56 protein-coding genes (1 of these 56 running past the window's edge) are annotated in these 57,671 nt (G+C 52.9%); 26 read left to right on the top strand and 30 right to left on the bottom strand.

Features of this window, described 5'->3' with window-relative positions:
• Both FBR45_RS24780 and FBR45_RS24775 read right to left on the bottom strand, forming a co-directional pair.
• On the bottom strand, window positions 1–628 hold the 5' portion of the coding sequence (locus FBR45_RS24780; RefSeq protein ID WP_138507170.1) for a YWFCY domain-containing protein. It extends 1,550 nt beyond the left edge of the window; only the first 628 of its 2,178 coding nucleotides appear in the window; its start codon is at window positions 626–628; its stop codon lies off the left edge, out of view.
• A 6-nt stretch (window positions 629–634) separates the two neighbouring features.
• Window positions 635–1,243, bottom strand: coding sequence for a M23 family metallopeptidase (locus FBR45_RS24775; RefSeq protein ID WP_138507169.1), 609 nt, complete (start codon window positions 1,241–1,243; stop codon window positions 635–637).
• A 171-nt stretch (window positions 1,244–1,414) separates the two neighbouring features.
• Here FBR45_RS24775 and FBR45_RS24770 point away from each other — a divergent pair, with 171 nt between their 5' ends.
• The 8 genes from FBR45_RS24770 (at window position 1,415) to FBR45_RS24735 (ending at window position 12,816) form a co-directional block, all read left to right on the top strand.
• Window positions 1,415–1,753 (top strand): hypothetical protein, encoded by a 339-nt coding sequence (locus FBR45_RS24770; RefSeq protein ID WP_138507168.1) that lies wholly within the window; start codon window positions 1,415–1,417, stop codon window positions 1,751–1,753.
• 4 nt (window positions 1,754–1,757) lie between these two features.
• Window positions 1,758–2,051: a hypothetical protein gene (locus FBR45_RS24765; protein ID WP_138507167.1), complete on the top strand. Its 294-nt coding sequence runs from the start codon at window positions 1,758–1,760 to the stop codon at window positions 2,049–2,051.
• Window positions 2,048–4,801, top strand: coding sequence for a toprim domain-containing protein (locus FBR45_RS24760; protein WP_138507166.1), 2,754 nt, complete (start codon window positions 2,048–2,050; stop codon window positions 4,799–4,801). The genes FBR45_RS24765 and FBR45_RS24760 overlap by 4 nt, the downstream gene beginning before the upstream one ends.
• Before the next feature lie 81 nt (window positions 4,802–4,882).
• Entirely contained in the window at window positions 4,883–5,551 is a 669-nt protein-coding gene (locus FBR45_RS24755; protein ID WP_138507165.1) for a hypothetical protein, read from the top strand.
• Window positions 5,552–5,797: 246 nt separating this feature from the next.
• The gene (locus tag FBR45_RS24750; RefSeq protein WP_138507164.1) at window positions 5,798–6,457 is read left to right on the top strand and encodes a hypothetical protein; all 660 of its coding nucleotides are present in this window, start codon (window positions 5,798–5,800) and stop codon (window positions 6,455–6,457) included.
• A gap of 80 nt (window positions 6,458–6,537) precedes the next feature.
• The gene (locus tag FBR45_RS24745; RefSeq protein WP_138507163.1) at window positions 6,538–7,254 is read left to right on the top strand and encodes a PD-(D/E)XK nuclease-like domain-containing protein; all 717 of its coding nucleotides are present in this window, start codon (window positions 6,538–6,540) and stop codon (window positions 7,252–7,254) included.
• 54 nt (window positions 7,255–7,308) lie between these two features.
• On the top strand, window positions 7,309–7,524 hold the full coding sequence (locus FBR45_RS24740; RefSeq protein ID WP_138507162.1) for a hypothetical protein: 216 nt from the start codon (window positions 7,309–7,311) through the stop codon (window positions 7,522–7,524).
• 129 nt (window positions 7,525–7,653) lie between these two features.
• Window positions 7,654–12,816 carry a DEAD/DEAH box helicase family protein gene (locus FBR45_RS24735; RefSeq protein WP_138507161.1) on the top strand — a complete coding sequence of 1,721 codons (5,163 nt, stop codon included), beginning with the start codon at window positions 7,654–7,656 and terminating at the stop codon, window positions 12,814–12,816.
• A 459-nt stretch (window positions 12,817–13,275) separates the two neighbouring features.
• Here FBR45_RS24735 and FBR45_RS24730 read toward each other — a convergent pair whose 3' ends face one another.
• The 3 genes from FBR45_RS24730 to FBR45_RS24720 all read right to left on the bottom strand — a co-directional run bounded on the left by FBR45_RS24730 (window position 13,276) and on the right by FBR45_RS24720 (window position 15,359).
• Window positions 13,276–13,905 (bottom strand): hypothetical protein, encoded by a 630-nt coding sequence (locus FBR45_RS24730; RefSeq protein ID WP_138507160.1) that lies wholly within the window; start codon window positions 13,903–13,905, stop codon window positions 13,276–13,278.
• Between the two features lie 3 nt (window positions 13,906–13,908).
• Window positions 13,909–14,364 (bottom strand): hypothetical protein, encoded by a 456-nt coding sequence (locus tag FBR45_RS24725; protein WP_246082380.1) that lies wholly within the window; start codon window positions 14,362–14,364, stop codon window positions 13,909–13,911.
• Window positions 14,365–14,468: 104 nt separating this feature from the next.
• Window positions 14,469–15,359 carry a ParA family protein gene (locus tag FBR45_RS24720; protein WP_138507158.1) on the bottom strand — a complete coding sequence of 297 codons (891 nt, stop codon included), beginning with the start codon at window positions 15,357–15,359 and terminating at the stop codon, window positions 14,469–14,471.
• Between the two features lie 226 nt (window positions 15,360–15,585).
• Between FBR45_RS24720 and FBR45_RS24715 the strand changes: the two genes are divergently transcribed.
• The 5 genes from FBR45_RS24715 (at window position 15,586) to FBR45_RS24695 (ending at window position 19,953) form a co-directional block, all read left to right on the top strand.
• Window positions 15,586–16,140 carry a plasmid mobilization protein gene (locus tag FBR45_RS24715; protein ID WP_246082379.1) on the top strand — a complete coding sequence of 185 codons (555 nt, stop codon included), beginning with the start codon at window positions 15,586–15,588 and terminating at the stop codon, window positions 16,138–16,140.
• Window positions 16,137–16,802 carry a relaxase/mobilization nuclease domain-containing protein gene (locus tag FBR45_RS24710; protein WP_138507157.1) on the top strand — a complete coding sequence of 222 codons (666 nt, stop codon included), beginning with the start codon at window positions 16,137–16,139 and terminating at the stop codon, window positions 16,800–16,802. The genes FBR45_RS24715 and FBR45_RS24710 overlap by 4 nt, the downstream gene beginning before the upstream one ends.
• A gap of 46 nt (window positions 16,803–16,848) precedes the next feature.
• On the top strand, window positions 16,849–17,106 hold the full coding sequence (locus tag FBR45_RS24705; protein ID WP_138507156.1) for a hypothetical protein: 258 nt from the start codon (window positions 16,849–16,851) through the stop codon (window positions 17,104–17,106).
• 182 nt (window positions 17,107–17,288) lie between these two features.
• Entirely contained in the window at window positions 17,289–18,899 is a 1,611-nt protein-coding gene (locus tag FBR45_RS24700) for a DUF4041 domain-containing protein (protein WP_212748656.1), read from the top strand.
• Between the two features lie 43 nt (window positions 18,900–18,942).
• Entirely contained in the window at window positions 18,943–19,953 is a 1,011-nt protein-coding gene (locus tag FBR45_RS24695) for a hypothetical protein (RefSeq protein WP_138507154.1), read from the top strand.
• 90 nt (window positions 19,954–20,043) lie between these two features.
• Here the strand turns inward: FBR45_RS24695 and FBR45_RS24690 are convergent, their stop codons facing one another.
• From FBR45_RS24690 to FBR45_RS24630, 13 genes are all read right to left on the bottom strand, one after another.
• The gene (locus FBR45_RS24690) at window positions 20,044–20,616 is read right to left on the bottom strand and encodes a conjugal transfer protein TraO (protein ID WP_138507153.1); all 573 of its coding nucleotides are present in this window, start codon (window positions 20,614–20,616) and stop codon (window positions 20,044–20,046) included.
• 3 nt (window positions 20,617–20,619) lie between these two features.
• Window positions 20,620–21,801 carry a conjugative transposon protein TraN gene (gene traN, locus FBR45_RS24685; protein ID WP_138507152.1) on the bottom strand — a complete coding sequence of 394 codons (1,182 nt, stop codon included), beginning with the start codon at window positions 21,799–21,801 and terminating at the stop codon, window positions 20,620–20,622.
• Between the two features lie 21 nt (window positions 21,802–21,822).
• Entirely contained in the window at window positions 21,823–23,349 is a 1,527-nt protein-coding gene (gene traM / locus FBR45_RS24680; protein ID WP_138507151.1) for a conjugative transposon protein TraM, read from the bottom strand.
• Window positions 23,346–23,585: a hypothetical protein gene (locus tag FBR45_RS24675; protein WP_138507150.1), complete on the bottom strand. Its 240-nt coding sequence runs from the start codon at window positions 23,583–23,585 to the stop codon at window positions 23,346–23,348. The genes traM and FBR45_RS24675 overlap by 4 nt, the downstream gene beginning before the upstream one ends.
• A 1-nt stretch (window position 23,586) precedes the next feature.
• Window positions 23,587–24,201: a conjugative transposon protein TraK gene (gene traK, locus FBR45_RS24670; RefSeq protein WP_138507149.1), complete on the bottom strand. Its 615-nt coding sequence runs from the start codon at window positions 24,199–24,201 to the stop codon at window positions 23,587–23,589.
• Complete coding sequence (locus FBR45_RS24665; protein WP_138507148.1) at window positions 24,198–24,452, bottom strand: hypothetical protein; 255 nt, start codon at window positions 24,450–24,452, stop codon at window positions 24,198–24,200. Before FBR45_RS24665 ends, traK begins: the two co-directional genes overlap by 4 nt.
• A gap of 73 nt (window positions 24,453–24,525) precedes the next feature.
• The gene (locus tag FBR45_RS24660) at window positions 24,526–25,821 is read right to left on the bottom strand and encodes a conjugal transfer protein (RefSeq protein WP_138507147.1); all 1,296 of its coding nucleotides are present in this window, start codon (window positions 25,819–25,821) and stop codon (window positions 24,526–24,528) included.
• A gap of 45 nt (window positions 25,822–25,866) precedes the next feature.
• Entirely contained in the window at window positions 25,867–26,871 is a 1,005-nt protein-coding gene (locus tag FBR45_RS24655; RefSeq protein ID WP_138507146.1) for a hypothetical protein, read from the bottom strand.
• A gap of 33 nt (window positions 26,872–26,904) precedes the next feature.
• Complete coding sequence (locus tag FBR45_RS24650; RefSeq protein WP_138507145.1) at window positions 26,905–29,493, bottom strand: TraG family conjugative transposon ATPase; 2,589 nt, start codon at window positions 29,491–29,493, stop codon at window positions 26,905–26,907.
• A complete protein-coding gene (locus FBR45_RS24645; protein ID WP_138507144.1) occupies window positions 29,490–29,828 on the bottom strand; it encodes a DUF4133 domain-containing protein in 339 nt (112 codons plus the stop codon). The genes FBR45_RS24650 and FBR45_RS24645 overlap by 4 nt, the downstream gene beginning before the upstream one ends.
• The gene (locus FBR45_RS24640; protein ID WP_138507143.1) at window positions 29,825–30,277 is read right to left on the bottom strand and encodes a DUF4134 family protein; all 453 of its coding nucleotides are present in this window, start codon (window positions 30,275–30,277) and stop codon (window positions 29,825–29,827) included. The genes FBR45_RS24645 and FBR45_RS24640 overlap by 4 nt, the downstream gene beginning before the upstream one ends.
• A complete protein-coding gene (locus FBR45_RS24635) occupies window positions 30,274–30,807 on the bottom strand; it encodes a DUF4134 family protein (RefSeq protein WP_138507142.1) in 534 nt (177 codons plus the stop codon). The genes FBR45_RS24640 and FBR45_RS24635 overlap by 4 nt, the downstream gene beginning before the upstream one ends.
• A 6-nt stretch (window positions 30,808–30,813) precedes the next feature.
• A complete protein-coding gene (locus FBR45_RS24630) occupies window positions 30,814–31,152 on the bottom strand; it encodes a DUF4134 domain-containing protein (RefSeq protein ID WP_138507141.1) in 339 nt (112 codons plus the stop codon).
• Window positions 31,153–31,400: 248 nt separating this feature from the next.
• Here FBR45_RS24630 and FBR45_RS24625 point away from each other — a divergent pair, with 248 nt between their 5' ends.
• The 3 genes from FBR45_RS24625 (at window position 31,401) to FBR45_RS24615 (ending at window position 33,036) form a co-directional block, all read left to right on the top strand.
• Entirely contained in the window at window positions 31,401–31,997 is a 597-nt protein-coding gene (locus FBR45_RS24625) for a hypothetical protein (protein WP_246082378.1), read from the top strand.
• 151 nt (window positions 31,998–32,148) lie between these two features.
• Window positions 32,149–32,745: a ParA family protein gene (locus FBR45_RS24620; RefSeq protein ID WP_138507140.1), complete on the top strand. Its 597-nt coding sequence runs from the start codon at window positions 32,149–32,151 to the stop codon at window positions 32,743–32,745.
• A 12-nt stretch (window positions 32,746–32,757) separates the two neighbouring features.
• Window positions 32,758–33,036 carry a hypothetical protein gene (locus FBR45_RS24615; RefSeq protein ID WP_138507139.1) on the top strand — a complete coding sequence of 93 codons (279 nt, stop codon included), beginning with the start codon at window positions 32,758–32,760 and terminating at the stop codon, window positions 33,034–33,036.
• On the opposite strand, the gene FBR45_RS24610 is transcribed toward FBR45_RS24615, so the two are convergent.
• On the bottom strand, window positions 33,033–34,076 hold the full coding sequence (locus FBR45_RS24610) for a nucleotidyl transferase AbiEii/AbiGii toxin family protein (protein ID WP_138507138.1): 1,044 nt from the start codon (window positions 34,074–34,076) through the stop codon (window positions 33,033–33,035). The genes FBR45_RS24615 and FBR45_RS24610 overlap by 4 nt on opposite strands.
• Window positions 34,073–34,834, bottom strand: a complete 762-nt coding sequence (locus tag FBR45_RS24605) for a DUF6577 family protein (protein WP_246082377.1) — start codon at window positions 34,832–34,834, stop codon at window positions 34,073–34,075. Before FBR45_RS24605 ends, FBR45_RS24610 begins: the two co-directional genes overlap by 4 nt.
• Before the next feature lie 231 nt (window positions 34,835–35,065).
• Between FBR45_RS24605 and FBR45_RS24600 the strand changes: the two genes are divergently transcribed.
• Genes FBR45_RS24600 through FBR45_RS24585 form a run of 4 tightly spaced genes read left to right on the top strand, consistent with a single transcriptional unit; the run spans window position 35,066 to window position 40,370 of the window.
• Complete coding sequence (locus FBR45_RS24600) at window positions 35,066–36,163, top strand: AAA family ATPase (RefSeq protein WP_138507136.1); 1,098 nt, start codon at window positions 35,066–35,068, stop codon at window positions 36,161–36,163.
• A 3-nt stretch (window positions 36,164–36,166) separates the two neighbouring features.
• On the top strand, window positions 36,167–38,542 hold the full coding sequence (locus FBR45_RS24595; protein WP_138507135.1) for a S8 family peptidase: 2,376 nt from the start codon (window positions 36,167–36,169) through the stop codon (window positions 38,540–38,542).
• A 38-nt stretch (window positions 38,543–38,580) separates the two neighbouring features.
• Window positions 38,581–39,450: an SMODS domain-containing nucleotidyltransferase gene (locus FBR45_RS24590; RefSeq protein WP_138507134.1), complete on the top strand. Its 870-nt coding sequence runs from the start codon at window positions 38,581–38,583 to the stop codon at window positions 39,448–39,450.
• Window positions 39,447–40,370 (top strand): S-4TM family putative pore-forming effector, encoded by a 924-nt coding sequence (locus tag FBR45_RS24585; RefSeq protein ID WP_138507133.1) that lies wholly within the window; start codon window positions 39,447–39,449, stop codon window positions 40,368–40,370. Before FBR45_RS24590 ends, FBR45_RS24585 begins: the two co-directional genes overlap by 4 nt.
• A 272-nt stretch (window positions 40,371–40,642) precedes the next feature.
• On the opposite strand, the gene FBR45_RS24580 is transcribed toward FBR45_RS24585, so the two are convergent.
• The 9 genes from FBR45_RS24580 to FBR45_RS24545 form a co-directional block, all read right to left on the bottom strand.
• Window positions 40,643–42,259 (bottom strand): hypothetical protein, encoded by a 1,617-nt coding sequence (locus FBR45_RS24580; protein ID WP_138507132.1) that lies wholly within the window; start codon window positions 42,257–42,259, stop codon window positions 40,643–40,645.
• 12 nt (window positions 42,260–42,271) lie between these two features.
• Window positions 42,272–42,676, bottom strand: coding sequence for a hypothetical protein (locus tag FBR45_RS24575; protein WP_138507131.1), 405 nt, complete (start codon window positions 42,674–42,676; stop codon window positions 42,272–42,274).
• A 23-nt stretch (window positions 42,677–42,699) separates the two neighbouring features.
• Window positions 42,700–43,608 (bottom strand): hypothetical protein, encoded by a 909-nt coding sequence (locus FBR45_RS24570; protein WP_138507130.1) that lies wholly within the window; start codon window positions 43,606–43,608, stop codon window positions 42,700–42,702.
• On the bottom strand, window positions 43,605–44,567 hold the full coding sequence (locus FBR45_RS26530) for a type IIL restriction-modification enzyme MmeI (RefSeq protein WP_246082376.1): 963 nt from the start codon (window positions 44,565–44,567) through the stop codon (window positions 43,605–43,607). Before FBR45_RS26530 ends, FBR45_RS24570 begins: the two co-directional genes overlap by 4 nt.
• A gap of 4 nt (window positions 44,568–44,571) precedes the next feature.
• Window positions 44,572–46,428, bottom strand: coding sequence for a DNA methyltransferase (locus tag FBR45_RS26700; RefSeq protein ID WP_246082375.1), 1,857 nt, complete (start codon window positions 46,426–46,428; stop codon window positions 44,572–44,574).
• A gap of 97 nt (window positions 46,429–46,525) precedes the next feature.
• Window positions 46,526–46,984, bottom strand: coding sequence for a hypothetical protein (locus tag FBR45_RS24560; protein ID WP_138507129.1), 459 nt, complete (start codon window positions 46,982–46,984; stop codon window positions 46,526–46,528).
• A complete protein-coding gene (locus FBR45_RS24555) occupies window positions 46,984–47,388 on the bottom strand; it encodes a hypothetical protein (RefSeq protein WP_138507128.1) in 405 nt (134 codons plus the stop codon). Before FBR45_RS24555 ends, FBR45_RS24560 begins: the two co-directional genes overlap by 1 nt.
• Before the next feature lie 21 nt (window positions 47,389–47,409).
• Window positions 47,410–48,378, bottom strand: coding sequence for a tyrosine-type recombinase/integrase (locus tag FBR45_RS24550; protein ID WP_138507127.1), 969 nt, complete (start codon window positions 48,376–48,378; stop codon window positions 47,410–47,412).
• Between the two features lie 28 nt (window positions 48,379–48,406).
• A complete protein-coding gene (locus FBR45_RS24545) occupies window positions 48,407–48,751 on the bottom strand; it encodes a hypothetical protein (RefSeq protein ID WP_246082374.1) in 345 nt (114 codons plus the stop codon).
• Window positions 48,752–48,898: 147 nt separating this feature from the next.
• Here FBR45_RS24545 and FBR45_RS24540 point away from each other — a divergent pair, with 147 nt between their 5' ends.
• Window positions 48,899–49,255, top strand: a complete 357-nt coding sequence (locus FBR45_RS24540; RefSeq protein WP_138507126.1) for a hypothetical protein — start codon at window positions 48,899–48,901, stop codon at window positions 49,253–49,255.
• Here FBR45_RS24540 and FBR45_RS24535 read toward each other — a convergent pair.
• Window positions 49,252–50,253: a replication initiation protein gene (locus FBR45_RS24535; protein ID WP_138507125.1), complete on the bottom strand. Its 1,002-nt coding sequence runs from the start codon at window positions 50,251–50,253 to the stop codon at window positions 49,252–49,254. The two genes, FBR45_RS24540 and FBR45_RS24535, sit on opposite strands and share 4 nt — an antisense overlap.
• A gap of 724 nt (window positions 50,254–50,977) precedes the next feature.
• Between FBR45_RS24535 and FBR45_RS24530 the strand changes: the two genes are divergently transcribed.
• From FBR45_RS24530 to FBR45_RS24510, 5 genes are all read left to right on the top strand, one after another.
• Window positions 50,978–51,775, top strand: coding sequence for a hypothetical protein (locus tag FBR45_RS24530; protein ID WP_246082373.1), 798 nt, complete (start codon window positions 50,978–50,980; stop codon window positions 51,773–51,775).
• Window positions 51,776–51,920: 145 nt separating this feature from the next.
• On the top strand, window positions 51,921–52,367 hold the full coding sequence (locus tag FBR45_RS24525; RefSeq protein WP_138507123.1) for a hypothetical protein: 447 nt from the start codon (window positions 51,921–51,923) through the stop codon (window positions 52,365–52,367).
• 29 nt (window positions 52,368–52,396) lie between these two features.
• A complete protein-coding gene (locus FBR45_RS24520) occupies window positions 52,397–53,653 on the top strand; it encodes a sensor histidine kinase (protein WP_246082372.1) in 1,257 nt (418 codons plus the stop codon).
• Entirely contained in the window at window positions 53,622–54,359 is a 738-nt protein-coding gene (locus FBR45_RS24515; RefSeq protein WP_138507122.1) for a LytR/AlgR family response regulator transcription factor, read from the top strand. Before FBR45_RS24520 ends, FBR45_RS24515 begins: the two co-directional genes overlap by 32 nt.
• A gap of 223 nt (window positions 54,360–54,582) precedes the next feature.
• Window positions 54,583–57,612, top strand: a complete 3,030-nt coding sequence (locus tag FBR45_RS24510; RefSeq protein ID WP_138507121.1) for a lantibiotic dehydratase — start codon at window positions 54,583–54,585, stop codon at window positions 57,610–57,612.
• The last annotated feature ends 59 nt before the right edge of the window (window positions 57,613–57,671 follow it).

Raw genomic sequence — 57,671 nt, 5'->3', positions numbered from 1 at the left:
GCACGATCACCGACCGGAACGGGTTGACGACGTTGATCAGCCCCCTGCGCCACGCGCCCCGGTAGGCATATAGCGTTTGAAAGTGAATCGAAAACTCGTTCTGCACCAACGTCTCGTTCTGTGGGAATTCCTCGTTGGTGTCGTTGAAAATGTCGTTCGAACTGCGGGTGAAGAGGATACGCGAAAGATACTGCCCGCCTTTTATCAACTGCATGGTGCCGGCCAGTGTCAGCCCGGCGTAGAGGATGTCGATGGCCACCGGTGCTACCCACGTTTTGGCGTACAGCAACGGCACAGAGCCAATAAACAGCAGCAGCCCCACCGCTCCGTAATGCAGTACCTGGTTGCGCCCGATAGACGGGTCAATCTTCCCCTTCGAGCCAATGGCGTACAGAAATAAGAGCAGCAGCACCAGTGCTTTGCTGATAAACGGATTACTAAACAAGCCCAATCGGCTGTTCAGGTTGGATAGGGTACTATACAAATATTCTACTATCCAGCTATCCGAATAGATAAGTTCGTGGCAGTACCATAGGCTATGTAGCAAAAGCAGACCGATGGCGGCAATGATGAAGAGTTCGACGGTCTGGGTATGTCCCTCCCGCTCTTTGTTGGTCATTTCAGGCATAATGCACTAAGGAATTAGGGTTGATTGATTCTGTTGCCGATAGTATGCCACGAAGCGAATGGCCAGAGTGAGGTAGGGGGCCGGGTTGACGGCCACGCCCTGTTTCAGGACACTGTAATGCAGATGCACACCCGTAGCCCGGCCCGAACGGCCCGTAATGCCGAGCCGTTCGCCGAGCCTAATCCATTGCCCCGGCTTCACCGTCGTCAGGGCCAGATGCCCATACACGGTCTGATACGAATTGCCGTGATCAATACGGACGTACTGCCCCAGGCTGGTGCTGCGGCCAGTGGCCACGACGCGCCCGGCTGCCGCCGACCGAACGTACTGGTGCGGCCCGGCCAGGTCGATACCGTCGTGGTGACGAACGCTTCGAAGCGTCGGGTGTTTCCGCATTCCAAAAGCCGATGAAATATGATTGCCCGACCAGTCGCCTAAGGGGGGCAGGCAGGGAATACGCTGGGCTTCGTCGGGAGAGAGCAGAAACAGCCGGTTGAAGGCCGACTCTACCGCTTCCGGGCTGGCTTCATGTACCCACTGTTGAACTGAGGTTCCGTGATCACCCCCTGTTTCGACCTGTGCCAATCTCCCACATTCAACATTACTCTGATTCATTGCCTTTGGCGGGGCTACACCACTCATTGTCAGCCAGATCAACCCGCCCGAAAGGCTTTTTAAATACCGTTTTGTCATACTCCACTGTGCTGTTTGCGACAAAAATACAGTTGGATAACATCAAATATTTAATTAATTAAAGTAATTTAGATAAAAAATTAAATAAAAGCAATGAAAAAAAGCAATGAGGGTATTATGCCGTTAGCGCACGAGCAGGCCAGTCGATTGGTACAACTCTTCGCTCCATCGTTCGATGCCTGTCAGGAGCAGCCGACTTCGGGCACTGGTCAGATGTATATCTGGCAACCGGTGCTGACAGACATTCATCAGCAGGTCGTGCATGCACTCGGCCCCGTTCTCGTCGAGTCACACCTCAAGCCGGGAGACCCCTCTCCTACTCTATCGCTCAGCCTGCTTGCTCCGCCTGTCTCACCCCTCCAACCGCAGGTTAGCCGGGCGCAGCAATCCCTGGCCGATGACTTCATGCCCGTTGCCAAACCCACGCTTTGATGCCATGCACTACCTGATAACCCTGGAAGAGCAGTGGGGAAAAGACCGGATTCACCAGGCTATTCAGCCGCTATACATTGGTGATGGCGAGGAACCCGGCGACCCACCGATTACCGTCCTGAATGCGTCCGTGAACGACCCCGATCTCTGGCAGGCCCTGAACCCCGACGAGCGGGAGCGGCTTTATCTGGCCTTCATGGACCTGCAATATGACCTGACGGAGTTAGCCCATGACCTGCACAGGGTGCAGGAACCTGTAGTGGGTGGCTTTGAACTCCCAGCCCCTGACCCGCAATGAAACAGAAAGCACAAAACCGCGCTACCCGCGAGCAGTTGGCCATTCTGCGCCAACTGAACAAAGCCGGGGTACGTTATGTAGCGTTTGGCGACTACGCCATGAACGCCATAGACCCGGCCCGCGCCATTGGCAACGTACAGCTCTGGATTGAGCCGACAAAGGCCAACTTCGAGCGACTCAACAAAGCCATTCAGGAGGTCTACGGCCCGCGTGTCCTTACGCGTACTAACCCCGAACTGACCGATAACCCTCAGCCTCGTAAGATGCTCACGCTCGGTGACGGCCCGCAGAAGGTCGGGCTGTATCCTGCCATCAACGGATTTAGGCCGGACCAGTTTGGCGAACTGTTTACGCGGGCGCAGACGAACCGGGCGGCTCTGATTACCAACCGGGGAAAATTAGATGGGTCAGTGGCATACCGGCAATTAGCTGTGCCCGACCTCTACCAGAACGTCCTGGACTCCACGGCCTACCATAAGGCGTGGAACATTCAGACGCTGGAAAAATACGCCGACGATCACCGCATCGACCTTACCCCGGTTAGGCTACCGTCGGCGACGCAAACGGCGCAGGAGGCTACCAAAATCGCCCCAGCAAATCGAGATGCAACCACCGCATCGACCGAAAAGACCCCCCAAGAGCCGCAGCCAACACCCAGGCCCCGTGGGGAAAAGCTGGTGCGTGACTTCGATGCCATCAAGCGTGAGCTGGATCTGGAGGTAGTGTTGCGTGACTATGGCTTTGCGCTTGATACCAAGAAGTCGAAGCCTGGCGACGAGTGGCTCATCTACGAACGGGGCGAGAAGAATGCCAAGGAACGGCTGGCCGTGTACACTGGCGACAAGTACGGACAGAAGATGTTCGTGGACATGAACGACCAGCGGGGCTGGCGGGGCGATGTCATCAAGTTTCTGGAACGGGTTGAAAACGGCATTTATCGCAACGTATTTAAAGCCGTCGACCGGATTATGTCTTCGACCGACTACGTATTGCAGAAGAGCGTTACGGCCCCGCTCAAACACGTCAAGGAGAGCCTGATCGATACCAAACTGCGGGAGAAAGACCTGCACAGTCGTTATGCCATCGCCCCGCTGACGGACACGCGCTATTTGGAGGGCCGTTCGCTGCACCGCAATGTGCTGTTCTCGCCGGAGTTCGATGGGCGCATTCACAACATCGCCTACACGAGTGAGAAGGGGACGATCCATCGGAATACCTCTTTCCCCATGTACGCCCAGGACGGCCACCTCGTCTCGATGGATATTCGGAACGAACGCTTCAAGTCGTTCCCCTCCGGTGAGCGGGGCGAAGCCCTATGGCATTCCAATCGGTTTTATGAATTGAAGTTGCCCCTGGATATGCACGACAAACCAGCCCTTCCTGCCGGCACGGTGGGTACGGTGTACCGGCATAGTGCTGACACGGTGGCGTTCAACTTTGTGCGGGAGGGGCAGCCGCAGCAGGTGCAGTTACCGCTCGAAACGGCCCGCTCTGCCTTCCGGGAAGTACCTGCCCAGCGGGTGCTGGTGGCTGAGTCGGCGATTGACGCGCTCTCATTCAAGCAGCTTAACCCCGAAGCTGAGGGCGAACGGCGGTTCTACATGGCAACGGGTGGCCAGCCGGGGAGCCGACAGATGGGCTTTATTCAGAAGGTGCTGGATCGTAACCCCGAAGCGCAATTTGTGATTGCTCAGGATGGCGACAATGCCGGATTGCGCTTTGCGATCAACTACCTCGGCCTGCAACATCCGGCTGCTGATCCGGCCCTGCGCGTCAAGCCAGAAATCGCGTATTCCGGTCCCAACCTGCCTCCGAATCCGCTCGCCAACGTACTGGGACCGAAGTTTTCCTACGAACCAGATATAAAGACATTTGGCGATGTACTGAAGCGGTTCGACGTACCGGATGGCAACCTGTCGGAAGGGCACAAACTGGCCATCAACCACCAGGCCCGTTTTAAAGAAATTATGCCCGACGACTATGTCAAGGTGTCCGTCGAAATGGTGCAGTCGGTTATTCCGGCGTTTGCCTACGCAAAGGCGTATGGGATTCCCCTGCCCGAAGAGGTGCAGAAACTGGCCGACTCGGAGTACATGCTGGGAAAGGTAGGAAACGAATTCCGGGTGGCTCGGGAACGGGCCATGATCTCGCCCGACGAGATGGCGCAGCGCATCCAGCACCACAAAGATGCCAAGCTGGAGAAGGACCTGTATTCGGGCGTTAATCGGCTGGAACTTGAACTGCGGCAACCTCAACAGGCTGGTATCGGAGGGGAAGGTGTCGCTGGACGCAATGAGGCTTTTCTGGGCCGGTTCCTCGACGAGATGAACCGCTTTACGAAGCAGTTCAACTACAACAACGACCCCAATGATAAAGAGAAACGGGTACAGGAGTTTCAGCGCGAAACGCTGGTTGACCCCGACAGCGGGCAGGCTGTAACCCGTACCCGCATCCATTTCCCGAACGACGGGCGGCTGCTGGTCAAAGCTCTTACGCTGCTTACCGATGAGATTAATGGTCGGCAGGGGCAACCGTTGTATCACGTAGTTCGCCCTACACGTCAGCAAAAAGACCTCAATGACATTTTGCAAAATCGGCAGGGCGAACCCTTCCCCGATTCGAGTCCGCTGAAGATGGGGCCTCCCCCCGGCATAAGGCACCACACCGAACTGAAAGCGGAGCAGGTTGCCCGGCAGGAGATGGCACCCGTAGGTAGCGAACCCACCCGCACGTTTAAAGCTAAATTATAACGCTAACCAGTCAGGGCCGTTCATCGACCGGACGGCCCTGACCTCATTTTTCGGATGAACCTCTCCCCTACTCACCCCGACATGGACACGCTTGGCCCTGATCGGGCTGGTGCGGCTCCAGCCAATAAGCTGTATTCCTCAAATCCGTATTGGCAACGCAGCAACAAGCCGGCGGCGGCTAAACCAGAACCTGCTCAATCTGTAAAAGAGACACCACCAGTCTTACCAACTGATGCGCTTCCTCCCTACTTGATTGCCGCGCTGGTGGAAACTATTGAAAAGATAGGGCAGTCGCATCGGGATGACCTGATACGCCAGCTCACGGAGTGGTTGCCGCAGATACCTGTTGCACTTGGCCCAACGCTTGAACAGCATTTAGACAAGCTGGTTCCGAAAGTAGTCAAGGTGGAACAACCCGGATCGGCCCTGCTCAAATTGGTTCGGTACCTGACGGGAGGTATGGTCGTCGCTGGTCTGCTCATCGGCGGGCTGGTCTTTGCCTGGCTACAAACCCGACAACAGCGCGATACCTATGCCGCCGGTTATTGGCAACATCGTTACGTGACAGCCCAAACCGCCGTTGCCAGAACGGTCCCGCTGCAACGATTACTGATTCGTACCGATTCGCTGTACCAATCACCTTCGTTTCAAGGGGAGTTGCAGCGGCTGGAAAGTATCCTCGATACGCGCCAGCAGCAGTATCAACTACACCTCCGCGAACAGGCGTTAACCCGCCCTACCCGTCCTTGATCGTCACCAAGAATGAAAGCTATTACAGAATAGCTGACTATTTACATAGTCGGCTATTTTTCTAATCAAGGGGTTATGAACTGGCTTTTCTGACCGAAAATAGAATCAAACGGGTTTGTAAAGTCTTGTATATCAATAGTTTGATGCTTAAATAGTCAGATAGTTAGCTATCTTTGTAGTGTTGAAACCGCTAACGCTTGGCCGGTGTAAGCCCAGGCACCAACCCCTTTTTTACGCTATACAGGTATGAAATCCTATCAGCAAGAGACCGTCAACAAACATGGTGAGACCCTTATTTCGGACATCTTCCGCTACATCGAAGGCGAACCGAAACAGTACCGCTATAACTCCCAAACCGGGCAGTTCAACATCGACGGAGACACGCCCGTACTGGATAAGTCGGGAAAGCCCATCAAGGAGTTTACGTTTCAGCCGTTCGTTTACCGCATTTTCGAGGACGGACTGTTTAATCGCAACCGGGAGCCGTGGGCTGAACTCTTCTTTGTTGACGCGCTCAACTGTGTGTCGAGTATCATGTTCAACGGTACGACGCTGACCGAGCTACGGGGCGTTATCAAGAAGCTCATCTATGAAGGTAACGAGCCGTTGAACCTCTGCGACGTGGTGCTGACGGTACGCCCGGAAAAACTGACCAGCAAAAACGACCCGTCCAAATCGTGGTTTATTGGCCGGTTCAGCTATCAATTAGCCGACCCCGCTACGGTGCAGCAATTGGCCGAGTACGCGGCAGACTGCCCCATCTACCGGCGCGACACGCTCAAACAGACCGCCAGCTACCTCAGCTTTTCGGAAACGTTTGCCCTGCCTTCGGCGGATGTTGTTTCTCTTTCGCTGAGTTCGGGAGAATCTACGCCTACCGAGGTGGAAGAAGTTGAGACTGTTTAAATTTTTAGGTAGTCAGCTATCCAAATAGCTGACTACCTTTTTTTGTCTATTTATTCACCCGATTATCCGCTTAGTTTTCTATGCAACTTGTAAGTCCTGAATATTACCGCTCGTATCCGGCCATTTCCAACTCCGACCTCAGCGAGTTTGAACGCTTCTTACTTGGTGAATCCCACAAAGTACCCGTCAAAGCCTTTGCCGAAGGGGCCGCTTTTCACCAATTACTGTTAGAACCCCGTTGCGCCCGTCCAATCGACCTGACAATTGACCGGGAACGGCTGACCGCGATGGCGAAGGCCGTTCGTAGTACCCGCTTTGGCAAATGGGTGTTGCAATGGGGGCAGAAAGAAAAGCCCCACCTGTTTCACGATAGGGCCACCGGGCTGCTTTGCAAAGGCCAAACCGACCTTCGTTTGCGGCACGGCCTGATTGTGGACATCAAAACGACCCGTGCCCGCACGTACCGACAGTTCATCGAGTGTTGCGAGCAGTACCAGTACGACCGGCAGGCGGCCTTTTATCTGGATGGGTTGGGGGCAAAACGGTTTGTATTCCTCGGCGTTCAGAAAGCGGAGCCATTTCAGGTTTTTTATTTTGAACCAACCGCTGATGCCATCGGGCAGGCGTTTATTCAGGAGGGGCGGGAGCGGTATTGTCGGTTGCTTACATTGTGGGGCAAATCAGGGTTTCGGCCCTCGTCGTGGGGGCCGCAGGAAACCGCTAATTGTCGAAAGCCGCAACCCCGCACGTACCCGGCGCAGCCATTCAACTATCAGCCTATCTTTAGAGCCATCTAAATAACTTGTCAGATAGCTGAGTAGAAAACTACTCAGCTATCTGATTGCTTTGCCATGAAACGAACGGAACCACCGCCACCCGAAGGCAACTATCGCCGGGCCAAACTCAACGTACCGTTGGGGCCGCTCATGCCGGCGGGCCGGGAGGGCTGGGTTTCGCAGAGTGCCGAAGAAACCGACGAGGCAGGCCAACCCATGCTTCGGTTTATTTCGGCCACCAATCATGATCTCGTTTTCAAAGTGTACGCTAACGAGGTAACGCTGGTCTGAACGAATCAAAGGGGTAACTAAAGAAAACGGTGAATCAAGCGGGTTGTAAAAGGTTGATAGATAGTTAGTTGAGTATTTATATAGGTGAATAGTTAGCTATCTTTATGGTATCAAACTATTCAGCTATTTATGTCGCGTTACTCAACTCCGCGTACCCACTCCTCACAAACCCGGCCCGGCCGGTACGCCGGTGCGGCGGCCCGGAACCTTGTTGTCGTTGCCAATCAATTTGCGCTGTTTGGTCAGCCCGGTTTAGTGCCGCCCACACGGGACGAGCGCAACGCAAAACCGCAACCGGCAAGACTATTGCCGATTGATGAGCAGAGCGAATTAAGGCCCCTTGCCGCCCGGACAGAAATAGCCCCACAAACGCCGTTCATCCTAAACCCGGATGCTTTCACAATACCAGCCGGACAAGCCGCCAAGCTACGGGCGAACCTTGCCGCCGTTGAAACCCTGAAACAGATTGCCGAAGCGAACCGCCCGGCGACAGCAGAGGAACAGCAGCAGTTGGCGTTATACACGGGTTGGGGTGGGTTGTCGGCACTATGGAAGAATGAACTGTTTGAGCAGTGGCAACACGCACAGCGGGGTGCCGCCCAGACCGACCCGGCCAAAGCCCTCGACGAATCGGTAAACCGGTGGGGGAGCCAGTACGGACGTACCCGCCAGCGATTGGCCGAACTACTGACCACCGCCGAGCAACGAGCCGCCGAAGTATCGACCCTGAACGCTTTTTACACAGCCCCGAACGTGGTAGCGGCTATGTGGCAGGCTATCGAAGGGTTTGGCTTTTCAGGGGGGCGGATCCTGGAACCAGCCGCAGGTATCGGCTATTTTATCGGCCTGATGCCCCCGGCCTTGCGGGAGCGTTCGGCGTGGGTAGCGGTCGAGAAAGACCGACTATCGGGGAGCATCCTGCAACAACTATACCCGGAGATAGAAACCCACGTTTGCGGACTGGAAGAAACCGCGTTTACGCCGGAAACCTTTGATTTGGTAATTGGGAACGTACCGTTTGGCTCGTACACGGTGTATGACCGGCAGCACCCCGAACTGAACAGCTTTGCCATTCATAACTATTTCATTGGCCGGGCCGCGCAGTTGGTCAGGCCGGGCGGAGTAGTGGCCCTGATTACGTCGATGGGTACGCTCGATGCAGCCGGGCCAGCGTTCCGCCAATTTCTGACCGTCGAAGCCAACGCCGAACTGTTGGGGGCCATCCGCTTACCGTCGAATGCGTTTGAAGCCAACGCCGGAACGCAGGTAACGACCGACGTTTTGTTTTTACGGAAACGTACCCCCACTGCGCGACCCTTCGCGGCCTATCCGTTTGAACGTACCGTAACCCTTCGCGCCGATGCAACCAACGAGGAGACGGTAAGAACGTTGGCCGTGAATGAATATTACCACGCCCACCCCGCTATGATGCTGGGCGAAATGCGTTTTGCCGACGAGGTAAACAAAGGTGGATTGTACCGGGCCGACCAGCCAACGTTACACCTATCCGACCCGGCCACCTTGCCGCAGCAATTGGCCGAAGCCTTCGACCAATTACCGAAAGGCATCTATACCGGCGAAGCCGCAGCACGAAGCAACGCGCCAGCCGGAGCCGATAACCGGTTTGCCGAATCTGTAACGATTCGGGGCAAACGCTACAGTCAAACGCTCATCATTACTCAGTACGAGCGGGTGAAGCGGGCAGTCAACCAGCTAAGAAAGGCCGAGCAAGAGGGTAGGGGAGAGGTGGAGACTGACGACCTACGGGTAGAGTTAAACCAATCATACGCCTTATTTACGCGCTATTTCGGGACGCTCAACCGAAACCGGGCCTTAGCATTTCTGGAAGACTACGACCCGCAGTTTGCCAGCGTTCAGGCATTAGAAGTGGTGAGCCGGACACAGCCAGACCGCAGCAACCCTAAAACAGCCACCTCCTACACCATCACCAAAGCCGATATTTTCAGGCAACGGGTGTACCCGGCCACCCACACCCCGGAGCGGGTAGAATCGTTGGCCGACGCGCTACGGTTGTCAATCGGGCTATATGGTTGGGTCAGCCCTGAACAGATAAGCAGTTGGCTAAACCAGACCCCGCAGGAGGTTAAACAATCGCTGGTAACGTCGGAATTGGCCTACGTAAACCCCACGTCGGGCCGGTTGGAAGACCGTGATACGTACCTATCGGGCAACGTCAGAAAGAAATTAGCCGCAGCCAGCGAAGCCGCTAAGGTAGATGCACAGTACGCCGTGAATGAACGGGCGTTAGCCGCCGTAGTACCGGCCACCATTCCCGCCCCGCTTATTTCGTTCCGGTTGGGTGCGGTCTGGATTCCTACGGGCATTATTGAGGAGTTTATTAGCCAGACGTTACAGACGAGTTGCGTAACGGTTCGCTATAACCACCGGGTAGGGCAGTACGACGTAGAGGGCATGGGTAACGTCTCATCGGTGCAAAACCGCTCGTTGGGTACGTCGCGCCGAACGGCCATACAGTTGATCGAAGCCGCCTTACAGCAACGTACCGTTGTCGTCACCAAAACCATTATCGACCCGGAGGGCAAGGAACGAACGGTAAAAGACGTGGAAGCCACCAGTCAGGCCGTACAGGCGCAGGAAGCCTTAAACGACCTGTTTATTGACTTCGTGCGCGACCACCATAGCGCGGCCATCGAACCGGTTTATAATGAATTGTACAACAGTTACGTACACAAAACGTATCGGGAGCCAGCCCTACGGCAGTACCCCGGAGCGGCCCCGGACGTTCAGCTACGTTTGCACCAGTTCAGGGGCGTAGAACGCATCAAGGAGCAGGATACTTTGTTGGCCCATGCTGTCGGTAGTGGCAAAACCTTTACCATGATAACGGCGGCTATGGAGTTGAAGCGGTTGGGGTTGGCCCACAAACCAATGATTGTGGTACAGAACTCGACGCTCAACGACTTTGCCCATGCGTGGCGGAGGTTGTACCCCGCAGCCCTGATTTACGTACCGCAGCCCGCCGACCTGGAAGCTGCCAACCGCAAACGGTTTTTGCAGCGCATCGCAACCAACAACTTCGACGGTGTGCTGATTCCGCAGAGTTTTTTAAAACTCATTCCCGACGACCCGGCCAGCGAAGAAGAATTTATTCAGGAAGAAATAGAGCGCATTGCCTACACCCTGGCCGTAGCCGAGCGGCAGGGCCGACAAAAACCCATGTCGGTAAAGCGGCTGAACGAATTAAAGCTACGACTGGCCAACCGCCGATTCCGGCAGGCCGACCGGAAGAAAGACGAGATGCTGACGTTTGACCAGTTGGGTATAGATGCCTTGTTTCTGGATGAAGCCCACCGCTACAAACGGTTAGGCTTTTTCACGGCCCGGCAGAACGTCAAAGGCATTGATTCGGCGGGCAGCGAGGACGCGCTAAGTGCCTTGTTCAAGTGCCGGACGGTGCAGGCACGGCGGGGCCGGGTGGTGCTGGCAACGGGTACGCCCATCAGCAACACCATGGCCGAAGCATGGACGACCTTACGCTTTATTGCCCCTGACCGGCTAAACCGGGCCATGCTGTCCACGTTTGACCAGTTCGCCGGAGCGTTCGGTAGCGTGATACAATCGTTTGAACTGACGGCAACGGGCAACTTTAAAGCCGTGGAGCGGTTTGCCAAATTCGTGAACGTGCAGCAACTTTCGGAACTGTACCGCGCTCATGTGGACGTGGTGTTGAATGAAGACGTTATCGAGTTCCAGCGCGACGCGACCTTACCCACCCTCAAAAATGGGCAACACACCCGGATTATTCTACCGCAGACCGAGGGCGTAGCCGACGAACTGAACAGCATTAAAGCAACCTTACGTTGGTTTGAAAATCTGACCGGAGCCGAGAAGCGCGATAATTCACACGTCCCGTTAGTGTGCTTTGGGCAAGCCCGGAAAGCTACTATTGATTTACGGTTGCTCGATGCCAGCAACCCCGACGAAGCCGGGTCGAAGTGTAACCGACTGGTAGCCGAGGTTTGGCGGATTTACAAGGAATCGGCAACGTATCGGGGTACGCAATTGGTTTTTGCCGACACCTACCAAAGCCCCGCCGTTCGCGGGTGGTTAGACGAAGCAGGCGAGCCGGTAAACCGACGCTTCAACCTGTTTGAGGACATACGGGCTAAACTGATTCAGCAGGGCGTTCCCGCCTATGAAATTGCTATCGTACCCGCCGAAGCCGACAAGCGCGAACCCCTGTTTGCCAAAGTCAGAACGGGCGAGGTACGGGTATTGCTCGGCACGTCGGAACGGGCGGGCGTGGGCGTGAACGTGCAGGAACGGTTAGCCGCCGTTCACCACATGGACGCGCCGAACCGACCGACCGACTTTGAGCAGCGTAACGGGCGGCTCATCCGGCAGGGAAACTTACACGCCGTTTGGGGCATTCCGGTTGAGGTATTGACCTACGGCGTAGAAAAAACGCTCGACGCTACGGCTTACGGACGGTTAGCCATCAAGCAGAAGTTTATCAATCAGGTACTAAAAGGCCACATTGCCGACGACCAGATAACAGACATTAGCGCGGACGATGATTTTGCCGCTATGTCGTTCGACCAGATGATGGCGACGCTATCCGGTTCGCAGTATGCTTTATTATACACGACCCGCCAGCTTGAACTTTCGCGGGTGCAGCAGGCTCGTAAGAACTGGCAACGTGGGTTAATGGATGCCCAATGGCAGGTAGAAAACGCCCAACGCTTCATCCAGAAAAGCAGCCCGTTATTGGCCGGTTTGGAAGAGGAAACCGCCCGTTTGCAGCAGCACTTTGGTACGCCTTACATGGTAACGAGCGTAACCGTGAACGGCACGACCTACAGCGAAAAGTGGGGCGAAGCTGTACAGCACCTGATTGAGCAGGTTAAAGGGTTGGCAAAACGCCGGGTGGAGGAAGCGAGAACGTTAACCGTAAACGGCCTTGCATTGACCTTGACCGGCGAACGCTCACAGGAATTGATTGGTGAGTTTCTGCCCGGTCAGGCCGTAGTACGGTACGTTTGGGGGCAGAGTCTTTCGGGTGTGGTAGGTTCATCGAACGGGCTGTTTTCATCGCTCAAAGCCGCCGTTATCCGTGCCAGCGAAGCCCCCGCCCAACTCATCCGCGAACTGGAACGCGCCCGGCTCATCAAGCAGGAGTTTAGCCGCAAATTGGCCCAACCCTTTCGGCAGGAAACCGACTTGCACCGCCTGGAAGCCGAAGTTGCCGACTTGAAATGCCGGATGGAAACCGAAGGCGAACCGGAGCCAACCGCCGAACTTGTAGCCTAACCCCAACCGCGCCGGTGCCTACGGGTATCGGCGCAGTTGAGAAGAATCAAAGGGGTACGTCGGAAGAACGCCCTGCGGGCCATCTTCCGACGAGCGCGACGGGCATCATCTTCCGGTCCGCGCCCTCACCGCTTCGCGGTCGGTTGCTCCCCGCAAGACCCTGCCCTGGTGCTGCTCGAATCAAAGGGGATAATCAGGTAGCAGAATAGACAGGTAGTCAGCTATTCAAATAGAAAAAGCAGGGAACAAAAAAGGTAATCAAGGGGTGCGGCCTGAGAACGCCCTGCGGGCCATCTCAGGCCGTGCGCGTCGGTCAGCACATCGGGGTTCTTCCTCACCACTACGTGGCCGGTCGAACCCCGATGCCCTGCCCTTTGCCGCGCTAATCAAGGGGAAATCGAAAGGCAATAAATAAATCATGTGGCAACAAAAAGCTAGTCAAACTGATGTCGGCTGCTTTCAGACAAAATCTTCGACTTCATCTTCGGTCAGGAGGTTGAGCAGAACTGCCTGCACGTCGGCGGGCTTGTCAGCAATGACTTCGCGAAACAGCGTAGCGTAGGACCGACCGGTTTCGCGTTGGCGTTCGAGCGTCGTGGCCCGTGCCTGTTCAAACGCTTCGCAAAGGGTATCGTCGCTCAGTAGCCGACTCAATAACTGACGGTCGAGGGAAAGTTGAAACCCGCCAACAGGTTGGGGCGTATCGGCTACGGGCTGCGTGGGTTCGGTTGTAGGGGCAACGGGCACGGCTACCAGTTCGGCGGTAGCAAAAGTTGGATCGTCCAACGGCTCAGGGGCAGGAGGCTGATTCGTGGGAGGAGTGGCATTTTTCACCTCTACCGGAGTAGTCGTCTGGTTGGCCCTACCCGTCGTAATCAGTTCATTTGGCCGAAAAGAAGCCATTGGGGCGGGTACGTCGATGGTGGTTTTACCGGCTATGGGTTGGAAAAAGGACATGAGGGTAGGGGTGGGACGAACCGCTTTTTTGGCTTTTGCCCGGCCCGTAAACCAGAGTACACCACCGGCCCACAGCAGCAGCACGACGGTGGCCAGGATCAGGAAGGTGCTGGTTGTAATGACAAGGAACATGAGTTAGCGGGTATCGGTAGTACGTTTGGTGAATTGAACCAGCGCGTCGAGAAAGCCTGGGTCGGACTGACTGGTAACGGCCTGCTCGTGCAGGAAACAGAAGTAGGCGGTCATGGTCAGCCGGATGCGGTAGTGAAGCATGAGATAGCCAGCTATCTGAATATACTCCGCCTTCATCGTTTCATCCAGATACACAATCTTCACGCCCGTTAGCGGAGACGGCTCCCGGTTCTTCGCTGGTGCTGGTAGGCCATTGGTCAGTTTACGGGGGGCGGAAACGTCCGCTTTCGACTTAAATTTATTGCCTTTCGCAGGTATGGTTCCGGTTGGCGAATCAGGTAGGAGTGTCGGGTCTTCAGCCGGTGGCAGTGGTTCAGGGGCAGTCGGTACGCGGACCTGTGTTTCGTCATGAACGAACGTTCGGTATCGGCTGGCTTTCTGTCGGAGACTACCGGTCATACTGCCGAGGTTTGGGGCTTCGGGTGGGGGAGGTTCTGTTGAGGCTGTCGAGTGCCCATCAGGCCCGGCCTGTTGGGGAGGGGTTCGACGGTATTTATCTAAGTTCATCGGCGGGTCGTGGAAACGGTATCAGGTAGTAATGCCCGGATTTCGTCAATGAGATTCACAATGTCCTGGAGGTATTGCGCTTCCCGCCATTCGGCAGGTTGCGAGTCGTATCGCTTACGGACGTAGCGGCCAGCGGGCAGCAGCACCGGCGACGAGATGGTCGTCAGCATCTTGGCCCGGTCGAAGCCAGCATCGGCATCATTCAGCCGCGTCTTCAGAAAGGCAACGGGCAGTACCTCGTTTTTGAATACCCCGGCCAAATACGCTTCCAGCGCGTCGGCACGGCGGGCAAACGTGAACTTGTACTTGTTCCAAACGCAGCGGATAGTCAGGTAGTCAGGTAGCTGTCTATTCAGCACATAATCAAGAATCGCCCCGACGTATTGAATAGACGCTGTTACATCCACCTGCTGCGTTGTGAAGGGTACCAGCAACATATCGGTCTCCGCCAATGCCCGAAGAATGCCCGCGTTAAACTGGCCACCCATATCCAGAAAGATATAATCGAAGTCGTCGCGAATCCGGTCCATATCCAGTTCCTGCAAAGCCGAAAACGGTAAGGCATGAACCGGGTACGTTTCCGTCAGGCCGACTTGCCGGTTGTGACGATACCGCTCAAATGCTGCTTGGTCGTTAGCCGAAGTATAGGGCTGAGGCATGGTAGCTAGGTCGTTTGTCGAAACCAATTGGTAGGTCTGGTGGAGCAGCGACTGAGTGGTTTCTTCTTCCTCCCGCAAATCGGCAATGGAATGTTGGGGCGGGTCGCAGTCGAACACGATGACCCGCTTCTGATGGACGTAGGCTAAGTACGAGGCCAGCACAACCGTGAGTGTGGACTTACCCATACCGCCTTTGGACGTATGGATGGCAATGATTTTTCCCGGCATAAGGAAATAGTTATGTGTAAAATTTTAAACGAAATAAAATAATTAATTACATATTTGCAACTCGTTCAACTGAGTGGTGCGGGTTGTACAAGTTGTATTGGTTGGTGGGGTTGATTATGGCAATGCAGGTGTACAGGTTGCATAAAACACCTGAAGTAACGGAGTTGGCGGGGTTGTACAGCTTGTAGGCGGCATCCGCGTTGTCAGCAGCAACCACCCTTTGGGTGTGCAGCAAGCTATGTTTTTGTATATACAGATAGGAAGAAGAGTGGGTCAATCAGGCGAAACAAAGCCGCATGAAAACCGGCGCAGGCGTTCCGAAAAAAGGGAAAAAGGTATCTTCGTCCGGCTCACCGAAGCGGAGCAAACGCAATTACGAAAGCTTAGCAAAGAATCGGGAATAAGCGTCTCCCAACTGCTCAGAACCGGTGCCTTGGGACAACTCGATCAGCTTCCCCGCTTCCGCAAACTGCCGGCTGAAGTGGCCACACAATTAGCCCGGCTCGACCGGCTCACTTCGGCTTTGTGGTACATCAGTCAGCGAGCCGGGGACGATAGTGTTTATGCCGAAGACATTCGGACGGTAGTATATGAAGCAGGCCGGATCGCTTCGGAGGTTAGGGCGTTTTGCCAAGCCAACATGGCCCGGTATGGAACAACCGCCCAGCTTGACAAGCTGATCCTGGATATATTAAATCCAGAAAATAGGCCAACGTTGAACGGGGTGGTACTGAACCTATGCGAGCTGCGGGATGCGTTTCAAACTGGTGTTGCGACATGATTGGTAAAGTAGCCCGTTTTGGCAGCAGTTTTCTCGGGGCCATGCAGTACTGCTATTACGAAACCCGCGCCAACCACAGCCTCAACCGCACGCGCATCCGGGGCGAACTGCTCTTTGTGCAGCACCTGAGTATTACAGTCATTACCGACCCCAAGCTACGGACAGAAGACAAAACGCGGTTGGGTCTGGAACTGATGGCCGAAGCCATGCAAACCGTTGCCAGCCTCAACGACCGGGTACGTAAACCCGTCTGGCACCAAAGCTTTTCGTTCCCGCCCGGTGAGAGTCCCCCTGCTGATGTGATGATCCGCATCTGTCAGTCGTTCGCCCGGACGTTTGGTATGGAAAACAACCCAATGGTGGCCTTCCGGCACCGGGATCGGGAGCATGAACACTTTCACATCATCGCCAGCCGGGTGGATATGGAGGGTAAGAACACCGCTCTAACCAGCTTTAACTACCGGGAGGTTGGCCGGTTCTGCCGCAGTATGGAGGAGCGGCACGGTCTGCTGCCGGGCGTACCGATGACACTGGAAAGCCGAAAGCAAAAAGATCGTATCCAGAAGGACAATACTCCCGATATGGTAAAACCCGATGTATTGCCTACTGTTGTATCTACGAATGTTGGTTTGAAACCCAATCGCAACCGGATAAGTGTGTAAAGGACGAAATAGTAGTATATTTGGCTATTCAACTATTTACATAGCCATGAGCAATGCAGGAAGAGAGCCAGTGAGAAGAGTACTCGACGGAGGTGAGAACGACGATGTCGAGTTTGTATTGGTACAGCAGGAATCCGTCTCGGTGTACGAAGTAAAAGACAGCGTAGGCGAAGTCGTCAGCATTGTCATCGCCGAGGGTATCGACGACCCCGAACGATTCCAGGCCCGGTCAGCCGCCGAGCAGGATGCCATGAAGATGCTGGCGTTGGATGAGTATTATGGCGGGGCAGAGTGGGAGGGGTAATTATGTGTTTAGGGAGAGTCCATTGACTGCATCAAATGATAGCCTTAATAAAGCTACCTTCTTTGGCAATTATCCTGTTGATAACTTGGGCAATTACGCAACTTTTTCTTACTCTTGCTCTACTGTAGAATTAGTTACGCCAATGCGTTAAACCTATTACTATGTCCTTACTTTTATTAATCTTGTTGGTAATTTCTCTCATATACCTGTTCGTCCAGAACCAGAAACTGAAGAAGAAAGAGCAGGAGTTGAGTCAGACGAAGCAGGTGGCCCAAGAGCAGGAAAGCCGGTTGCAACAAGAACTTGACCAGTTGAGCGAGTTCCGGGTAATTGTAGATGCTCAACAGTATGCTCGCGAGATTCGGACAACTGCCGAAGCTGAAGCGACACGTGTGGTAGCAGAAGCCCAACGGGAAGCTGACCGGCTACGCTTCTTGGCCGATGAAGAACTACGAGCGGCCCGGTCGAATGCCAAGGAGATTCGCGATCAAGCTGGGATGAAAGCTCGTGCACTTCAGACGCAGGCCGACAATGTGTTGCTGAACGCTACGCAGGAAGCCAAACGTATCGTGAACATTGCCAACCAGCGGGCCGAGGAAATCGCAGGCGAAGCTTTGGCGGCCACCCGCAATGCGGCTGATCTGGAAAAGACCATTCAGGCCCTGAAAAACGTCATAAATGGCTACGGCGACCAATACCTGCTTCCTTCTTACACGCTGTTGGATGAACTGGCCGATGAGTTTGGCTTTACGGAAGCCGGGGTTGAGTTGAAAAAAGCCCGTGAACGTACCCGGCTTCTGATGACGACACGGGCTGCTGCGGGTTGCGACTACGTAGAAGCGGTTCGTAAAACCAGTGCCGAAAACTTCGTAACCGATGCCTTCAACGGCAAGGTTGATACGATTTTAGCCAATGTCAAACATGATAACTACGGTACTCTGGCGCAGCAAATCAAGGACGCTTACGCGCTGGTCAATATCCTTGGCAAGCCTTTCAAGGATGCTCGCATTACGCCCGAATACCTGCAAGCCCGACTGGAAGAGTTGCGCTGGGCCGTGGTCGCGCATGAACTGAAATTGAAGGAACGCGAGGAGCAACGGCTCATCCGGGAGCAGATTCGCGAGGAAGAAAAAGCCCGTCGTGAGTACGAGAAGGCGCAACGCGATGCGGCCAAACAAGAGGAAGCCATCCAAAAGGCTATTGACAAAGTGCAGCAGCAGACCGCTAAAGCATCGGAAGAGCAACGAGCCGTTTTTGAAGCACAGCTTCAGGAGTTGACTGCCAAACTACAGGCTGCACAGGAGAAAAATCAGCGTGCGCTGTCTATGGCGCAACAGACCAAATCCGGTCACGTATACATTATCTCGAACATCGGTTCGTTCGGCGACGACGTGTATAAAATTGGTATGACCCGGCGACTGGAACCCCTCGACCGGGTACGCGAATTAGGTGATGCTTCAGTGCCTTTTGAGTTCGACGTTCACGCGCTTTTGTTCAGTGATGATGCCCCCGCGCTGGAACGGAGCCTCCATCGGCAATTTCTGAATAATCAAATCAATAAGGTTAATCCGCGTAAGGAGTTCTTCCGGGTGGGCCTGGCTGACATCAAAACGGAGATTGAACGCTTGGGCATTGAAACCAAGTGGACACTGGCAGCGGAGGCCCGTCAGTATCGGGAAAGTCTGGCCGTCGAAAAAGCCCTGGCTAACAACACGCTCAACCGCGCCGAATGGGAGAAGTTTCAACTGGAAAATGAAGCCGTTGAGACTGAATTTGAAGAGCAGGAATTATAGCCGATACATACGTCCATATCCGTCATTCTGTCCACGTCCCGTCATGAGTATTCGAGGAGTAGTATGCGCCATCAACCGAACGGCCCGCCACATCGAACGCGATCAGCAACGACGTGCTCGTGTCGCAGCTCAACAGTATAAGTTGTTGCAAAAGCAGCAGGCCATTCAGGATGCGGCTCAGGCCGTCCGGGAGTATGAAGAGTACGTGAGCGTACTGAAGACTGTTCACTGCGATTGCAGTGATCCAGTTGATTGGTCGGCCATGCAACATGAGAACCCACCGACAGCGCCGGTAGTCACCGACGAACGGGAGCGGACGGCACAACATAAACTCGATACGTATCAACCTTCTTTTCTGGACAAGCTATTCAAGCTCGGCCCCGGAAAAATAAGGCGACTGGAGGAAGCCGTTTATAAAGCCCGACAGCAAGACGAGCAACTATTTAAGGACCGGCAGGCCGACTATCAGAAGCAATACGAGGACTGGCAGGATCGGCAGGAGTTAGCCCGGTTGGTGCTGGCTAAAGACAGTGATGTTTACGGGCAAGTCATTGACGCTTTTGCTCCGTTTGAGAGCATTTCTCAACTGGGTAGTCGGCTGGAGTTTACGTTCACCAGCGACCACATCGAAGTGGATTTGCACGTAAATTCTGCCAACGTCATCCCCGACTTTACGGTATCCCAATTGGCGAGCGGTAAACTCTCACGAAAGGCAGTCTCTGCCAGCAAATTCAATGAGCTTTATCAAGACTACGTCTGTAGTTGTTTACTAAGAATAGCCCGCGAAGTGCAGGCGCACCTACCTGTCAGTCAGGTTGTCGTTCACGCCATTGGCGAATCGCTGAACTCAGCAACAGGTTTGTTGGAAAAACCTATTCTCGTTTCGGCGGCCATGCCACGGGTTACGTTGGAGCGTATAAATTTCGCAGTCATTGATCCATCTGACTCTATGCGTAACTTCAACCACACCATGAAGTTCACTAAGACCGGTGGCTTTCAGCCGGTGGAACGGGTGGGTTTAGCGGCACCGATACCTTACCCGAAAAAACGTTAGAATGTACAGCTCTGTAACCTCAACCTATAGTCCGTGTTGATTGATTAGGGTTGTGTACGATGTAGAATTTGATTCTTCTAACGTTTATTTCTACCGCCCATGCCACCGCCACCCCACGCTCACCAACGTGTAAAATGGCTGCACTGCTGACTTCGGCAACCAGCGTTGCCGGAGGCTGATCACCACCGGAGATAGTTCAAACTCAATCCCTGCTTCGGCACCGAGCAGGAATCGGGCACCAGAAGGCATAGACGCGCAAGTAGAATCGGTCATCATCGGGATGGTGATTGAAGGCAGCGACTCATACGTGGCCACGGGCTGCACGGTTGCTCGAATGAACCGCGTTCGGAAGGGGTTGCGCCACAAGTTGAACTCGTAGCCCCAACCCACCGTAAACTGCCGGAGGGTACGCAGTTCGGTGGAGTCGGCTCCCTGAACGCGGTTTTGTGCATAGCTGAAGCTCAGTTTCCAGGCGTTGTACTGCCGGTTGTAGCGTCCGGTGCTGATAAGTCCGCTCATACCCAATTGGTTTGGGTTTGCCGAGGACGTACCCACCACACCCCCCTGCACGTCGATAAACCGCTGCCCTTTCAGGTGCGTCTGGGCGAGTGTACTGGCCGACATGAGGCATAGGGCCAGCCATAGAATAATTGGTTTCAACATGGTTCAGAAGGGTTTAGCTAAGAGCAGTACGTCGGATTCTACCTGAAAGCGGAGATGCCGCCCACCCTGTCTTTCGTACAGTTCGATATCCAGCACCTTGTCTTCGGTCAGGGTCGTCATGGGCAGGGCGTACACCACCGTTTGTTCCGTTTTCGCCCGGAGTAGCTTCGACTCGATGGGGTAGCGGCCATAGGGCGTTAGTTCTACTTCCTGAGCCGCCATGCGTTTTAGCTTCTCTTTGTCGCGCACGTAGAACTTCACAAAATCCACTTCGTAGTCAAGCTGACTGTCGTTGCGGAGACTGAATTGCAGATACAACACCTTGTCAGCCGCGTATAGGCCCGTGAGCAGGTGAGTGAGCCGCATGGACGAAGCCCCGATGTTTCGGACAAATGGCTTCCGTTCCAGCACCCGCTCGCAGTGGTTCAACAGGTCGCTTTCCGCCATCGGCAACCCTCCGGTCGTGGAACTAGCTTGTGCAAACGTGATGGCGGTTGCCCGGTTGATACCCAGCGACCGGCTGGTGTAATCGTCTGCTGTGACGTTGTTGGCCATGTTGATGTTCAGAATCTCCGGCTCCTCCTGGTAGCGGATCAGAAACGAGAAGAAACCACCGTCTTCGGTAATGACGGTCATGTTGGTTTCTCTGCCGGAGTCGGCCTGGCAAAACGCCGTGGCTTTCGGGTTTGCTTTCACCCGCAGTACGTTTGTGACGGTTTCCGGTATTTGCGCCAGCACGTAGTCGGTGCCGGCATCGAACTCCTTAATCTTGGCTGGAAAAATGATATGCGTCGTTTTGCGGTCAGAGATGCCGAGCGGGTACGACCCTTTCACGGCGGCCCGGTCGATGGGCAACAGGTACGGCTTCGCCCGCACACTTTCGACGAACGCCGGATTGGCTACCCGTACCGGCGTAGTGGTGGCACCGGGATTGTTTGTAGCAGCCTGCTTAACCGTGGAGCGTTCCACCGGCCCGTTGACCACCGATTTGACAGAAGGGGACGTTATCATGGCCAACGTACCTGTGGGGGCAAGTGTAGGGGCCGTTAGCCGGGCTATGGCTCTACCCTGCATTGGTCTGACGAGTGCGGTTGTTCGAGCGGCTTTGCCGGTGGATTTGTGCGCCTGCCCTGCCACCATCAGGGGCGTAAAGGCAATGAAATAGAGTAGGTACGTAGCTTTCATGAACTTGATTATCAGCACAGTTTAATTGGTGTATCCGTCAGCGGCCTGCTCGGAACGGAGGATGATGCGGTAGTTGGGTTTGACGGTAACCTTGACCGAGTTCAGTTTTGACTGCACCAACGAGCGCACCCCCTGAAAGGCGGTATTGGTCACCTGCATGGCTACCTGACTACCTACCTGCTGGCCGAATGACCCTTGCGGCACGAAGTAATACGGCGAAGAAACTGCCTGCCCGGCAGAGTTTCCCAAGCCCTGCGCCAGCCGGTTCTTATCGGCCAGTTTGGATACCGAAAGACCCGCCCGGCCATCTAAATCGTACACAGTGAGCCGAATAGGGTAGATCTCGTTGCCCAACCGCACACTCGATACGGCGACATTGACCCGGTCGGTACCGATGCTGCACGTACCCGCCAGCAGGGTATGGGCGGGCAGCTTGACCCACCGGCCATTGAGCCGAAGGGTTGTCTCCTCCAGCAGGCGCAGGCTGAGTGTACTGCCATTTTGCACCGTTACCGCGTCGCCGTCGCCATGCACCACTGCCGGGATGGATGGGCCGGTAGGGGAGGGCGTTCCGCCGGGTCGGTTAACGGTGGACGTAGCACCCGATGTAGTTAAGCCGTAGAAGCCCGAATTACTTACAGGCATTGCCTTTCGCTCAGTCGGGGCTATACCATATTCGCCCACCGGGTTTGTTTGCCCCACCGTTCCGGCTTCACTGTTACCAGCTTCAGCCGCTATTTCCCGCGCAAACAGGGCGCGGTAGGAGGGGGGCAGTTCACCGCCGTACTTTGCTTTCAGGTCGCGGTACTCGGCCATGTGCAGAGAAGGCGTAGCCGGGGCTGCTCCACCCGCAGACGTACCCGAACTCATTCGCTGGTTAGCCGTTTCAATCTGCCGCAGCAGCACATCGGCGGTTTGCTGATCGAGGTCGCGCTGCCGTTTGGCGGTACGTTCCTCGGCCAGTTGTTCCCGACCTTTGGGGGAGCGGTGCATGGTGCGGTAGATGGCATCACGCTCGGCCTGCTGGTTGTCGAACTGCCGCTTTAGCTGACCGTAGCGGGCCTTTTTGCGTTCGGTGGCCGTCTGGTAAGGCTGGGTTGTTTGCCCGGCCTGTGTGCGGATGGTGTTCAGATCGGCATCCATTAGCGACTCGTTGGTGCCCCGGCTTAACGAAGGGTCCTTACCCGTCAGCAGTTGCGTACCCGCAGCCGCCTGCCGATCCATTGCTCCCGATGGGGTAGGATTTAGCGAACCGGCATCGAAACCGTACTTATCGTATTTCTCTTTGCCGTCGAGGTGGTGGGGCCGGGCTTCGGGCGGAGCCAGCGACGAAGCACCACCATCGGCGGGTGCGGTATCGGAAGCGATGAAACCGCCCAGAAAGCCGAAAATCGCTACACCCAGCAGGAAGGCGAACCCGCCAAACAGCAGCAGAATCTGCTTACGGCCAATCTTGCCTTTGGCAACCGTTTCGCTACCAGGAGCCGGCGTTTCTTCAACCGGTGTAGCAAAAAAAGGGTCAGTCTGTGGTTGTTCTGTAAGTGTCATTGGGTCAGTAAGGCAATGAAATAGAGTAGAAAAAAGGCCCCTACGAGTGCCAGAAGCACGTTTCGCCAGCGAAAGCCGATGCGGTGCTGCTCCTGATTGAGCCGGTTTGCCAATTGGTGTTCCAGCCGGGTCACTCCCTCCGCCAGACGTGTACCCAGCCGAAAAGCCGGGTGACTTTGGGGCGCATCGCCTTCTCTTTGCGGCTGCGTCGAAGTCCAGAATCGAAACAGAGCCATATTATTTGCTGTATTCCTGCGTGATGCGTGACGAGAGAATGTGGAAGTCGCGCATGAGCAGCCCGTTGGGTGAGTTGTCGCTTCGGTTCACATCGACTAAGGTGGTTTCAGTGACGAGGCTCCGGTAGACGGTGGCCGTTGCCCGCTCCTGCACCAGCCGGGCGTAGGTTACGGCCCGGTACGGGTAATGGCGCAAATCAGTCACGACCGAATCGACCTGTACCCGCTGCGTTACGTTGCCCTGCACCATGTCGCGGTAGAAGTTCTGCTCGGCGAGGTTGTTGTAGAGCCGTTTGGCCGATTCGTCGCAGAGGAATAGGGCGCGCCTGATGTTATCGTCGATGGATTTTGGGTCGGGTGAGACGGTAAAGAAGAGTTCGTGGAAGCGGCCCACGTGGTGGCGCAGTTCCGCCGGGCGATTGTCCGTTACGCTGCCGCACGTCACTTGGATGGCTTCGCCCCGGTTGACGAGGTAGATGCGTTTGCTGAATTCGTTGCTGTACTTAAAGGCCAGCCCTACGGCGGTGAGGGCTACAATCAGGCTGAACCCGAAAGCGGCCACCAGCAACCACCGGCCCCGCTGAAAGTCTTTTTCTAATTGCAGTAGCTCTTTCATCGGTTCGGGCGGTAGGGATTCAAACCAGACGTTACAGGAATGCCGAGTGGTGGGTAGGTACGTTGGTCGTAAATAGCGATAGCCGCCCCCTTCCGGTGAAACACGTAGGTGTACTGCGTGGCCTGACGATAGCGGGCAAAACTCCAGATGATGCTCCAGACCAGCGCGACCGTCAGGAAGGTCAGGCCGCCGACACTCAACCACATCATGCGTTTGTGGCTGACTAACAGGTTGTTTTGATGGTATTTCATGTCGTTTGTATTGCTATAGGCAATAGATTTAAGTCAAAAGAAATAGGGGCTTGCCAAGCCGAAAGGCAATAAATCAGAGTTGATTTTTCTTTGGCGGGTATGTCTTGCGGTACGCTCCTACGGTGGCTCCATGAGCGGCTGCTACGGCTCCGGCCCCCGTACCGACGACCGCCCCAGCGACACCACCCGCTACGCCTTTGATGCCCCGGCCCAGCATACTGCCGCCCGAAGCGGCTCCCGCACGAGCACCACGTGCTGCTCCCCCCGCCACGTGCGCGGCCATTGTGAACGGTGAGCGGGCCACCCCAGCCGCCATATTTCCCCCCAATCGCGCTACGCTGGTAACACTATTGGCTACACTGTTGCCCATGCGGGCCGCGACCGTATGCCCGGCAGCTTTCAGGGGTTTGCTCACCGGAGCCGCGACCGTTCCCGCCCCTGACCGGGCCAGACTGGTAGCCCCCTGCACCATCGCGCCAACACCACCAACCGTCACGAGCATATTGGTCATCGACGGCACCTGACAGTAGCCGATAAGGCACATCACCAGAATGCCGATGAAGGCCAGACCCATGTACTCCGGCGTGTGGGCCTCGGCTCCGCCCGCATTGCCCAGCACAATGGTTTTCGGGTCGTAGTAGCTCAGGTACTTGAGCGTTACCTTGAAGGCAATGGACGAGTACAAAGCCGCGACGGTGGGCAGCAGTGTGTAGTTGATGTATTTGCCAAACCACTCGGCGATGTTGTTACTCATGCCCGGAAACACCGCCAGCGCGATGGCGATGGGTGCGCCCATCCTGAGTACCAGCCTGTAGGTGAACGAGATAAGAAACAGGATGCACTCGGCCAGTTGCATCAGGGCCAGCAGAATGTCCTGCGTGTAGGACAGCAATTCGTACTTGAACTTCTCGGAGTACTCGGCAAACTGAAGTTTCAGCCCCGCCCCGAACGCATCCGGGTTGAAGGTCGGGTCCACCTGCCGGAACAGTTCAGGGTGTTCGCCAATTTCCTGCCATTTGGCATCGACGGTCTGCTGAAGCAGTTTGGTCTGCTCGGCAATCTTCTCGTAGAGCGTACCGTTTTGCCGCTCTACGGCAGTGCGGATGCTTTCGCCCAACTTGTCGATGCCGTTGCAAATCCGGGGCGATAGGCCAATCAGCACCATGAGCATGAACGGGCGTAGGTACGGGAAAAAGTCAATCGACTCTGAGCGCATTACTTGCGGAATCAGCCGGGAGAAGATGTAAACTAAGGCACCAATGCCCGCCACAGCCCGGATTTTGGACTCGATCAGGGCCGTGATGTCCATCGTGGAGGCCGTCATGTCGGCATACAGGCCCAGCAGTGTTTTGTAAGCGTCGAACAGCATAAGATGTAAGCGGATTGGTACGTCGGTGAGTTGGTAATGAGTGGGTTAACCCCCGCTGCTGTTCATCTTTTCCTGACACTCGCGCTGAATGGCTGCCCGTTTGTCGGCGGCAATCTGTCGGCCCCGAATACGTACCAGAATGCCGAACTCCTCATCGGAAATAATGTGGCCGTCGTGCGGGTCAACGTACCCGTTGGGTTTTCCTTTCTTCTCCGGGTCGAAGTACGGCGGGTATAGAAACTTCATCTCGGCAAATGCCTGTTGCTCACCCTGCAAGTCGGCAATCTGTAGCCGGTCCTGGCATTCCTGCATCAGGGCTGTTTTGCGGTCGATCTCAGCCTGCTTCTGCCGCTGCTGCTTGGCAATTTCCTCCTCGTCGAGGGCCGACTTGCTGCGGTCCGTGTAATCGTCGTCGTAACCCTTCTCACCCAGCATAAACTGCACTTCGTTGTAGCTGCCTTGTTTGGTCAGGGTCGGCTCGGCCATTGCGTATAGTCGGCTGGTCATCTGCCAGTCTTTTTGCGAACGTACCCGGCGCAGCGACAAGCCACGCACCCGGTAGTAATAGTTGTTGACCAGCCCCTGAAACTTTCTGGCACTTTCGTAGGCCCGGAAAATCCACTCGATCCGGCCCTGATCATTTATCTCGAACAGGTTTTGCGACGATCCCTGCCGCATATCTTTCAGGATGTCGTTGGCCTGCGTACCCATCGCGCTCAGGTCGTCGGCAATCAGCGCGTACTCCGCCGGGTAGATGTGCCCGTCCTTGCTGATGACCGTCGAGATGCTTTGCAGGGTGCGGGTCGTTTGCTGTACTGTTTGGATAAGCTGCTGCCCCCGGTGGTAGCTCTGCACGGCTCCTTTTACCTTCTTTAGTTTCTCGATGGCATCGACCATCGTTTTGAAAGAAGGCTTCTGAATCAGCGACATCAGGTTCGATACCGCCGTGTGGATGGGGTCGCTGACCACGAACTGCGCTTGCAGGGCGGGCGGGGCCAGGCACAGGCACAGCAGTAGCCCGGCCACCCGTATGAATTGGTTGGTTTGCATCGGTTTGTCTTTTACAATTGGTAAAGTGTCGGGCTACGGCACTGTATAGTAACTCGCGCCGTTCAGTGGTTTGGGTGCCCGCCTGTTGGGGTGCAACAGCGGTACACCCTGCGCGTTGACGGGCAGGTAGCCCCCGGCCCGTTCGCCCCGCGCCCAGGCTTTTACCGCCGACTCTAAATCATTGCCGTAAGCCGTTTCGGCCAGTTCCGTAATCTGCTCCACCTCCGACCGCTCCGTCGTGAACGTACCGTAGGCCGTGCGGCTGACTTCCAGCCCGTACACCTTGCAGTAGTCGCCCAGCAATAGGGCCAGATCGTTGTAGGGTGGCCGGTTGGGGTCTTTACCCTTGTTGATGCTCAGAATGATGTTCGCCTGTTTTTCCGACAGCGAGAGCGTTTGCATGATCTCCGGGAACCGCTTTTCGTAGTTCTGGTGGTCGAGCAGAAACTTGATCGGCGAATTGTTAATGATGGCATCCTTTACGATGGCATTGCCCACCAGATCGTCCACCTCCTGCGTCACCACGCCCAACGATCCCAAGTGCTTCCGTACTGTTTTCGAACACCAGCGTAGGAAATGAGCAAAATTCTCTTTCGCCAGGGCCTTCCACGCTTCTTCGATGATGAGCATTTTCAAGACCCCCTTCACGCTGAACAGCTTACGGACGTAGGTATTCATAATCATGATGGTGGTGATTGGGAACAGCACCGGGTGGTCTTTGATGTTGTCCAGCTCGTACACCACAAACGGTAGCTCCATCAGGTCGATGTTCCGGCGCGAATTCAGCAGGTAGCCGTACTGATTGTCGGCGTGAAATGGGCGCAGTACGTACAGAAAGTTGTTCAGGCTGAACTCCCGCTCCGAACCCATGTTGCGGGCGAAAATGGCCGGGTACGTGTCCCGCGTGAACTCGTAGAAGCTATCGAAGCACGTAAACGGCTCCTCACCCGCTTCCCGCGCCCGGCGCATGGCTCCGTAGTACTCATGTACGATGTTGGCAATGGTCACCTCCTCGGCTTTGGTAGCGGGTTCGCCATCCTTTTTCCAGAGGGCCATGAGTAGGTTGGCCAGCGCGTCCTTTGTTTCTTCGTCCGGGTCCAGGTCGCGGCTGTAGAACGGGTTAAACTCAATCGGGTTGTCGGGTTCGTAGGTAACGTACCGGCCACCCATGAGTGAACACAGCCGTTTGTAGGAGCCACCCACATCGACTAAGCTAATGTGCATCCCGTGACTGAGCAGGTAAAACACCATGTTGTTCATCGTGAACGACTTACCCGACCCCGATGGGCCAACGACCATGAAATTGCGGTTGGCGATAATGCCCCGCTCCATCGGCCCGAAGAACGGGTCCACCATGCACGGGCGACCAAAGCGGTCGGTCAGCAACAGGCCGTTTTTGCAAAAAAAGTCGTCGCGGTAGTTGGTCTCCGTGTTCCAGAGTGCGGTCGCTTCTTCCAAGAAACACGTCGCCAGGTTATCGGCCCCAATCTCGGCGATGTTACCCGGTATGCACGACCAGTACAGCGTTTCCGCGTCGTGGCTGGCCATCTTCGGTTTGAAGCCCAGCTTCGAGATAGCCGCAGCCGCCTGCGACCGGTATGCATCAGCTACGTCGGGGTCTCGGTGAAACACCAGCACGTTGTAGTGCGCCCGCACTACCCGCCGATTGCGGTCTTTCACTTCTTCCATGAACGCATCCTTTGAGCGGATGCTAACCTCGTTTTCTTTCGACCAGGCCGCAAACGACGTGTGCCGTTTTACCTCTTTCACCAATTGCCCCGTCAGCGCGTGGCCGTCTTCGACGAGTAGCACCTGATTGTAGATGTGGTTGAAGGGCAGCAGCATCCCCAAAGCCGAACCGGTCGAAATGGGGAAGTGGCTGCTGTCGGTCGAGAATTGTTCCAGCCGGGCGGAGTTGTACACCTCGTTCGGAAAGTCATCCAGTTCCGACAGGGTGTAGGTATAGGTACGTTGCCCGGCTACGGTCAGACCGTCCCGCAGGTCGATGTCGTGCAGGGTCGGGTCGTCGAGAGACAGCGAGAAATAACGTTGAAACAGCCCCGTCTGTTCGCCGTTGTCGAGTAACTCGGCGGGTGTCAGCCGGTGGAGCTTCATCTTACCGGAGTCCTGCACGATGGCTGCGAACTGGTTTACTACGTCGCCAAACTCCGCCCAGGTGCGGCTTTCCTGCATTTCCTTTGGCACCAGATGCCGCTTCAGCAACGAGGAATTTGTCGTAATTCGCTTGAGGGGCGGGGTGGCCGGGCGCGTTACGTACAGGTAGCAGCGGTGGCGCAGGTAGGGCCGCTCGGCAAAGTGCCGCTCGTTTTCCCACACCATGTAGTTGGATGAACGCATAAAATCGCTCTCGAACGTTGGTGTATATACGTCTTCGATAAACAGGTCCTGTTTGTGAACCATGTACCCAACCGGCAGCACCTTCGCAGCCCGCACCAGCACGTCGTGGAGAGTGTCGTATTCACCATCCGACACGGCAAAAATCTCCGGGGCTTGCACCTCGAACGCCAGGGTGATGTCGGCATTTTTGGAGACGATACAGCCCGTCGGCTCATCCAGGCAGAGAATCGGGAATAGGTCGGCCAATGATTTGCTTTTCTTCATCGTCGGCTTCGGGTTGTGGACCGGCGCACGGGTACCAGCCGGTTGAAGGATTGGTACTGGCATACGTACGATGGCTTGAGCCGTTGTACCTGTTGCTTAACTGCGCCCCACCGCCCGTAGCGGCTGTTTTGGGTGTAGCACCAAGCCAATGTACCCCCGGCTCCTATTGCCAGCAGCAGAATTGCCAGCAGAATGGGCAGGCCCAGAATGTAGCTGAACAGCGTCAGGAAAACCGAGGCAATCAGGCCCCCGGCTGCGTAGTAGAAATACAGGCCGCGCAGGCCCCGAAACTCGATTTCGTTATCGACACCGCGATGGATGACGTAGGACTTCATAACATGGCTGAGATAATAGAACTCATCAGGAACAGAAAAGCCAATGAGCCAAACCACTTGAACATAAATTCGTACAGATCGTCGTCGCCCCGACGAAACTTCTGGAAGACCCGGATAAGGCCAATAATTGCCACCACGATACCCAGCAACAGAGCCGCCCGGTTGCCCTCGATAGCCATCGACTGCGTGTACTGCTGGGCTAAGTAATCGCTTCCCCCGAACGACGACGAGAAAGCCCCGCTCAGAATGAAGCGATCCACGCCAAAAACCACTCCGCCACAGAAAGCGATGCTGGTCAGCCACAGCAACAGCGGTCCTTCGACCTCTTCGCCCCGGTTCCAGTTCTGATAGATGCGGAACCCGGCGATCACGGCAGCCAGCGCGCAGAGCCACAGCCCAATGGATTTGATTTGTCCGTAGGCCTGAAATTCGTCGTAGAGCAGGATCACCGGTTCAGTCGGGTGTGTTCGCGCAGCGAGTCCGATGCCGAACGGTAGTAGTTGCGAATCGAATCGACGCGGGCGTCGCCACCGGGCTGGTAGGGTGTGGCCCCCACCGCACCCGGTGATGGGTCAGCTATTGCCGAATTGTCTTCTGCTCCCCGAAACAGCAGCTTGTCGGTGCCGAAACGGGCGGCTGTAACGCTCGGCATCCGGTAGCTTACCCACCCTTGCAGAAACACGGCCACGATACCTACGCTAATCACCGCCGAGGCCAGCCGCCACGTTTCCAGCGCGAAGTCGCCCGTACCGGCCTGTACCCGTGCGTAGATACGTAACCCGCCAATGAGGGCCATCAGCCCGCACACCGCCCAGACAAACTTGAGAAACGTAGGCATCCGGCTCAGGATGGGGTTGGTAAACTGCCCGTCGATGCCGACGTGTGCGGCTGCGTTGCCGTCCAGGTTTACGTCCTGCGCTATGCCCGCGAAGGTCAGCAGACAGCCACCCAGCAGCAAAAGCGTTCGGGTCTGAAACATGACAGATCAGTTTTGGAAGAATACGGCTTGCAGAATGGCCGCAAAAGCCAGCAGGAACAGTACCGAACCACCCCAGTTGACGGCTGACTTCTGCACGTCCTGATCGCCCGCCTGCATCTTTGAGTAGATGCGGAAGGCACCGAAAATGCCGACGATGGCCGCAATGACGTACATGACGGTGGTCATTGGCCGGAAGTAGTCCTGTAAGTCGCGGGTCGTCTGGGTGAGTACCTGCACCCCGGCCCCGATGCCTTTGGTTTGGTCAACGGATTGGGCAAACGTAGTAGTAGTTGTTGTCAGGGCGGCCAGCAACAGCCCGCGCCCCAAAGCAGTAAATCGGTTCATCTAAAGTTTGTGTTAGTTGTTTTGGTCTCCGGCCAGATGACTTCACAAAGATTATATAAATGTTTAAAAAATTAAATATAATAAAATAAAAAATTATTTAATATGTTTGATATATGTTGATAATCAGCAGACTATTTTTTGCCCAATTGATTAAGCAGTTGAACCCAGATGCTGGTAGGCCCTCGTTGCTTGGATGTAGGCTACGAAGCGCATTATCTTTGAGAAAAGCTTTATCCTGCTTGTTCGCTATGTTTACTCTATTAAACCGCTACATCTACCCGCTTTTGATTGGTGCCTTCCTCTTTTCACTGCAAGCCTGTTCACCCAGCGATGCGCCGGTAGCGGCTGACGCGCAGCAGGAGCAGTCGGTAAACCCCGCCGTTCGGCTTAGTGGTAACTACGCCTGTATCCGGCTTCAGCTCGATAACGGGTACGTGGAGGGCCGGGGGCAACTCAAAGGCAGTGGCTATACCGTTCGGGTTCAGGCGAAAGGCGATTCAGCACAGTTTGCCCTGACGGGCGATGGCACTGCCGGGCGCTACGATCAACTCGACTTGGGTACGTATGCAATAGATGCCCGGACCGTCGATGCTACCCGTGGCTACTTCACCATTAAGAAGGACATTCTGAACGATTACAATGCCGTAACGGTGATCGACCGCACTGTCGGCGGGGCCGGTGGTAAGCAAATCACCTACACGTTTCCGATTACGTTGTATCAGTTTATAGCCGGTACGCCGAGAGCCGGGCAGTACACCCCTGTAAAGGCAACCGACATCTTCTCGACCACTCAGCGCGTGGTGGGCATCTTCACCGTCGAGCGGTCTGCTGTCCTGGCTAATTAGCTGCCAAACATCTGCTGTAGCTTCTTGTTATGGTGGTTTCCAATTGGATAGTCAACTATTTGGCTATCCAATTGCTATTTAGCTATTTCAATAGCTGTCTATTCCAGCTTTTTGCTCATTTTTGCGGGCGGAACTGACCAGCAAACCCAACATGAAAATTATTACTGTAGCGCACCAGAAAGGCGGGGTTGGCAAAACAACGCTCGCGCTCAACCTGGCTTTCTACCTCAAAGACATCAAGCGGGTGGGAATTGTCGATACCGATTTGCAGGGGAGTGTTCAGGGGCTGGATTCACTGCTCGATGGCATTACGCTGGTCAGCTACGAAGCCCTTCAGGAAGGTACCTATCCCGAGCTGGACGTGCTTCTGATCGACACGCCCCCGTACCTGACGAGCAAACTGTCGGAGTTGTTTTCCGTGTCGGACTTTGTGTTGGTGCCTACCAAAGTCAGCTATCTCGATGCGATGGCCCTGAAAGCAACGATGGCCCTGCTCCAGGAAACACAGCAGGCTTACCCCAACTTACGCGCCGGCATCGTGCTGAACATGGTCAAGCCCCGTACCTCCATGAACCGCGAGATTCAGGATATTCTGGATGCTTATCCGATTCCGACGTTAAAAACCCGCGTTCATGAACGGGTTAGCTACATTCGCTCCGTGATTGCGGGCGGCATTGTGCAGTTGGAAGACCAGAAAGCACAGGAAGAAATGGCCGACCTGGCCGATGAAATCATTGAACAACTCTAACCCCGCGACACGATGGCAGAGTCCCTTAAAGAACGTCAGGCCCGGCTGGCCGAAAAACTAAAGAACGAACCTCCCAAAGCTCCTATTCAGGAAGTCAACCCGGTAGCACAACCCGAACCTAAGCCGACGGCCAAAGCCAATGCTGCCACGGTCGATGACCTCGTGCAATTGAACGTCAAAGTCCCGAAAGCCCTCCACAAAGCTATCCGCCGGATTTCAGTCGAGGACGACATCGAGATTCGAGACATCGTGCGCGAGGCTTTGGAAGCGTATATGAAGGGGCGGGCTTAATGAATGGCCAGATACCAGTAAAAGAACGCTTCGGGTTGCGACTTCTTCAACTTGTTGAGTCGGTTTACCGTGGGGTCGTTTAGCTGCCAGTCCGCGATTTCGGCAGGTTGTGCATAGCGACGAAAGGTTGTGGCACTTTCGGTCAGTAGTCGGCTTAGATAAGCAGCTTTAGCACTGGCCAAAATGGCCCCTTCGATGGTGAACGGACCAATGGCAAAAGAGGCCAGTCGCCGAATCCCTTCCTGTAGCTGCGTAAAGTATGGGTCTTTATCATCCCGTCGCGTGATCAGCAACGCCGTATTCACCACGTCGGTCAGTACGTCGGCGGGGGTGATAGGTAAACGGCGATACGCAATTTCCTCCTGAGCCATGTGCAGGAACGCCTGCCCGACAACGCTCAGGTCGGCCACCGCGTCGAACAACTGAGCCACATCGAAGAGTTGTTTGATAATTTCAGCCGGGCGTTGTTTGGTGTATAATATACCGGTGGTATTAGGAGCAAACGCCGTTAGTTTATCGCCCAGTAAGCTATCGGTATCAGGTAGCCTGACGGAGACTAAAGGTTCCTCCGTGCGAATCCAGGGATGCCGAATGGCTTTTTGAATGACGTGAGGATACTTGACCTCGGCAAAGAGAATATCCAGAAGAATGGGTTCGAGTGGGTGTTGCGGGTCAACCGCGCTCGTGTAAAAGAACTTGAAGTGGCCGACTGGCACCCCCGCATGAGATGCCCGTAGAGAGTCATCTTCCCAACGTACAAAAGCCCCCGCTTCTACAATCGCGTCGAAACACTCGGTGAGGTTTACCGGACGTTGGGGCATGATGATGTCCACATCAATCGAGAATCGGCGGGGTTGTTCGTAATGCAGAACGAGCGACGTACCCCCTTTGAAAACAAAGGACAGGTCATATATTTGTAGCTGCTCCAGCAACCTCAACGCCCAAACTACCTTTTCCAGTAGTTTCAGATTGACCGGCTTAGGAAAACGCTTGCCAACGGCCACCAGCCAGTCGCGGGTAAAAGTTTCAGGGAGAATCATGGTTGTGTATGGTAGGATGGTATCTGACGCAATAGCTGTTCAACCGGCTCGGTTCGGTTCCGTCGCCGGGCGTAGCGCCTGAGCTTATCGCGATTAATGGTGAATTTGGCAAAGGCCGCTTGGAAGATGTAAGGCAGTTCTTCCTGATAGGCAAAGAACAGGTCGTCATCGGCCAGCAGGTCCACCAGAATCTTTTCCAAAGAAGCTACCACATACCCGTCCTGCTGCTGCACCGGTGCCTCTGTAAGCAGCGGTTTAACAATAACCGGTGTGGCAGCCGGTAAGCCGCGCTGACTAAGGAGCAACCAATCGTCGTAGCGATACAGGGCCGGACTTTTTCGGTCAATGCGCACGGGCTGTTCCTGCAAGCGTTGGTACACCGACGAAACGGCTTCCCGTTCGACCTCGACCAGTTGCAGAAAGCTGATTGGCTGTTGAATCATGAAATCGGCCAATACCCGTGTATCCCAAACACAGCAAGTCGTAAAGGGCAGTGCTGCTCTAACGCGGTCGCTGATTTTGCGAAGCGTCGGCGAAAGGTCAGGCTGGTAAGTCGGGCGATCATTCAGTCGATACTGACCATACCCGGTTCGAACTAAAACCCCTTCCTGCGTTAACTCATGCAGCCGCCAGGCGAGCGTAGAGGTTTTGGCTTCGCCAGCGTGTTTCCTGAGAAAGTCGATCAGCGCGAGTTTGGGAATGACCTCCTGCTTACCAAACTGCTTACGTAGGGCCGTATGAATAGTTTCTTGCGACAATAGCTTCTTTCCAAATTTTGGCAAATATAGGTAGTTTTTGCCAAAATTTGGAAGCATATGAGATTCATATACTAGCACTTAATAAGAGAGTAGTGCGTACAATAAGCCCCTGATCAATTCAGTAAGCCGTAGCTGTCTTTGAAAGTCCTGAAAACGTTTTTATAAAAAATAAGTACGAATAAATTAATTTTAAGTACGAATACTGTAATTTTGAAAACGAAATTAACAAGCATGATTACAGAGATCATAAAGATTATTGAAGGAGGTTTAAGCAAAGACCCGCACAAGGTGCTAAACTATGCGCGGCTGTTGGCTGAAAATCTTAGCAAGTCCGGCGACAGGAAAGGCGCTGAACGGATTGTTCGTGCATTACAGAGTAAGCAAGCCCAGCCGGTCTTCATGGATCAACTATTCACGGCACCGGTGGACCAGGAGACACGAATGAACATTGCGGACTTGGTTATTCCTCAACCCGACCAGCAAATTCCAGTGATACTGTCGGAGAATCTGCGCCAGAAACTCGACGGCTTTATTGGAAGGATTCAACACCGGAGTGAACTTCAGGCCGCAGGTATCGACCCTCAAGCTTCGCTATTGTTGTACGGCCCCCCAGGCTGTGGTAAGACTACCTTAGCCCACTATATAGCCCACCATATGCAACTTCCGTTGGTGGTAGCACGATTGGACTCGCTGGTATCCTCTTTGTTGGGCAATACGGCCAAGAATATTCGTAAAATTTTTGAGTTTGCCAGCCGACAACCTTGTGTCCTTTTCTTAGACGAGTTTGACGCTATCGCTAAAGCGCGGGACGACCAGCATGAGTTGGGTGAACTGAAGCGAGTAGTAAATAGCCTGTTGCAGAATATCGATGAGTATTTGGAATCGAACATTCTAATCGCGGCCACAAACCATCATGAACTGTTAGACAAGGCTATTTGGCGACGGTTCAATAGTATTGTGGAGATAGCTCTTCCTGGTGAAGCCGAAGTTCTGGAGCTACTGAAACTATTTCTGAAAACGGCTCAGCTAAATTTTGAGCTACAAGGCAAGAGAGGGGAAGCATTAGCCAGGCTACTGAATGGTAGCAGTCCTGCCGATATTAAGGCGATTTGCCAAAATGCAATTGCCCAGAATGTGCTACGTAAGAAGTCGGTGCTTGACCATGAAGAACTTCTACTCCAATACTACTACTATCGACACCATAATTCAACTTCTCAGGAAGCTTTGATGGGCTTCCTGAATGAAAATGGCGTTTCGCAGGCGGCCATTGCCGAGATACTGGACACGTCACTCCGGCAAGTCAGAAACTTTTTTAACCAAAAATCCTAACCGATGGAACCTAAGAATCTGCCCATCAAGCTGTTCAGCAAACGTGGTACGCAAGACGAACGACGCACAGAGGGAGGGGGCGGTAATGACCTGCCCTCATGGGTGCTCCCACCTGCTCTTCTGGAAGCCAAATCAGAAGTGTTCAGGGATGTAATGAATACGACCGCCTTGCTTTTGATTGACCGCCAACCAGATCGACAATTCATACCAGCAGTTCTTGAAGTAACGGTACGTGAAGAAGCCGTTGCGAAGTCGCATCGGAGAGAGGTGGCCAAATTGTTCAATCGAAAAGAGGAGTACAACCTGATTGGCCTTTCTGATGATCTCGATTTGCTGGTTAAGGTGGACTCTACCGAACAGGTCAAATTCATTGATCAAAATTTACAGCGTCCCATATCATTCCCTGTAGCGTTATCTGCCATTGATGTTATTAAACCCTTTCAGCCTCGAATTGATTTGCCAGATGATAAGGCCACGCCCTTGAAAGTTAAGCTTATAAATTTCCCGAACCGGCGTGTCAACGAACGTATCGAGCAGTCATTTGAGGAAACGTTACGGGCAAATGATACTTCGTTTAAGAAGACGACTTATGCGTTTGGCCTGACAGTTTACAAGGTTGAACAGGTTCGTCCTGACGCACTGGAACTAATTCAGGAGTTTGAGGCTCTGTACTCAATCGACCCAATGCCTTCTTATCAGGTAACGCTGGATGAGCTTACCCCTACTGCATCATTGCCGGTGAAGAATCCCGTCAGCGGAAAAGAATATCTGACGGTAGGAGTTCTCGATTCGGGTATTGCTCTGATACCTCACCTGAAGCCTTGGTTGGATGAACGCCGGTACACGGCCTATGATGAAAGCGAGGTTGATCGATCACACGGCACCTTTGTTGCTGGGGTTTTGCTGTATGGTGATGAATTAGAAGGGCAGGACTGGGTAGGTGGCGGGGAGTTCAAACTATTGGATGCTACTGTATTTCCTAAACGCGGTGTTCGTATAGACGAGGACGAGCTACTGGAAAACATTCAGAACGCCATTCGTGCCTATCCGGATGTAAAGCTGTGGAATCTATCGGGGGGCGGAATGACGGAATGTGGTAGCCGTGATTTCTCCGACTTCGGAAAAGCGTTAGATGATCTCCAGAAACAGTATGGTATCGTCATTTGTAAGTCGGCTGGTAACTGCGACAATTTTAAGTCGTCATTACCCAAGCGTAGAATTCCTATTTCAGCCGACTCGGTGCTATCCCTCGTAGTTGGGAGTATTGCCCATGCCCAGCAGGAAGGCGATTTAGTGTCGGAAGGGTATCCGTCGCCCTTCTCCAGGATTGGCTTTGGCCCAAATAAATTGATTAAGCCGGAATTAGCCCATTACGGCGGTAACGCCGGGGTAAAGAAGACTGGAGAGCTGACGTTAACAGGGGTTAACTCCTTTTCGGTCGCAGGTGGTGTGGTTAAGCACGTCGGTACCAGTTTTTCGACCCCACGCGTGTCTGCCTTGCTGGCGGGCTTACACCACCGGGTCGATGGCGAGTTCGACCCGCTACTTCTGAAAGCGTTGGCGATTCACTCAGCCAAGTACCATCCTGAGTTGAATCTTTCTCCAGCAGAGCGGCTGAAAGAAATGGGGTTCGGACTACCAAGCTCAGTTGGCGATATTATTTACAATACGCCTTACGAGAGCACACTCATCCTACAGGACAACATTTTGCGTGGAGGGTACATTGAGATACTCGACTTCCCATTTCCTGACTTACTGGTAAACGAGGTTGGGCAATACTACGGCGAAATAACAGTAACACTGGTTACTGATCCCAGGCTGGAAAGTAATCAGGGGGCCGAGTATTGCCAGTCAGATATTGCGGTGTCGTTCGGAACGTATGAGCAGGTAAAGCGCCGGGACACGACGAAAAGAACAATATTTAACCCGCTTGGTCGGCTGAATCCGAACAACGTGCTTTTACCAAATATGTACGCAGCCCGGTTCCAGCGTTACATTGATCACCCGTTTACACCGGAACGGCAGCTTCGCGACGATTTGGGCAAATTTCATCCGGTGAAGAAGTACGCCGTCAACCTACAGGAAATGACAGAGGCTAACCGAGTACGTAGCCTGACTGCTCCCAAGAAGTGGTATTTGGAGTTGAAAGGGCTGTTTTCTCATGCAGCAGAAAGCACTTCATTACAAACTGGGGAAGTTCTGTCGCAGGATTTTTGCTTAATCATCACGATTCGAGACCCGATGAAGCGGCATGACGTGTATAGCGCGGTTACTCGCAATCTGACCATCAATAATTTTCAGCATACCAATATTCAACTACGCAACGAAGTGACCATCAACGTTAGCAATCGCACGAATGGTCTGCGAGATGGAAAGTAGTGAGTGCATTGTAGTTGTATAACTTTTAGAGCCATACCATGCCCAAGACGGTAGCAGAGGGTTTTGACACCTTCTTAACACGACTATGCCCGTTGGCAGGAGAACATGCCAAAGCCACGTCCCACAGATCATCTGTAGAACGTTGCCTGATTAACAAGTTCGAGTGTACTAATTTTTTCGAGACCGGTTCATTCGGAAACGGTACAGGTGTACGCCACAGAAGTGATACCGACTACTTTGCTGTAATCCCTTCCCGTCGGTTGTATGACAACTCGGCCACCTCATTACGCGTAATTAAGGAAAAGCTTCAGGATACGTTCTGGGCCACAACCGGAATCGCTGTTAACAGCCCGGCTGTGTGTATTCCGTTCGGAACGTACCGCTCAGAGGATATGGAAGTGACACCCTGCTGTTTTAACGGGCTAATCAACAATTTCCGCTCCTATCACATCGCCAACGGAGCGGGCGGTTGGATGGTATCCAGTCCAGACGCACACAATAAATATGTTCGGGAGCAGGATGTGAGACTCAACTATCGAGTTAAACCACTGATTCGGCTCATCAAGGCCTGGAAGTATTACAAATCAGTGCCTATCCGATCATTTTACCTCGAATTATACGTAACGCGATTCGCGCAGAATGAATCATCAATTATTTATGCGATGGATGTCGATAGCGTTCTGACAAAACTGCTGAAAGAGGGCCTCCCGGACATTACCGATCCAATGGGTATTTCGGGTGTTATCGAACCTTGCGACACGTTTGCAAAATGGGGAGACGCTTACTCAAAGCTAAGCACGGCTGTTGGCCGGTCAAACAAAGCCCGCGAGTACGAGACCAAAGGGAATGTTGACAACGCTTTCTACTATTGGGATTTACTATTCGACGGAAATTTTCCATGCCGATGAACCATATACCAATTCGACAAAACGAACAAAAGCAGTTGGAGCGGCTCGCGGCTCAACGTGAATTGTATTCAGCCGCGAAGGTGTATCACGGTTGGCAAATCACCCTGAGCGTGATAGCTCCCATAATCCTTTCAGTAGCAGCTATTATATGGACTGCTACGGCCCCTTTCGCGGCTGCGTTCGGGTTATTGGTTCTGTTTTTTGACCTTGTTGTGCTGGAGCCAGCTATTAAAAAGAAACGCGCAAAAGCCGCCAAAATTCAGGAGTTATTCGATTGCGATGTGTTTGAGCTTCCAGCTTCGCCTTTAAAAACGGTAGATGATATTACTGTCGAAGAGGTGTTGACATATTACGACGCTCACCGGAAGATACCGACCAACATTGAGAAAATAAAAGACTGGTATCCGGTTTCAATTGGCTCATTACCCTTGGGCATTGGTCGGCTAATTTGCCAGCGGAGCAATTGTTGGTGGGATTCGCGGCTACGTGAGCGGTATTCAAGCTATATGCGAACGGCTGGCATCGTCGTTACGGTACTGATTATTGTGATTGGAGTAATAGCTAATTTGAGTGTTATAAATATTGTGCTGGTGGCGAGTATACTGTCCCCTTTTTTTCAGTTTTGTATGAAACAGTATACCGAACAACGGGAAGCAGCTCAACGGCTTAATGAATTAGCAAATTACGCAAAGTGCGTGTGGAGTTCTGCATTCAATCGTGATGAAATCTACGCGTTTGAAAACGCACGTCGGCTACAGGATGAAATTTTTGAACATCGCAGTAAAAGCCCCGTTATACTTGATTTTTTCTACAATCGGCTTCGGGACAAGGACGAAGACCTGATGAACCGTTCAGCCGAGATTATGATAGCAGAAGCTCAACAGCAACTCACAAGCCAGGATACAGGTAATGTGATGTAAAAAAACTCCCTATTGTTAATAGAGTAGGGTAATCGGGTTGATGGTACTGGCGAGTATTCAACGTCGCACTGGTATGCTGCTTGAAATCAACAAAAATCAATCAGTTCAGTAGTTACCTGCCCGCACAGGGGCTTTTCAAGGTCGGGAAATAACGTACCCTATAAACCTCTGGTTTGACGTTCGGGGTAAGACTCTGAAGTATAAAGATGAGTACAGCTTACGAACCTGAAACGGGCTGGTGAACATCGGACTTGGCTAAAAAACCATCCAGACTAAGGCCAACTCTTATAAGCCCCTGATTTAAAAGTTTCGTAAGCTGTTCGGATTCTTTGGAAAGCAGCGTACTTCGGCGATGTATCGACGATAAGTCCCCTTGCTTTAACCAGCTCAACAATTCGGGGTGACAGTCGCTCAGTTCGTTCGCCATCTGCTCGCGTAACTGCTTGAGCCACTGCTCTTCGATAGCCTTCGTGTCGTTCTCTAAGCTCCGTTCGTACTCGTCCGTCAGCTTCTTCATCTGCCTGCGCTTGTCGTCTAAAATCTGCTCCGACAGCCTTTTTTTGCTGGCGATACGTTTGGACCATTCTGCCCTCAGCTTGTCGGAATTCATCTGGCAACGCTTCTGTTCGTCGTTGAATATCTGCTGTTGTTCGCTTTGCTTCTCCAATTCGCTCGTCAGTTCTTGCTGTTTCTGCTGCAAGCTGTTCTTGGCGTTCTGGTATCGAGCCGTCTCCTGCTCCAAGTTCGATGAGATTCGTTGCAATTCGCTCAATTTCGTCCTGGTAGTCCGGTCGATATTCTGCTTCTGCACGGACCAGTTCGTGTCTCTTCTTATAATATCGTCCTTCCAGGTCTTTACGTCTTGCTTTAACTGCACGCTCCGTCGATGACACTCTTCTTGCCGCTTTTGCAAGTGGGAGTATGCGGCCACGAACTGCTTTTTCAAGCCGCTTCTGGTGTGATGCCTGAAGGCCGAGCAGTTGTTGTTCAGCTCGTGCTGCGATGTCCGTAACTCGTGATACTTCCGCGTTAAGGTGCTGCTCAACTGATCGGTATTGTTCGCTTTCCAGGCAGCGTTCAATTGCGCGTATAAGGTTTCCAATTTCCGTCGCTCGGCAGTTGACAGATTCCTCAAGAAGTCGTCTTTGGAGTTGATCAATCGGTAAAACCTCTTTTGAATTTCTACCGGAAACTGGTACGTATCGGGCTGTTCTTTCTTCATGGTTGTAAAGCCATTTGGTGCGGTCAGTATGGTAAAAAATTTGCTCAATGGCCGTGGCCGACTCCTTCGGGATGGTAACGGAAACGGTGTCGATGCACAGCCGCTCCAGTTTCAACAACTTATCCTCATCGGGTTTGTGCGTGGCGACGATTTCAATGAACAGGATAGGCTGGCCAAGCTGATCGAAGAAAGTTACGTCGGGTTGGATGATGTGACGTTTCTTCCCAGATGGCTCGATTCTTTCCCAATCCGGTTTGCTCATCCATCGAATCTGTCCGGCTTCATCTTCATAAAATTGATATTCTATGCCGACGGTATAGGCATGGATTACCTGTGCTTCCCTCAGTCGGGTCAAGCCGTCCGTGCCTTTGGGCGCGTATTTGTCAACGGCTGGCACTTTGATTTGCTTGATGCGCTGGAGGGCATCTTTGGCGATTTTGTGCCGATAGGTTTCATTCGAGAACGTGCATTTTCGCTCAATTTTGACATCGGTAACATGGTGTCTGAAATACCAGCTTCTGTCCAACTCACTTTGGCAGGCAACCATTTCCTGCTCACAATCAATACAATAGTAGCCCTTCTTTCCACGCTCTACTTCCGAAATATGAAACTCTTCGCCCTGAATGTTTTTGGCGTACTGCGTTTCCTCTCGTTGTTTCTGTATCATCAATAACGCGCGTTAATCTGCAACTACGACATACAAATAGTTCATGTCTTCGACCATTGCCAGGCGACCAGTGCTATTTTCGTGCTTGTTATCGAGCCGCTTGGCGAATGCCCGGATGAAGTACGATTCGTAGTGGCAGATGAAGGCGTCGCTGCTGGTCTTATATACCAGATACATCGTCTGATAGTCCCGGTAGTCTGTAGCTTGCAGGCGTTTGGCGGGTTGCACAGTCTTTCCAATCTTGGCGTACCGGTGCTTTTCCAGGATGGCTTCGACTGAATGCCGAATTTTTAACGTAGTCGAACGCCCCCGCCGACCCGTTACCAAGTACTCATCGGAAACGGACCGCGCTTTGTCTTCGGCTTGACCCAGAATCAGGCCGAAAAGACCATCTAAAATTGTTTTTTTTGTAGGCATGAAAGTTACGGGATGTTTGACGGTTAATTAATCGGGTAGAACGAGTAGACCAGGTTTTGAATTGGTACGTTGACCTTATCGCAATCCTCAATTTCATCTCGACCGAAAAACCGAATGGCTACTTGGGCATCAGGCTCTTTAGCTCTGTACATCATAAGTTGCCGATAATAAATCATACTATGAATGAGATTGGAGCAAAATAGTGTCATTTTGAAGTCACGTTCGGAGTCGAATAATTTCGTAATAATCTGTATTTCACCAGGTGTTTTCGTCCGGGTGTAGTAAGACATCGACTGGCTAATGTCCCACTCAATATGCACCTCTAAACTGTCAGGGTTCGCTAAGGCCAGTTTACTGGAGGCCTGAATGAGCCTTAACCCATGTTTATAAGCGTTGTATTCTTCGCGGTCGGTAAAATCAATAGCAATCGTTCTAATGCCGTACTTGATAGCCTCAATGCTATTGGCAACGTCATTCAAGACCTGCTTAGGGAATGAACCGTCAGGCAGTACAATTGGATAGAATAGATAATTGGCTACGCTTATCTGTCGTCCTGAAAAAGTGACGAGGTTGTCTAAAAAGGCTAATGCCTGATCGTCTTCAGCGATACAGCTAATAGCTTTATAGTTTTCTTGCCACTTGGCATTGGTCAGCCGAACCATTAGCTCCGTATCGTCAATCAGGGTAGTTCCTTGCGGTTTAAGAGCCAAGAAAACCTCGAAAAACGTCTCGATGGCGTGGAAGTACGTTTGTCGCAGATCGCTCCTGAGCGTTAGGCTGATTTCGTCATTATTACGTTCGCCATACCCTACGTGAAACGGGTCCGGCTCAATGCTGGCCGGATTGTCCAGCAACTGTTTGAGATATAAGGCTTTTATACGGTGATAATTTTTCAGGTACGTCTGATAAAAATATTTAGGTTCAAAGATCATGGCTTCTGTGGATTAGTAGGGTTCTCGGTTGACTGTTTTCTCTTTCTCCTGTTTGAAGCTAATCCTGCTCCAATAAGCGGAGCCGTGTACTGCTCGTACAACTCGAACAGGTACTCGATCCTGCGCGTCTCGTTGGCGAAGGCTTGCTTGCGGTAGCATTGGTCGACAGCCCGGTCGAGGTCCTGATGCGCCTTGACCAACGCGGGCGGCATCGTCAGTGGATCGTATAGGTCGGCCAGGCTACTGCCAACGAACGAGGCCCGCACGTCGAGTACTTTCTGAGCAGCTACTTCTACGTCCTTAACCTGTTTTTCGGTCGGCGACGGTGGCCACGGGAAGTTATTGTAAACGATGTCTTTTGAGTATCGGTAATCGCTTTTTAGCCGACCACATACGTAACGTACCCACGTCATGTGCATCTCTGAGGTCAGTACACCGAAATGAAATAGACTGGCATTCGGTACGATTTTAACCAGATTACTTGACAGTGTTTCAGGACCTTCGTAGCCAATCGGAATATAACGCCGACGCTCAGAAGAAACTTCAGGAACAATCAGGTAGCTGCTTTTGGGCATATTCTCGACGTGGAACCGCGTTGGCGTTTCTGCCAGTTTTCTTGTCGGTGGGCTAACGCTTGCCAAACGAGTTTGCTTGACTGCCTGAACGCGCTTCAGGGCTTCAGGCATTAGCCGTAGTTCAGCGGGTGGGCAATCGCCTAACCAGAGGCACCAACGCTCGTAGCCGTTGATGAACTCATCCGAGCCTAACCAACGCCGAAACCATTTCTCCGAACGCGGCTCTTGGGCTATAAAGGCTTGCTTTTCGTCGGTAGTGAACAGATAGTGGCCTCCATCTATCGGCTTGTTGCCAATGCCGATTTGTGGCACTTGGCAAAGTGGTTTTTGTCGGCTTACGACAACCGTGTTTCTACCCTCTACGAGATAAGGGTTGATGGTCACGACTTCACGCTCGTGAGGTTCCGAGCGGACGGTATCGTACTCGAATAGCCTTCGTGGTAACGCTGCTGTTTACTGTGTTATCATTGGGATAACCAATGATAACACAGTAAACAGCAGCGTTACCACGCGCTTCGTTGCTCCAGCGGAACGTTTGGTGCGCGAAAAATATTGCCGCTCGTTGCCGGAACATCTCACTCCATAACGCGCTTACCTGTTCGCCTTGCGTAATCGAGTTGGTCGAAACGAACGCACTTCTCGTGGCTGGATTTTCACGCATATAGTGGGCCGCTTTCACGTACCAGCCAGACACGTAGTCGAGGATGCCAACTCCTTCGACAGCCCCAAAGACTGATTTGATGTCTTCGCGTTGTTGAATCGACATCATCTTCGAGCCAATGAACGGTGGATTGCCGACGATGTAGCTATAACGGGTTGGCTCTTCTTCTTTTGGGTCGGGCAGAAGCGATTGCCAGTCGGTGCGGAGGGCGTTGCCGTGTACGATGGTAGCCGACTTACGGAGTGGCAACCGGACGTAGTATTGCCCGAACTCCTCCGAAATCCGCATATTCATCTGGTGGTCGATGAGCCACATGGCTACCTGCGCGATTTGCGCCGGGAACTCCTCGTATTCGATGCCATAGAACCGGTCCACGTCCACCAGCACCAGGTCGTTGACCGTTACGTACTGCTGCCCTTTCTGCAACGCCTTGATGACTTCAATCTCCAGCAGCCGCAGTTCCCGGTACGTAATGATGAGGAAGTTACCGCAGCCACAGGCCGGGTCCAGAAACCGCAGGCCCGACAGCTTTTTGTGGAAGGCAGTCAGCTTCTTGCGATCAGGTTGTAAGCTTCGGAATTCCTGCCACAGTTCATCCAGAAACAGCGGTTTGATAACCTTGAGAATGTTCTTTTCCGAGGTGTAATGCGCCCCTAAGTTGCGCCGTTCGACCGGGTTCATGACCGACTGGAACAACGATCCGAAAATAGCCGGGGAGATGCGGCCCCAATCCAGTCCGCAACAGTCGAGCAGGATTTGTCGCATCGCCCGGTCGAAGGTCGGGATCATCAGATTTTCGGCAAACAGCTTCCCGTTCACATACGGAAACTGCGCCAGCGCATCGTCTAAGTTCTTGGGTCGTTTGTCGGCGGGTGTGTTGAGTACCTGAAACAGCATTGCCATCTGCTGCCCCAAATCGAAGCCGTCTTCACGGGTGTTCTGCGTTAGGTAGTCCTGAAAAATGCCCTTGTCGAAAATGCTGGTATCATCGGCAAACAGGCAGAACAGCAGCCGGACCAGGTACACTTCGAGCGAATGACCCTCATAGCCGACTTCTTTCAGTTTGTCGTGTAGGCCACCCATCATCTGAGCCGCCCTAATGTTGACCGGGTCCTCTTCTTTATAGGTACGTTTCTGGTAGCCAAGCATGAAGCCGAACTCCTTGACGTGTTGGTGCAACTCGGCCAGCGGAATTTCGTGATAAGAACGTTCCCCATCTTTCTCCTCCAGATCGTAGAGCCGGAAGCGGGCGAAGTCGGATACCAGCACGTAGCGGGGCAATTCGTGGTCTTTCAGTCCGACGAAATAATCGACTGCCTGTTTGTAGGCATCGTCTAAGCTGCGTCCCCGCGACTTGTGTTCGACGACCAACGTACCCGGCCAGAACAGATCGACAAAACCTCTGCTCCGACCCGGTCGCTCGACGGCTCTTTCAAATTGGGCCAACCGTCTGCGCGAGACCCCGAATACGTTGAAGAAATCATCCCAAAACGATTTGGCTTCGGCATCTTCCGAGGCTTCAGTCTTCCATTCGTTGGCAAAGCGCAAGGCACGGTCTTTAATCTCAGTCCAGCTAAGGGCCATCAGTGAGCAGGGGGTAATTATTTAAAAAGCCAAAATAGCAAAAGTAGATACTTGCAGCATCACGGGTTTCAGAAAACTCAACTGTCTTAGTAGTGTCTCAAAGCGGTTCGCTGGACCATTTATAATAGGCATAATCAGTTTCACTCAAATTAAGCCGCATAAACTCATCCATCCCGAAGTCGTTGCGTTCTAACACGTAGCGACGAAACGGCCAGCTTCGTTTAGCTTCTTCTAACCCTCTGGCTCGTTCGCCCTCACGAACCCGCTCATTAGGTAAACCCGCCAGATATTCCTCGAAGTAAATTTGAAGTAATTCGTTGGCTGATTTATTTTCCTGTTTGGTCGTTAAGCGTTGTGCAAGCCATTCGACCAAATCTTCCGGTACGTTGGCGGTTTCACGATTCGTCAAGCCCGCCACGTCGTTGAATTGATATTGATAACAGTAAGCAGCGTTGCCAATCCGGTACTGCCGCGCCCAGAACTCACGCTCTTCCGGAGCGAAATTGGCTAATTGCTCGGCCTGTATTTGATTGTATTTCTCGATAGGGTGGCGCATTAGTCTTCGTTGTGTACAGGAGGCATCCGCAGTCTATCCGAGTCATGATAAATTACGCGCTCTGCCTCAGTTGAGGTTGTTTGACTTTTGTAAAACCGTTCCAGCGACCAGATTTGATTGTACTGAATACGAATGCGTTCGTAAACTGCTGGTAGCTGGTTGCGTAGGATTACGTCGATCAGCAACGCGTCTTCCTCAAAAGCTGGTTTCCATAGCGCATCGTAATCAAGGAATAGCGGAGCCTGCCACCACTGTGTTATTGTGCGATCAGTAGGAGGCAATATGTCGAAGTAATTTGAGCGCAGCCAGTAGTAGCAATCAGGATTTTTAAGATCCTCGACCATCTGCCGTAACAGATCAGGTAATGCTGATTCGGCGCGGTTCGGCGTTCGGGTGATTGTCATATTGCTAAAAAGCATCGAAAGCTACAGCCCTAACTTCATGGCCGCGTTGTGCTTGACCACTTCCTGTACACGGGTATAGCGGTCGATCATCGTGCGGGTTTTGTGTTTAGTCTGCTGCATGATCTGCGAATCGTCAGCCCCGTTGAGTTTGGCGATGGTCACAAACGAGGCCCGATGTGAGTGCGCCGAGTAGTCGTCGCCGAGATATTGTTTCGTGGCGCGGGCTACCTGCTTATCCGACAGTCGTTCATCCGTAATCTGCTCGCCTTTTCGGATGCGAACAAACAACGGTCCGGTCGTAAGGTTGAGCAGTGCCATGTAATCCTGTAGGGCCCGTACCGGGCAGGTATCTGGGTCAGGGCTGAAGAATAGAGCCTTCTGCTCCGAGCGGCCGTATTGATTAGTTTTACTGCCCCGGTAGCTCAGAATAGCCCCTTGTCGGGTAAACTGTACCCCCTCGACATCCAGCGCGACGAGTTCAGACCGTCGGAAAGCACCGGCGAAGCAAACCAGCAGCATAGCCCGGTCGCGCAGGCCCGTGGGCGTTGCAGGTATAGACCGAATAACGCGCTTGTACTCATCAATCTCGAAGGCGGGAGCCTGCTGCGGTTCGGTGCCAATGCTGCGTTTGATGCCCTCCAGCACCAGCCGCACCGCTTCGTCGTGGCCGGGATCGGGGTGTTTTCGCAGACGGTGCCACTTGCGGATGGCTGCCAGCTTGCGCGTCAGGGTCGCCCATTTCTGATGCCCGGCCAGATCAGACAGGTAAGCCGCCAGCGTTGCCGGGCCAATGGGTAACGTACCCATGCCGTTCTCGGCCAGCCAGGTTTCCAGTCCGGCAATATCCGAGCCATACGCTTTACGAGTATTCTTGGCTCCTTCGACACCCCTCTGAAAGTAAGCGGCTGTCTGGGCAACCAGCTCTTCCGGGCTGGTACGTAGCCGAACCGATGCCGATTCCGTGTTGGCTGTAACAAGGTGAGCGTCCATAGTAGAATCGTCGTTCCGGGATATTCGTTTACTGATTGATGCGATTCGGGTTGGCGCGGGCAGCGGCCACCGATGCTTCGACCTCGGCCTGGGTGAGTTCATCGAGTTCGTTGATAAACAAGACTGGCTCTCCTTCATCTTCCAGATAGCCCGTATCCATCCGCAGCCAGATGTTCCAATCGGGTAGTTTAAAATGACTGACCGTTCCTACGCTGTTGAGGTGCGCGGGTCGGCTGTGATGGTAGATCGGTCGGTATCGTTCGGCCATGCGGGGCAGTTCCTTGAGCAACGCGGCCTGCACGTCGGCGGGCATCCGCTCGAAGGTCAGCCGGGCCGCTGGAGACCAGACAAAGTGCGGCTCGCAGTCAATCATCAGGGTGCCAGGTTTTTTAGTTTTGCAAAAATACACAAAATCAGTTACGTCCGATAAGGTTTATTTATCGGACGTAATTATGCTTGCGATTTTATCTTATCCTGCCTATATTGTAGCTACAGTTGTAAAGCGCATCCATTATCAGTTGTGAAGAATTCAGAACACTACACACTCGACTACCGGGCACCGAACCGGATTCACAGTAGCTGTGCGATCACCATCTATCGGCGCATTCCGTTAGTCATTGCTTCCGAAACAGGGATAGGTATGAGCGTCACGAATGCCGCCGAAGTCATTGCTACCGAAGTCGTTCGCCGATTCAGCATCGACCCTGCCCGGATGCTGTTCGTTGAACATTACCCGGAGAGTCAGCGGCCCAAACCCTACGGTGAATCATTTGACCTGGTGACCTTTACCTGGGATGGAACGTCCGCCGGTAATCCTGACTGGAAGCCTATCACTGTAACCGAGTTCAGGCAGATTCTGGAAGCAATAGAGGATTAGCTTTTACCAGAACCAGAAACTCGTTTGGCTTTCGACGACTTAGGGCCGGAAGCATCTTTAAACAAAATGCCGGCGATGTAACGGGTGGGTGTAGTGGCCACCGTAACCGCGCCATGGGTCACCATGCTGTCCAACCGCAGAAACTCGTTCAGATATTGTTCACTCTCCAGAATGGTGCGCTTCTGACTGTCAGTAAACTGATAATTGTAGAGAAACTCAGCCGCTTTTTTCTGCTTGTCGGCCAACGACAGTTCGCTGGCTTTCTTCAAGTCTTTGTTGACCAACTCAAAGTAAACGGCTTTGGGACTGGTTTTGCCCTTCCGACGGATAATGAAATTAAGCCACTTCACCGCCCGTCCCTCTTTCTGCTCCGTGATGGTAATGTCTAAATACGTTTTCCGATTAATCTCCGAAATCGCGTTGGAGAGCACCATCTGTTTAAGATTAGAATAGCGAACGTACTTCTGAGCGTTCAGCAATTCGCGCAGTTCCGTAACCTCCACCCGCCATAGCCCCGTGTCGATGAACCGCGTTAGGCGCGGAAACAATAGCTGGGAGTACTCGCTACTGAGGGAAACGGCTGCGTTCAGTTCATACTGCGAGTAGCCCTTGCTCAAATCTATAAAGTAAGGCAGGACCATCGAGTTGACAACGATATCAAAGTAACCCTTGTGCGACTCGTAATGAATGTACGGGATGGGCACGATGAAGGTGTATTTGCCCCGGTCCTGATCGAATATTTTGATCTTCCGCGAGGTAACCCGGTCCAGAATTTTTAGAATGACGTTGGTCTGAGCATGGGAGTTTTCGCCCACAAAGACATCCGAGTAATGAATTCGAAACTGCCGATCCTCTACCCGGTACGACTTCACGTCAAAGGTCTGCTCCGCCTTCAATGCTTTGAGAATATTCCAGTACAGACGACGTTCGTGTAACGAAAATTCTGACCGACCCAATAAGAGTGTTAGGGGTTCCCGGATAACAATTTCATCGTTCATAGGCCTAAATACAAAGAAGCAAAGCAAAAAAGCAATTTTTAAGAAACGCATCTTGCCAATGGACAGCTCGCAAAGGCTGGCTAAATGACTTAAATATCTTGCTTTTAATTCATAAGTGCCTGTCTTTTCAGTTAATTTTAAAATTAAGTATGTGTAAAAAATTTAATATTTTTTCCGATTTTTTCTTGCCAATACAAAGCAATGGCCACCTTGAGAGTAGGGAGGTAAACGTATTACTCTATTTCATTGCCCTTTTACTCTAATCTATTGCCTTTTCTACTCTGATCTATTGCCCTTCTTACTTAAATTTCTTGCCTTTAGTTACCAATGTTGACTTATATTCATTGCCCTTCTACTCTAATCTATTGCCCTTCTACTCTAATTCATTGCCCAACAGCTAGTTATCCACATTACTAATCGCTGTGATTCAGATAGTTAGTATCGTTTTATCCACAGCTACTATTATCAATATCAGAACAATTTTTAAAATACAATACTTGACTTTTGAGTTTCGGCATTGAGAGTTTTCTGCTAAAAGAATCAATAAATTGTGCGGAGCTATCAAATATGTTTGGCAAAAAGGACAAATTAAGTTTACTTTTAAAGTAAACTTAAAAAACACCTGCCCTCTATACTACTTATGGCTACCGAACGACCCTCTCGCAAACGAAAATCGTATAACCCTACTGACTATGCCCTCCGACTACGGGGATTAATTCAGCTCATGAAAGTCGTCAACAAGATTCAGCCGGATCGTAATGCCTGGGACATTGAGGGGGAGTGGAACGGCACAGGGGTGATTTACTTTGTCGATGCCCGTGATCAGTCTCTGTTCGCCGACTACGCCGACTTCGACTGTCGAACCATCAAATTGGTAAATTACGGCCGACCGGCTACCCGATTGACGTTTTTTAAGAAGCACAAGTACATACTTCTTAAAAACAATGACCTTAGCCGCGAAGAAAAGGAGCAACGCATATCCAACTACATCAATGAACTAACCGTGAAACAAGCTATCAAGCTCGATAAAATTGAAAAACTGTCAGGAGCGGCACTCTCCGATGAAAAGGGGCAGATCGGTATGATGGAACAAGAGGTTAAAACCTGGCAGGAGGTGTTGCGTAATCTGGATCAATACGATTTTGCCGTTTCCAATTACCGGCGCGACTACCACTACGTTACGTTAAACTATAAGTATCGCACGTCGGAGCAGGAATATGCAAACGCCCAGGAACATCTGCTAAACCCACAACGAGACGGGCAGGGTGTCATCACGCAGCAACGATATAATCTCATCTTCGTGGACACACGAGAAATCAGCCGGGAACATCCGCACCAGCACAAAGAGATCGAAAACTTTCTGAATAATTTTAATCTGGTTACGCAAACAGGTAAGCAGCAGTTATATGCCCGACCAAAGCCACCAGAACCGATTGATGAAGAACTTGCGAAGAAGCCAGATACACCTGAGTCAAAACAGGAGGAATCGAAACAGGACTTTCCCAAGACATTATTCGATTAGTCAATCATACTATAATACAAATCGTTAATAATCAGTATAATCAAAAAATAGATAAAAAATTATCTAAATATAGACAATGTACGACCGATACGTGACGTTACTCTATCATGTGGGTAAACAAAATAGAGTAACGCCCTCTGTGTCTATGTCCTTTTTTTCCCTTTTTGGTTCACTGGCAATGCCAGTTAGTGTTTTAGCGTTTGCCAGTCTTACCACGCTAGCTCCCTCCCCTGCTTCAGGAGACAAAACCGCCCCGGATTCAACGCTGACTATCCCGATTGAGGTGGTTAACAAAGATCGACTACCGACGGTGGTAATCGAGAAAGAGGTATCTATTCCTGAGGGATACACGTACCTGAATCATTCATTATCGTTGGTCAGTGCGTTTCCCGTAGAGGGCACCGAACAGGGGGCCGACTGGATTGCTGGTCCTGACAAGAGCTGGAGCATCTACGTGAAGCGGGAAATCAACTGTAAGCAGCCTGAGCGGATCGTGCTTCGGGCAACAGCCGCACCAGGCCCTAAAAACAGTGAAATCGGTGTTCAGGCTATTCTATCGGTAGGCATCAAACGGGTAGGCCGCGTAAACTAAATTCTTCAACAAGAACAGTTTTATTGTTTGTGTCTTCTCTACAGAAAGATACCGGGACAGCTATTGCCTTTCGGCGACCAGTTACGTGGCAGCGGCTCACTTGGCATATCGTTTTCTGGGGTCTCAGCTACGTGCTGACGCTGAGCCAGTTTCGACGGGCCTTTTCGGATAAGCCGAATGACGAGCTGCTCTATGTGGTCAACACCCATCACCTGTTGACCACGCTGCTTTCTTTTGGGCTGCTGGGGTACGTGTTCATACCGCGCATTCTTTATCGGCCACAACGCACTTCGCAACGATTACTACTGGCAGTGGGAACGGTAATCGCATACTACGTTTTGATGTGCCTGAATACGTATGCGCTGCTGGTATTTACCGAAGCTTGGTATGCACCCCTGCCTGCCTACCTGAGTCGGCGACTGGATGTTTTCGTGCAGGCTCCTTGGTACGAGTACTTCATCAATCCGTCGATTGGATTCTTTGTCTTCGGGCAATTCATTTCCTATATCCTGATACCGCTGTTGATTAAAGCGGTCAGGGACGGGTATGCCCGGAATCAGGCACAACTGGCCGTGGAAAAGCAACGTCAGCAGCTTGAATTAGATAACCTGTTACTGGAAAAAGAGAATACAACGAAGGATTTGCAGTTTTTGCGACAGCAGATCAACCCGCACTTTTTGCTTAATGCGTTCAACAATATCTATACCCTGATTCACCGACGGGATAACCGGGCCGCTGACACGCTGGCCAATCTTTCTACGCTGATGCGGTATACGCTCTATCGTACCAGTCACGAGTTTGTGCCACTGTCTGACGAGTTACGCTTTCTCAAAGGCTACATCGACTTGGAACGCATCCGGCACGCCTTGCCCGACGCGATAACCTGTTCGCTGCCTGAACCCGATGAGCACATGGACCAGTGGCTGGTTCCACCTCTGTTGCTGGTTACGTTCGTCGAAAATGCCTTTAAACATGGGCTGAACGCTGTCTATGAAGGTGGATGGGTACTCACTACGCTGGAGATAAACTTGTCGGAGAATGTGGGTACGCTGACGTTTACCGTGGCTAATAACAAAGGTGATGCACCATCCCAACCCACGGTAGATGGCGGTATTGGCCTGGAGAATGCAAAACGCCGATTAGCTCTGCTCTACCCAAAGCAACAATACGAATTGGTCATACAGGATCAGTCTGAGCAATTCTATGTTCGGCTGACTATCCCGCTTCGCCCAAAGAGCGAAACTATACTAACCCATGAATACGCCCCTACGCTGTTTACTGATTGACGACGAACCACTGGCGCAGGAACTACTGCTCGACCATGTGGCCCAGCTACACAGTCTGGACATAGTTGGCGTGGCCAGTAATGCCTTACAAGCCATTGAACTCTATCAAACCCTCAAACCGGACCTGCTTCTGCTGGACATAAACCTACCCCGGATGAACGGATATGAGCTGCTCGGCAGCCTACCGGGTAAAGCTCCCTGGGTGATTGTCATTTCGGGCTATCAGGAATTTGCCTTTGAGGGATTTGAGAATAACGTCGTGGATTTTTTGCTGAAGCCGGTCGTCTTCAGCCGCTTCGTCCGGGCCATTACCAAAGTGCAGGAGCGGGTGCAGGCACTGGATGCAGTCGGCTCTGCGGTTGGTAGTGTAACGGCGGGCAACGTGCCATCCAACCAACTGGCTATCAAGGATGGGAAGACGATGGTCAATGTGGCCTGTCAGGACATCATTCTGGTCGAGGCCATGAGTGACTACGTCAAAATTACCCTGCCCGACCGTGTACTGGTGAGCCATCAGCGGGTATCAGCCCTGGAAAAGATGTTGCCGGCACCCCTGTTCGTGCGGGTCAACCGGTCATTCATTATCAATACGACTAAAATCCGGCAGACGGATGGTCAGCAGATCGAGATGCAAAGCGGTCAGCGCGTCCCGGTGGGAACAACATACCGGTCTGTAGTCAGCAGCATCATCCGAACGGCCCTTTAACGAAGCGAGTACCAGTTTTCTATAATGTTCCATTTCAATTTTTTTACCCATGTCAACTTCTGTAAAGCGCCTGAAAACGAAGGCAGTTGGAACCCGGATGCCTGTAGCAAACCCCCGGCCCGTCAAGTACCCAACCACGATTGATCTAACCATCATCTTCACCTACTAATCAGGTTTAGCCCGTCGGAACGCATCTGACGGGCCTTTTTTTAGCAGACTTCGTATGCGTTCTTCATTACTTACCCAACCGTTTGCCCTATTACGTTCCCCGCTGCTTCCGATTGACGAACTCGTCGATCAATTGGCGAAAACCACTAACAATGCTGATACGGTATTACGGTCGTGGCTAAACAGGCCCGTAGTAGAGCAGGCCTTACAGGTGGCTTCGACCTCTTTATATCAGGTATGGTTAAACTGGAAAGAGGAGCCAGAGACATTACCAAACGTAGATGCCCGATTGGCAATGTGGCGGTACGTGTTGCGTATGAGCAGCCGTTGTACGCCCTTCGGCTTATTTGCGGGCGTGAGCATGGCCACCGTGGGTGAGGAGACCGTTGGGTACGTTGAGGGGGACAACTGGCAAACGACGATCCGCCCGGACATGGCGTGGCTGTCGGCATTGGTTGACCAACTGGTCAGTCAGCTGGAGATTCGTAGAGAGCTACGTTATTCAGTGAACAACAGCCTGTACACGCTGGGGCAGCAATTCAGGTATTCAGACTACACGATAGAATCCGGGCAGCGGGCGTTTTATATTAATTCGGTAGAGCGTGATGACCTCATACAGTCCGTGCTGGCATTTGTCCAGAACCAACAAGATGGCGTACGGGGACACGACATCGTTACGTTTCTGATTGAGCAGGCAGGTGAACGTGATGAAGACGCGCAGGGGCTGGTGGATGAACTGATTGATGCCCATCTACTGATCAGCGAACTCGAACCGAACGTTACCGGGAACAATGCCTTTGGGCAATTGCTACGACGACTGGGGAACATACCATCTGCCCAATTTTGGAAGTCGCAACTCAGTACTATTCAGGAGCAGCTACAAGCAGGTTCTCTGACCACCATAGCAGCACAACACACTGAAAACCGGATGCGGGCACTGGTCGGCGAAGGGTATGCTGACAAAAGCCTGATGCAGGTAGACCTGATTCGGCCCACCGAAACCATTCGCTTAAAACAGAGCGTCGTTCAACAGATTGGTCAGGAACTGCTGGAACTGGCTCCGTTGCGTCCTGACAGCCAATCAACATCGCTAAAGGCATTCTCCCGGCGACTGTATGACCGGCACGGCACAGCGTCTGTTCCGCTGTTACACGTACTCGACCACGAAACCGGTGTCGGATACGGCGAGACGGAACCACGGGTCGGGCAGTTGTCGCTGTTGAACGGGTTGACTCAACCGCCCGCTTCTCCCCTACCGCAACCAGATCGCTTAGACGCGCTGCGGTTAGAGAAGCTAACGGTCTTACTGACAACCGGCGAACAGGTACAGGCCATTACGGAAGACGATTTGGCGAAAGTTGCGTCGTCGGCTCCGCAACTACCGTTGGCGCAAAGCTGGGCCGTGTTGGGAGAACTCTACGGAAACGGCAGTCAGGCCATTGATACCGGCCAGTACACGTTTCTGGTTAAGAGTGTGGCCGGACCTTCGGGGGCTTCGCTGATGGCTCGTTTCGGCGATCACCATACTGGTCTGGCGGATCAACTCCGGCACTTGACCGATTGGGAGGCTAATCAGTACCCGGACGCACTGCTGGCCGAGATTGTCCACTTGCCCGCTGGTCGCGTCGGCAACGTACTAAGCCGACCTCGTCTTCGTTCCTATGAGATTCCTTACGTTACACCCGCATCGGTCGAAAGCGATTATGCAATTACGTTGAGCGATCTGTGGGTGAGGTCGATGGATGGTAGGACGGTTGAATTGTGGTCGAAAAAGCGTGATTGTAAAGTCATTCCGCGCAATACAACTGCCCACAATTACCACCAGTCCGACGATGTGTACCGGTTCCTAACAGACCTTAGTCATCAGCAGGAAAGCTTTTCACTGCGGTGGTCGTGGGGCAGCTTGTCCGGGCAATCCCGATTGCCCAGGCTGATGTACAAGCACCTGGTTCTGGCGCGCGCCCAGTGGACCCTGATGCACCAAACCAACTGGTCGTCGACTAAGGAGATGGTAGCTGACCTGCAAAACCGTCTTTCTCTGCCCCACTTGATTGCAGTGATAGAAGGCGACCACGAACTACTGCTTGATCTCAACAGCCCTCCGTGTCAGGAGTTGTTGTTGGCGGAGTTACGTAAACGGCGCAACGTTCAGGTAGTCGAATGGCTGGGAAGCCCTGATCAGTGCTGGATAGATCGGACCGGGCAACGGTACACGGCAGAATTGGTAATCCCCTTCGCAACTCCTCAGGCTCCTTCTTTACCGTTACCGCGTCCTTCACCGTTTGCGGGTCAAAGGGAGCTGGTCAGACGTACCTTCGGGCCGGGCAGCGAATGGCTCTACGTAAAAGTGTACGTCGGCGAGCTGACAGCCAACGACGTGTTGATGCAAGTTGTGAAACCATTGGTGGAGCAGGCAATGGTAGAGGGATGGATCGACCACTGGTTTTTTATTCGGTACTACGACCCTGAACCTCACCTCCGACTGCGTTTCCACGGTTCTGAAGCTACGTATCATTTGGTATTGAACGAACTCGTCGAGCAGCTTGCATCGTGGCAGGCCGAAGGTCTTGTGCAATCCGTTGTGGTGGATACCTACCAGCGCGAACTGGAACGGTACGGTCATCAGACTATGCCCCTCATCGAACGGCTCTTCTGGCAGGACAGTATCTGGAACCTGCACTGGATTGAGCAGAATACCCTGCTTGACGAGGATATGCTTTGGTGGGTGGCCTGTGAGCAAGCCGATCAGTTTATGGATGCTTTTGGCTTCCCTTTCGCTGAGAAGCAAAGTTTTATGGTGGGTCTTCAGTTGCGTTTTCAACTGGAAAACCCGCCCAGCCAAACGCTACGTAAAGAGTTTAACGTTCGGTATAGAGCCTGGCAGGAACGGATTGACGGACGGACGTTGCCCAACTTGCAGTTGGAGGAAAACTGGCGGGTACTCATTGACCAGATTCGGGGAGCATACGAACAACCCAATGAAGCATTACCACCGCTTTCTGAGCTGGTTCAATCGTTGGGGGGCTGCCCACATTCGTACGAAATGTTCCATCAAACTGGTTTTGCTTCCTCCTTTAAGAGTTGACCCAATTCTAGACTGACCAAATTTCGTAACGTGCCTTCCGAAAAGTCATATTCGCCTTG

It is taken from the genome of Spirosoma lacussanchae (assembly GCF_005870035.1).
GTDB lineage: Bacteria > Bacteroidota > Bacteroidia > Cytophagales > Spirosomataceae > Spirosoma > Spirosoma lacussanchae.
The sequence above is the reverse complement of the archived record's forward strand: the minus strand, read 5'-3'. Positions and strand labels throughout refer to the sequence as shown.

Bases quoted from the DNA above. Each gene is read 5' to 3' on its own strand.
- FBR45_RS24775 (WP_138507169.1), bottom strand. From the start codon at position 1,243: ATGAATCAGAGTAATGTTGAATGTGGGAGATTGGCACAGGTCGAAACA.
- FBR45_RS24770 (WP_138507168.1), top strand. From the start codon at position 1,415: ATGAAAAAAAGCAATGAGGGTATTATGCCGTTAGCGCACGAGCAGGCC.
- FBR45_RS24765 (WP_138507167.1), top strand. From the start codon at position 1,758: ATGCACTACCTGATAACCCTGGAAGAGCAGTGGGGAAAAGACCGGATT.
- FBR45_RS24760 (WP_138507166.1), top strand. From the start codon at position 2,048: ATGAAACAGAAAGCACAAAACCGCGCTACCCGCGAGCAGTTGGCCATT.
- FBR45_RS24755 (WP_138507165.1), top strand. From the start codon at position 4,883: ATGGACACGCTTGGCCCTGATCGGGCTGGTGCGGCTCCAGCCAATAAG.
- FBR45_RS24750 (WP_138507164.1), top strand. From the start codon at position 5,798: ATGAAATCCTATCAGCAAGAGACCGTCAACAAACATGGTGAGACCCTT.
- FBR45_RS24745 (WP_138507163.1), top strand. From the start codon at position 6,538: ATGCAACTTGTAAGTCCTGAATATTACCGCTCGTATCCGGCCATTTCC.
- FBR45_RS24740 (WP_138507162.1), top strand. From the start codon at position 7,309: ATGAAACGAACGGAACCACCGCCACCCGAAGGCAACTATCGCCGGGCC.
- FBR45_RS24735 (WP_138507161.1), top strand. From the start codon at position 7,654: ATGTCGCGTTACTCAACTCCGCGTACCCACTCCTCACAAACCCGGCCC.
- FBR45_RS24730 (WP_138507160.1), bottom strand. From the start codon at position 13,905: ATGTTCCTTGTCATTACAACCAGCACCTTCCTGATCCTGGCCACCGTC.
- FBR45_RS24725 (WP_246082380.1), bottom strand. From the start codon at position 14,364: ATGACCGGTAGTCTCCGACAGAAAGCCAGCCGATACCGAACGTTCGTT.
- FBR45_RS24720 (WP_138507158.1), bottom strand. From the start codon at position 15,359: ATGCCGGGAAAAATCATTGCCATCCATACGTCCAAAGGCGGTATGGGT.
- FBR45_RS24710 (WP_138507157.1), top strand. From the start codon at position 16,137: ATGATTGGTAAAGTAGCCCGTTTTGGCAGCAGTTTTCTCGGGGCCATG.
- FBR45_RS24705 (WP_138507156.1), top strand. From the start codon at position 16,849: ATGAGCAATGCAGGAAGAGAGCCAGTGAGAAGAGTACTCGACGGAGGT.
- FBR45_RS24695 (WP_138507154.1), top strand. From the start codon at position 18,943: ATGAGTATTCGAGGAGTAGTATGCGCCATCAACCGAACGGCCCGCCAC.
- FBR45_RS24690 (WP_138507153.1), bottom strand. From the start codon at position 20,616: ATGTTGAAACCAATTATTCTATGGCTGGCCCTATGCCTCATGTCGGCC.
- traN (WP_138507152.1), bottom strand. From the start codon at position 21,801: ATGAAAGCTACGTACCTACTCTATTTCATTGCCTTTACGCCCCTGATG.
- traM (WP_138507151.1), bottom strand. From the start codon at position 23,349: ATGACACTTACAGAACAACCACAGACTGACCCTTTTTTTGCTACACCG.
- FBR45_RS24675 (WP_138507150.1), bottom strand. From the start codon at position 23,585: ATGGCTCTGTTTCGATTCTGGACTTCGACGCAGCCGCAAAGAGAAGGC.
- traK (WP_138507149.1), bottom strand. From the start codon at position 24,201: ATGAAAGAGCTACTGCAATTAGAAAAAGACTTTCAGCGGGGCCGGTGG.
- FBR45_RS24665 (WP_138507148.1), bottom strand. From the start codon at position 24,452: ATGAAATACCATCAAAACAACCTGTTAGTCAGCCACAAACGCATGATG.
- FBR45_RS24660 (WP_138507147.1), bottom strand. From the start codon at position 25,821: ATGCTGTTCGACGCTTACAAAACACTGCTGGGCCTGTATGCCGACATG.
- FBR45_RS24655 (WP_138507146.1), bottom strand. From the start codon at position 26,871: ATGCAAACCAACCAATTCATACGGGTGGCCGGGCTACTGCTGTGCCTG.
- FBR45_RS24650 (WP_138507145.1), bottom strand. From the start codon at position 29,493: ATGAAGAAAAGCAAATCATTGGCCGACCTATTCCCGATTCTCTGCCTG.
- FBR45_RS24645 (WP_138507144.1), bottom strand. From the start codon at position 29,828: ATGAAGTCCTACGTCATCCATCGCGGTGTCGATAACGAAATCGAGTTT.
- FBR45_RS24635 (WP_138507142.1), bottom strand. From the start codon at position 30,807: ATGTTTCAGACCCGAACGCTTTTGCTGCTGGGTGGCTGTCTGCTGACC.
- FBR45_RS24630 (WP_138507141.1), bottom strand. From the start codon at position 31,152: ATGAACCGATTTACTGCTTTGGGGCGCGGGCTGTTGCTGGCCGCCCTG.
- FBR45_RS24625 (WP_246082378.1), top strand. From the start codon at position 31,401: ATGTTTACTCTATTAAACCGCTACATCTACCCGCTTTTGATTGGTGCC.
- FBR45_RS24620 (WP_138507140.1), top strand. From the start codon at position 32,149: ATGAAAATTATTACTGTAGCGCACCAGAAAGGCGGGGTTGGCAAAACA.
- FBR45_RS24615 (WP_138507139.1), top strand. From the start codon at position 32,758: ATGGCAGAGTCCCTTAAAGAACGTCAGGCCCGGCTGGCCGAAAAACTA.
- FBR45_RS24610 (WP_138507138.1), bottom strand. From the start codon at position 34,076: ATGATTCTCCCTGAAACTTTTACCCGCGACTGGCTGGTGGCCGTTGGC.
- FBR45_RS24600 (WP_138507136.1), top strand. From the start codon at position 35,066: ATGATTACAGAGATCATAAAGATTATTGAAGGAGGTTTAAGCAAAGAC.
- FBR45_RS24595 (WP_138507135.1), top strand. From the start codon at position 36,167: ATGGAACCTAAGAATCTGCCCATCAAGCTGTTCAGCAAACGTGGTACG.
- FBR45_RS24590 (WP_138507134.1), top strand. From the start codon at position 38,581: ATGCCCAAGACGGTAGCAGAGGGTTTTGACACCTTCTTAACACGACTA.
- FBR45_RS24585 (WP_138507133.1), top strand. From the start codon at position 39,447: ATGAACCATATACCAATTCGACAAAACGAACAAAAGCAGTTGGAGCGG.
- FBR45_RS24580 (WP_138507132.1), bottom strand. From the start codon at position 42,259: ATGATACAGAAACAACGAGAGGAAACGCAGTACGCCAAAAACATTCAG.
- FBR45_RS24575 (WP_138507131.1), bottom strand. From the start codon at position 42,676: ATGCCTACAAAAAAAACAATTTTAGATGGTCTTTTCGGCCTGATTCTG.
- FBR45_RS24570 (WP_138507130.1), bottom strand. From the start codon at position 43,608: ATGATCTTTGAACCTAAATATTTTTATCAGACGTACCTGAAAAATTAT.
- FBR45_RS26700 (WP_246082375.1), bottom strand. From the start codon at position 46,428: ATGGCCCTTAGCTGGACTGAGATTAAAGACCGTGCCTTGCGCTTTGCC.
- FBR45_RS24560 (WP_138507129.1), bottom strand. From the start codon at position 46,984: ATGCGCCACCCTATCGAGAAATACAATCAAATACAGGCCGAGCAATTA.
- FBR45_RS24555 (WP_138507128.1), bottom strand. From the start codon at position 47,388: ATGACAATCACCCGAACGCCGAACCGCGCCGAATCAGCATTACCTGAT.
- FBR45_RS24550 (WP_138507127.1), bottom strand. From the start codon at position 48,378: ATGGACGCTCACCTTGTTACAGCCAACACGGAATCGGCATCGGTTCGG.
- FBR45_RS24545 (WP_246082374.1), bottom strand. From the start codon at position 48,751: ATGATTGACTGCGAGCCGCACTTTGTCTGGTCTCCAGCGGCCCGGCTG.
- FBR45_RS24535 (WP_138507125.1), bottom strand. From the start codon at position 50,253: ATGAACGATGAAATTGTTATCCGGGAACCCCTAACACTCTTATTGGGT.
- FBR45_RS24530 (WP_246082373.1), top strand. From the start codon at position 50,978: ATGAAAGTCGTCAACAAGATTCAGCCGGATCGTAATGCCTGGGACATT.
- FBR45_RS24525 (WP_138507123.1), top strand. From the start codon at position 51,921: ATGTCCTTTTTTTCCCTTTTTGGTTCACTGGCAATGCCAGTTAGTGTT.
- FBR45_RS24515 (WP_138507122.1), top strand. From the start codon at position 53,622: ATGAATACGCCCCTACGCTGTTTACTGATTGACGACGAACCACTGGCG.
- FBR45_RS24510 (WP_138507121.1), top strand. From the start codon at position 54,583: ATGCGTTCTTCATTACTTACCCAACCGTTTGCCCTATTACGTTCCCCG.